Annotated in this window: 56 protein-coding genes and 1 tRNA gene (1 of these 57 running past the window's edge); 32 read left to right on the top strand and 25 right to left on the bottom strand. The window is 38.0% G+C overall.

Going from position 1 to position 57,671, the window contains the following annotated elements:
- Both AsFPU1_RS20130 and AsFPU1_RS20125 read right to left on the bottom strand, forming a co-directional pair.
- Window positions 1–40, bottom strand: partial view of a M14 family metallopeptidase gene (locus AsFPU1_RS20130; RefSeq protein WP_124973643.1) — the beginning only. Its footprint begins 1,640 nt before the window's first position; the window shows 40 of its 1,680 coding nt (coding positions 1–40); it begins with the start codon at window positions 38–40; the stop codon falls past the left edge of the window.
- A 52-nt stretch (window positions 41–92) separates the two neighbouring features.
- Complete coding sequence (locus tag AsFPU1_RS20125) at window positions 93–230, bottom strand: hypothetical protein (protein ID WP_227873461.1); 138 nt, start codon at window positions 228–230, stop codon at window positions 93–95.
- Window positions 231–1,148: 918 nt separating this feature from the next.
- On the opposite strand from AsFPU1_RS20125, the gene AsFPU1_RS20115 reads away from it, so the two are divergent.
- Both AsFPU1_RS20115 and AsFPU1_RS20110 read left to right on the top strand, forming a co-directional pair.
- Window positions 1,149–1,382 (top strand): hypothetical protein, encoded by a 234-nt coding sequence (locus AsFPU1_RS20115; protein WP_124973639.1) that lies wholly within the window; start codon window positions 1,149–1,151, stop codon window positions 1,380–1,382.
- 91 nt (window positions 1,383–1,473) lie between these two features.
- Entirely contained in the window at window positions 1,474–2,607 is a 1,134-nt protein-coding gene (locus AsFPU1_RS20110) for a helix-turn-helix domain-containing protein (RefSeq protein WP_124973637.1), read from the top strand.
- A gap of 79 nt (window positions 2,608–2,686) precedes the next feature.
- Here the strand turns inward: AsFPU1_RS20110 and AsFPU1_RS20105 are convergent, their stop codons facing one another.
- On the bottom strand, window positions 2,687–3,016 hold the full coding sequence (locus AsFPU1_RS20105) for an MgPME-cyclase complex family protein (protein WP_124973635.1): 330 nt from the start codon (window positions 3,014–3,016) through the stop codon (window positions 2,687–2,689).
- 212 nt (window positions 3,017–3,228) lie between these two features.
- On the opposite strand from AsFPU1_RS20105, the gene AsFPU1_RS20100 reads away from it, so the two are divergent.
- Together AsFPU1_RS20100 and AsFPU1_RS20095 are read left to right on the top strand one after the other, a co-directional pair.
- Window positions 3,229–3,828 carry an L-threonylcarbamoyladenylate synthase gene (locus tag AsFPU1_RS20100; RefSeq protein ID WP_124973802.1) on the top strand — a complete coding sequence of 200 codons (600 nt, stop codon included), beginning with the start codon at window positions 3,229–3,231 and terminating at the stop codon, window positions 3,826–3,828.
- Complete coding sequence (locus AsFPU1_RS20095; RefSeq protein WP_369692089.1) at window positions 3,818–4,615, top strand: sensor histidine kinase; 798 nt, start codon at window positions 3,818–3,820, stop codon at window positions 4,613–4,615. The genes AsFPU1_RS20100 and AsFPU1_RS20095 overlap by 11 nt, the downstream gene beginning before the upstream one ends.
- On the opposite strand, the gene AsFPU1_RS20090 is transcribed toward AsFPU1_RS20095, so the two are convergent.
- Window positions 4,563–5,051, bottom strand: coding sequence for a GNAT family N-acetyltransferase (locus tag AsFPU1_RS20090; RefSeq protein ID WP_124973633.1), 489 nt, complete (start codon window positions 5,049–5,051; stop codon window positions 4,563–4,565). The genes AsFPU1_RS20095 and AsFPU1_RS20090 overlap by 53 nt on opposite strands.
- 203 nt (window positions 5,052–5,254) lie before the next feature.
- Between AsFPU1_RS20090 and AsFPU1_RS20085 the strand changes: the two genes are divergently transcribed.
- A complete protein-coding gene (locus AsFPU1_RS20085; RefSeq protein ID WP_125061178.1) occupies window positions 5,255–5,956 on the top strand; it encodes a C40 family peptidase in 702 nt (233 codons plus the stop codon).
- 142 nt (window positions 5,957–6,098) lie between these two features.
- Here AsFPU1_RS20085 and AsFPU1_RS20080 read toward each other — a convergent pair whose 3' ends face one another.
- The 3 genes from AsFPU1_RS20080 to AsFPU1_RS20070 all read right to left on the bottom strand — a co-directional run bounded on the left by AsFPU1_RS20080 (window position 6,099) and on the right by AsFPU1_RS20070 (window position 8,804).
- A complete protein-coding gene (locus AsFPU1_RS20080) occupies window positions 6,099–7,454 on the bottom strand; it encodes a Fic family protein (protein ID WP_125061177.1) in 1,356 nt (451 codons plus the stop codon).
- A gap of 86 nt (window positions 7,455–7,540) precedes the next feature.
- Window positions 7,541–8,302, bottom strand: a complete 762-nt coding sequence (gene map, locus AsFPU1_RS20075; RefSeq protein ID WP_125061176.1) for a type I methionyl aminopeptidase — start codon at window positions 8,300–8,302, stop codon at window positions 7,541–7,543.
- A gap of 139 nt (window positions 8,303–8,441) precedes the next feature.
- A complete protein-coding gene (locus tag AsFPU1_RS20070; RefSeq protein ID WP_124975873.1) occupies window positions 8,442–8,804 on the bottom strand; it encodes a DUF1823 family protein in 363 nt (120 codons plus the stop codon).
- Between the two features lie 54 nt (window positions 8,805–8,858).
- Here AsFPU1_RS20070 and AsFPU1_RS20065 point away from each other — a divergent pair, with 54 nt between their 5' ends.
- Complete coding sequence (locus AsFPU1_RS20065; protein ID WP_124975800.1) at window positions 8,859–9,767, top strand: DMT family transporter; 909 nt, start codon at window positions 8,859–8,861, stop codon at window positions 9,765–9,767.
- Here AsFPU1_RS20065 and grxC read toward each other — a convergent pair.
- Both grxC and AsFPU1_RS20055 read right to left on the bottom strand, forming a co-directional pair.
- Window positions 9,752–10,066 carry a glutaredoxin 3 gene (gene grxC, locus AsFPU1_RS20060; protein WP_124975802.1) on the bottom strand — a complete coding sequence of 105 codons (315 nt, stop codon included), beginning with the start codon at window positions 10,064–10,066 and terminating at the stop codon, window positions 9,752–9,754. The genes AsFPU1_RS20065 and grxC overlap by 16 nt on opposite strands.
- 45 nt (window positions 10,067–10,111) lie before the next feature.
- Window positions 10,112–11,353: an FIST signal transduction protein gene (locus tag AsFPU1_RS20055; RefSeq protein WP_227873560.1), complete on the bottom strand. Its 1,242-nt coding sequence runs from the start codon at window positions 11,351–11,353 to the stop codon at window positions 10,112–10,114.
- Window positions 11,354–11,759: 406 nt separating this feature from the next.
- Between AsFPU1_RS20055 and AsFPU1_RS20050 the strand changes: the two genes are divergently transcribed.
- The 3 genes from AsFPU1_RS20050 to AsFPU1_RS20040 all read left to right on the top strand — a co-directional run bounded on the left by AsFPU1_RS20050 (window position 11,760) and on the right by AsFPU1_RS20040 (window position 13,232).
- Complete coding sequence (locus tag AsFPU1_RS20050) at window positions 11,760–11,984, top strand: Calvin cycle protein CP12 (protein WP_124975804.1); 225 nt, start codon at window positions 11,760–11,762, stop codon at window positions 11,982–11,984.
- Window positions 11,985–12,257: 273 nt separating this feature from the next.
- The gene (locus AsFPU1_RS20045) at window positions 12,258–12,884 is read left to right on the top strand and encodes a DUF3177 family protein (RefSeq protein WP_124975805.1); all 627 of its coding nucleotides are present in this window, start codon (window positions 12,258–12,260) and stop codon (window positions 12,882–12,884) included.
- A gap of 60 nt (window positions 12,885–12,944) precedes the next feature.
- A complete protein-coding gene (locus tag AsFPU1_RS20040; protein ID WP_124975878.1) occupies window positions 12,945–13,232 on the top strand; it encodes a DUF7734 family protein in 288 nt (95 codons plus the stop codon).
- 2 nt (window positions 13,233–13,234) lie between these two features.
- On the opposite strand, the gene ccmO is transcribed toward AsFPU1_RS20040, so the two are convergent.
- Window positions 13,235–14,047 (bottom strand): beta-carboxysome assembly protein CcmO, encoded by an 813-nt coding sequence (gene ccmO / locus AsFPU1_RS20035; RefSeq protein WP_124975807.1) that lies wholly within the window; start codon window positions 14,045–14,047, stop codon window positions 13,235–13,237.
- A gap of 149 nt (window positions 14,048–14,196) precedes the next feature.
- Between ccmO and AsFPU1_RS20030 the strand changes: the two genes are divergently transcribed.
- Window positions 14,197–15,279 (top strand): RuBisCO accumulation factor 1, encoded by a 1,083-nt coding sequence (locus AsFPU1_RS20030; RefSeq protein ID WP_124975809.1) that lies wholly within the window; start codon window positions 14,197–14,199, stop codon window positions 15,277–15,279.
- A 58-nt stretch (window positions 15,280–15,337) separates the two neighbouring features.
- Here the strand turns inward: AsFPU1_RS20030 and AsFPU1_RS20025 are convergent, their stop codons facing one another.
- The 3 genes from AsFPU1_RS20025 to AsFPU1_RS22805 all read right to left on the bottom strand — a co-directional run bounded on the left by AsFPU1_RS20025 (window position 15,338) and on the right by AsFPU1_RS22805 (window position 19,520).
- Window positions 15,338–15,694: a hypothetical protein gene (locus tag AsFPU1_RS20025; RefSeq protein ID WP_227873558.1), complete on the bottom strand. Its 357-nt coding sequence runs from the start codon at window positions 15,692–15,694 to the stop codon at window positions 15,338–15,340.
- Window positions 15,695–15,933: 239 nt separating this feature from the next.
- Window positions 15,934–18,960: an exonuclease subunit SbcC gene (gene sbcC / locus AsFPU1_RS20020; protein WP_124975813.1), complete on the bottom strand. Its 3,027-nt coding sequence runs from the start codon at window positions 18,958–18,960 to the stop codon at window positions 15,934–15,936.
- A 392-nt stretch (window positions 18,961–19,352) separates the two neighbouring features.
- On the bottom strand, window positions 19,353–19,520 hold the full coding sequence (locus AsFPU1_RS22805) for a hypothetical protein (protein WP_172957524.1): 168 nt from the start codon (window positions 19,518–19,520) through the stop codon (window positions 19,353–19,355).
- A gap of 124 nt (window positions 19,521–19,644) precedes the next feature.
- On the opposite strand from AsFPU1_RS22805, the gene AsFPU1_RS20015 reads away from it, so the two are divergent.
- Window positions 19,645–20,115 (top strand): thiol-disulfide oxidoreductase DCC family protein, encoded by a 471-nt coding sequence (locus tag AsFPU1_RS20015; protein ID WP_124975815.1) that lies wholly within the window; start codon window positions 19,645–19,647, stop codon window positions 20,113–20,115.
- A gap of 383 nt (window positions 20,116–20,498) precedes the next feature.
- Complete coding sequence (locus AsFPU1_RS20010) at window positions 20,499–22,268, top strand: iron uptake porin (RefSeq protein ID WP_124975817.1); 1,770 nt, start codon at window positions 20,499–20,501, stop codon at window positions 22,266–22,268.
- Window positions 22,269–22,463: 195 nt separating this feature from the next.
- Here the strand turns inward: AsFPU1_RS20010 and AsFPU1_RS20005 are convergent, their stop codons facing one another.
- The gene (locus tag AsFPU1_RS20005) at window positions 22,464–22,649 is read right to left on the bottom strand and encodes a PCP reductase family protein (protein ID WP_124975819.1); all 186 of its coding nucleotides are present in this window, start codon (window positions 22,647–22,649) and stop codon (window positions 22,464–22,466) included.
- Window positions 22,650–22,768: 119 nt separating this feature from the next.
- Between AsFPU1_RS20005 and AsFPU1_RS20000 the strand changes: the two genes are divergently transcribed.
- Together AsFPU1_RS20000 and AsFPU1_RS19995 are read left to right on the top strand one after the other, a co-directional pair.
- Complete coding sequence (locus AsFPU1_RS20000; RefSeq protein ID WP_172957525.1) at window positions 22,769–23,788, top strand: ABC transporter permease; 1,020 nt, start codon at window positions 22,769–22,771, stop codon at window positions 23,786–23,788.
- 298 nt (window positions 23,789–24,086) lie between these two features.
- Window positions 24,087–25,814, top strand: a complete 1,728-nt coding sequence (locus AsFPU1_RS19995) for an ABC transporter substrate-binding protein (RefSeq protein WP_124975821.1) — start codon at window positions 24,087–24,089, stop codon at window positions 25,812–25,814.
- A 179-nt stretch (window positions 25,815–25,993) separates the two neighbouring features.
- Here AsFPU1_RS19995 and AsFPU1_RS19990 read toward each other — a convergent pair whose 3' ends face one another.
- From AsFPU1_RS19990 to AsFPU1_RS19965, 6 genes are all read right to left on the bottom strand, one after another.
- Window positions 25,994–26,323, bottom strand: coding sequence for an antibiotic biosynthesis monooxygenase (locus AsFPU1_RS19990; protein WP_172957526.1), 330 nt, complete (start codon window positions 26,321–26,323; stop codon window positions 25,994–25,996).
- Between the two features lie 72 nt (window positions 26,324–26,395).
- Window positions 26,396–27,754, bottom strand: coding sequence for an aminopeptidase P family protein (locus tag AsFPU1_RS19985; RefSeq protein ID WP_172957527.1), 1,359 nt, complete (start codon window positions 27,752–27,754; stop codon window positions 26,396–26,398).
- Between the two features lie 147 nt (window positions 27,755–27,901).
- A complete protein-coding gene (locus AsFPU1_RS19980; protein WP_124975825.1) occupies window positions 27,902–28,618 on the bottom strand; it encodes a DevA family ABC transporter ATP-binding protein in 717 nt (238 codons plus the stop codon).
- Window positions 28,619–28,723: 105 nt separating this feature from the next.
- Window positions 28,724–29,875, bottom strand: a complete 1,152-nt coding sequence (gene devC, locus AsFPU1_RS19975) for an ABC transporter permease DevC (protein ID WP_124975827.1) — start codon at window positions 29,873–29,875, stop codon at window positions 28,724–28,726.
- 5 nt (window positions 29,876–29,880) lie between these two features.
- A complete protein-coding gene (locus AsFPU1_RS19970) occupies window positions 29,881–31,197 on the bottom strand; it encodes an ABC exporter membrane fusion protein (RefSeq protein ID WP_124975829.1) in 1,317 nt (438 codons plus the stop codon).
- Window positions 31,198–31,300: 103 nt separating this feature from the next.
- Window positions 31,301–32,455 carry a glycosyltransferase family 4 protein gene (locus AsFPU1_RS19965; RefSeq protein WP_124975831.1) on the bottom strand — a complete coding sequence of 385 codons (1,155 nt, stop codon included), beginning with the start codon at window positions 32,453–32,455 and terminating at the stop codon, window positions 31,301–31,303.
- A 202-nt stretch (window positions 32,456–32,657) separates the two neighbouring features.
- On the opposite strand from AsFPU1_RS19965, the gene AsFPU1_RS19960 reads away from it, so the two are divergent.
- The 6 genes from AsFPU1_RS19960 (at window position 32,658) to AsFPU1_RS19940 (ending at window position 38,617) form a co-directional block, all read left to right on the top strand.
- Window positions 32,658–32,879, top strand: coding sequence for an SAM hydroxide adenosyltransferase (locus AsFPU1_RS19960; RefSeq protein ID WP_172957528.1), 222 nt, complete (start codon window positions 32,658–32,660; stop codon window positions 32,877–32,879).
- 77 nt (window positions 32,880–32,956) lie between these two features.
- Window positions 32,957–34,795, top strand: a complete 1,839-nt coding sequence (locus AsFPU1_RS19955) for a carbamoyltransferase family protein (RefSeq protein WP_124975835.1) — start codon at window positions 32,957–32,959, stop codon at window positions 34,793–34,795.
- Between the two features lie 20 nt (window positions 34,796–34,815).
- The gene (locus AsFPU1_RS19950) at window positions 34,816–35,223 is read left to right on the top strand and encodes an SxtJ family membrane protein (protein WP_124975837.1); all 408 of its coding nucleotides are present in this window, start codon (window positions 34,816–34,818) and stop codon (window positions 35,221–35,223) included.
- Window positions 35,223–35,384 (top strand): DUF5989 family protein, encoded by a 162-nt coding sequence (locus AsFPU1_RS22800; protein WP_172957529.1) that lies wholly within the window; start codon window positions 35,223–35,225, stop codon window positions 35,382–35,384. Before AsFPU1_RS19950 ends, AsFPU1_RS22800 begins: the two co-directional genes overlap by 1 nt.
- Window positions 35,384–36,256: an Rpn family recombination-promoting nuclease/putative transposase gene (locus tag AsFPU1_RS19945; protein WP_124975839.1), complete on the top strand. Its 873-nt coding sequence runs from the start codon at window positions 35,384–35,386 to the stop codon at window positions 36,254–36,256. Before AsFPU1_RS22800 ends, AsFPU1_RS19945 begins: the two co-directional genes overlap by 1 nt.
- A gap of 114 nt (window positions 36,257–36,370) precedes the next feature.
- The gene (locus tag AsFPU1_RS19940) at window positions 36,371–38,617 is read left to right on the top strand and encodes an N-acetylneuraminate synthase family protein (protein WP_124975841.1); all 2,247 of its coding nucleotides are present in this window, start codon (window positions 36,371–36,373) and stop codon (window positions 38,615–38,617) included.
- Window positions 38,618–38,719: 102 nt separating this feature from the next.
- On the opposite strand, the gene AsFPU1_RS19935 is transcribed toward AsFPU1_RS19940, so the two are convergent.
- The gene (locus AsFPU1_RS19935) at window positions 38,720–41,035 is read right to left on the bottom strand and encodes a heavy metal translocating P-type ATPase (RefSeq protein ID WP_124975843.1); all 2,316 of its coding nucleotides are present in this window, start codon (window positions 41,033–41,035) and stop codon (window positions 38,720–38,722) included.
- A 154-nt stretch (window positions 41,036–41,189) separates the two neighbouring features.
- Here AsFPU1_RS19935 and AsFPU1_RS19930 point away from each other — a divergent pair, with 154 nt between their 5' ends.
- Window positions 41,190–41,519 carry a hypothetical protein gene (locus tag AsFPU1_RS19930; protein WP_124975845.1) on the top strand — a complete coding sequence of 110 codons (330 nt, stop codon included), beginning with the start codon at window positions 41,190–41,192 and terminating at the stop codon, window positions 41,517–41,519.
- A 30-nt stretch (window positions 41,520–41,549) separates the two neighbouring features.
- Window positions 41,550–42,731, top strand: coding sequence for a DUF4336 domain-containing protein (locus AsFPU1_RS19925; protein ID WP_124975847.1), 1,182 nt, complete (start codon window positions 41,550–41,552; stop codon window positions 42,729–42,731).
- Window positions 42,732–42,836: 105 nt separating this feature from the next.
- Here the strand turns inward: AsFPU1_RS19925 and dapB are convergent, their stop codons facing one another.
- Window positions 42,837–43,664, bottom strand: a complete 828-nt coding sequence (gene dapB, locus AsFPU1_RS19920; protein WP_124975849.1) for a 4-hydroxy-tetrahydrodipicolinate reductase — start codon at window positions 43,662–43,664, stop codon at window positions 42,837–42,839.
- A 234-nt stretch (window positions 43,665–43,898) separates the two neighbouring features.
- On the opposite strand from dapB, the gene AsFPU1_RS19915 reads away from it, so the two are divergent.
- The 9 genes from AsFPU1_RS19915 to AsFPU1_RS19875 all read left to right on the top strand — a co-directional run bounded on the left by AsFPU1_RS19915 (window position 43,899) and on the right by AsFPU1_RS19875 (window position 50,490).
- Entirely contained in the window at window positions 43,899–44,030 is a 132-nt protein-coding gene (locus AsFPU1_RS19915; protein WP_124975851.1) for a BON domain-containing protein, read from the top strand.
- Between the two features lie 163 nt (window positions 44,031–44,193).
- Window positions 44,194–44,913: a sterol desaturase family protein gene (locus tag AsFPU1_RS19910; RefSeq protein ID WP_227873559.1), complete on the top strand. Its 720-nt coding sequence runs from the start codon at window positions 44,194–44,196 to the stop codon at window positions 44,911–44,913.
- A 277-nt stretch (window positions 44,914–45,190) separates the two neighbouring features.
- Window positions 45,191–45,373 (top strand): CsbD family protein, encoded by a 183-nt coding sequence (locus AsFPU1_RS19905; protein ID WP_124975853.1) that lies wholly within the window; start codon window positions 45,191–45,193, stop codon window positions 45,371–45,373.
- 67 nt (window positions 45,374–45,440) lie between these two features.
- A complete protein-coding gene (locus AsFPU1_RS19900) occupies window positions 45,441–45,596 on the top strand; it encodes a YqaE/Pmp3 family membrane protein (RefSeq protein ID WP_124975855.1) in 156 nt (51 codons plus the stop codon).
- 272 nt (window positions 45,597–45,868) lie between these two features.
- Window positions 45,869–46,051: a CsbD family protein gene (locus AsFPU1_RS19895; protein ID WP_124975857.1), complete on the top strand. Its 183-nt coding sequence runs from the start codon at window positions 45,869–45,871 to the stop codon at window positions 46,049–46,051.
- A gap of 238 nt (window positions 46,052–46,289) precedes the next feature.
- Window positions 46,290–46,790, top strand: coding sequence for a CsbD family protein (locus AsFPU1_RS19890; protein WP_124975859.1), 501 nt, complete (start codon window positions 46,290–46,292; stop codon window positions 46,788–46,790).
- A 52-nt stretch (window positions 46,791–46,842) separates the two neighbouring features.
- Window positions 46,843–46,995, top strand: a complete 153-nt coding sequence (locus AsFPU1_RS19885) for a lmo0937 family membrane protein (RefSeq protein ID WP_124975861.1) — start codon at window positions 46,843–46,845, stop codon at window positions 46,993–46,995.
- A gap of 121 nt (window positions 46,996–47,116) precedes the next feature.
- Window positions 47,117–48,769, top strand: coding sequence for an alpha-amylase family glycosyl hydrolase (locus AsFPU1_RS19880; RefSeq protein ID WP_124975863.1), 1,653 nt, complete (start codon window positions 47,117–47,119; stop codon window positions 48,767–48,769).
- Between the two features lie 149 nt (window positions 48,770–48,918).
- A complete protein-coding gene (locus AsFPU1_RS19875; protein WP_124975865.1) occupies window positions 48,919–50,490 on the top strand; it encodes an oleate hydratase in 1,572 nt (523 codons plus the stop codon).
- Window positions 50,491–50,609: 119 nt separating this feature from the next.
- Here the strand turns inward: AsFPU1_RS19875 and AsFPU1_RS19870 are convergent, their stop codons facing one another.
- A complete protein-coding gene (locus AsFPU1_RS19870) occupies window positions 50,610–51,044 on the bottom strand; it encodes a YggT family protein (RefSeq protein WP_124975867.1) in 435 nt (144 codons plus the stop codon).
- Between the two features lie 99 nt (window positions 51,045–51,143).
- Here AsFPU1_RS19870 and nblB point away from each other — a divergent pair, with 99 nt between their 5' ends.
- Window positions 51,144–51,803 carry a phycobilisome degradation protein NblB gene (nblB, locus tag AsFPU1_RS19865; RefSeq protein WP_124975869.1) on the top strand — a complete coding sequence of 220 codons (660 nt, stop codon included), beginning with the start codon at window positions 51,144–51,146 and terminating at the stop codon, window positions 51,801–51,803.
- A gap of 189 nt (window positions 51,804–51,992) precedes the next feature.
- Here nblB and AsFPU1_RS19860 read toward each other — a convergent pair.
- Window positions 51,993–52,079, bottom strand: a tRNA-Ser gene (locus AsFPU1_RS19860).
- A 452-nt stretch (window positions 52,080–52,531) separates the two neighbouring features.
- Window positions 52,532–57,671 (bottom strand): cadherin-like domain-containing protein (locus tag AsFPU1_RS19855; protein WP_125061175.1); only part of this gene is annotated, 5,140 nt, incomplete at its 5' end.

The following is a 57,671-nucleotide window of genomic DNA, read 5'->3' as shown; positions in this document are numbered from 1 at the left end:
AGGTGTAGTAGTGGCTAAAATCAAAAGGTTTGACAGTCATTGATGGTTACTTACCGGATAAAATTATTGTCTATTTTCTATATTATATCTCATTATTCTTCACTTAAGGCAAAATCGACTCTTTGATAAATATCCACCAGTGAAATTTGTAAATCAACCGAATATAGGTTTAAACTATTATCTTGTGCTTCATAGGTTTTAAAAAGCCATTCCCCATTATTTTGTTTCAATTGTTATCCAATATGAATATTGATATTGGAAAAAAGGACAGGTATGATGTTTATCTTACTGTATTTTAATCTTCTCTTAAAATAAAATCAACTTTTTGATATAAATTATAAATTGCCATGCCCAAATTTTATTATTAACAATGGGTGAAGAGCATGGCAACATGAAATTTAAGGTTTATTCCGACAAATAATAATGCCATGCTCCTACGAAATTAAACCCTTTGACTGTAAATATTCCCGTAATTTATCAGATATACCTGTGACGGTTTCTAACCCTTTTACTCCTTCCCATTTGGTGTATTCGTCCCATTGAATATTACTGAGGTGAGTGTCTCTGAAGTCAGCGTAACTAACCCTCTTCTGTCACTCTCCGAAAATTAAAGTAAAATGAAGTACGAAGTTATGAATATTTTAAATATTTACATTTAGGGATTATCTCCCCAATTAAGAAAAAATCCTTTGATCCTGAAACGATGCCAGAGAATTCAACTTCTTTCGTCTAATATTAAATGCACCATTAACATCCGCATTTAATAGCTGATTTTCTCCCGTTTTATACAAGCCTCTAGCTACTCTTTTCCCTTTAAATAATGGTTTTTTCTCCCCCTTCGGGTTCGCCAGTTGCTCCTCGACATCTAGCAAAATATCATCATGACAAACCTTGTTCTTACTCACGCTTTTATTGTAGCATATCGAAGGATACACACCGGTTAAAACCCCGTTTCGCTCCACTGCCACGCCTTAAAAGGAGCCACTGCTCTACTTGGGGTCTCCCCAACTAGAGCAGGTGGCGTAGACGTGGCTAACTCACAGCGAGAGGCTTTTAAGGTTTAGGAGGAAGGAACAATGAGCAACCTGTAACCTATCAATGTACTATCAATCCTAGTCAAGGATTAGTGACTCAAGCTGAGTATAACTTTGATAAGGTTTCTAAATGATCAACAGACAGTTCGTTTATGTCAAGATAGCATCACAAAACAAATTTCTAGCAATCAAATTGATCTTGGTGGCATCATTGGTATTAACTTAGGGACAGGTCGCAAAATAGAATTTACTGGGGGGGCTGAAACTTTTTTTATCTCTGACAATCAACAAGGAGTAAGAGGAAACGGAGTGTTAGTTGAAGGGTCTAGACAGCGTCAAGTACTTTAGAAATGTACTGTCAATATTCGTCAAGGAACCGTGACTAACCTAAACGTTCAATAATCATCTTTATAAAATCATAATTCATAAGAACAAATCAATGAGCAAGTATAATTCTAACCAAACCGAACAAATCAAAGAAATCGGGAATTATCTACAGCAACAACGGTTAAAACATGATTTATCCCTGGAAAAAATCGCCTCTATGACCTTTGTGCGGTTGCCTATGTTAAAAGCCCTAGAAAGCGGACAAATAGACCTGTTACCGGAATTAATCTATGTACAAGGCTTTATTCGACGTTATGGGGAAGCTTTAGAACTCGATGGTCATAGTTTAGCGCAACAAATATCTAAATCTGAGTCAACCCAAATTTTAAATATTTCTCCTGAGTTTGTCAGTTGTCCCCCTATGGAACCCTCTGGAGAAGAACCACCTCCCCACGCTATTCAAACCTTAACCAAACCTTCTGTTTCTGTTGAGACAATGCCTTCTCCTTCCCCTGAAACGTCGGGAATAAGGGAAGTTTTTAGGGGAAAGGCCTTTAAAATTTACTGGTTATATTTTCTCTTATTAGGAGGCGCGATCGCTGGATTATTTTATCTGTTCTCTCGTCCCCCTGTCCAACAAAACACCGCCCTTAACCAGTCAACTCAAGTGGTTAACCCCACCAAGACGCAACCTGTTGAACCTCCAACTGTTCCTAATAATGAGGTGACGGCGGCCCCTTCTCCTACTTCAAATCAGTTGATTTCTGCGGAAAAATCTTCTTCTATTTTAGAAAAGGTTCCCGTATCACAAAGTCCGCAAACTGATGTTTCTCTTACCCCTTCTCCTGTATCACAAAGTCCGCAAACTGATGTTTCTCTTACCCCTTCTTCTGTATCACAAAGTCCTCAAACTGCACCATCTCCCTCGACAGAAAGTGCGATCGCAGCGAACCCTAATGTCTCTCCCTCTCCTAACACGAATGGGAATACTCCTGTGACGGCCTCCATCAAACTCGATGATGACTCTTGGGTTCAAGTGAAAGTAGACGGGAAAACTGAATATGAGGGTATTCTGGAAAAAGGCGCACAACAGCGTTGGCAAGCCCAAGAAACCCTGTTAATTAGGGCGGGTAATGCGGGGGCTGTTAACCTATCGGTCAATAACCAACCAGCCCAATTATTAGGCAGTCAAGGGGAAGTCAAACAGGTAACTTTAACACCTGTTTCAGAAGTTAAAAGTCAGTAGGGGCTTAATAATTCATACTATGTCCGGCAAAAGACCATTGTAGGGGTCAACGGCTGTTGACCCCATTTACGTAAAAAGTTTACGATACTGGTTCGAGAGAGGCTAACGGGTCGGGAATAGTGGGGGATGGGGCTTCAAATTCGCCTTTTGCAACGTATTCTAAGCGTAACTTGAGCCAGGTGATAAACTGAGGATTAGTAGAAATCACCGTCACGCTAGGTTGAGGGCATTCAGCCTTAATTCCTGCGAATTCTGGGGCTTCTAAAAAGGCAGGTTGTTTAATCAGCCAAAAATCAATCTCTTTGTTTTTCTCTTTATAGTCCCTTTGTCTTTCTTGAAGCACTTCTTCAAAGGGTTCTTCTTCTAAGAGAAAGCGTTGACTGGCCAAAACGTAGTAGTAAGTTGTCATCGGTTAATAATTTGTTCTCGATTACCCAATATCTATTATTCATCTTAGGGTAACTTCATAGGTCATGGTTTATTAATATTTAATCTAATTTGACATCCACATCTTTTCTAAACCAGTCTGCTGAATTGTTATTTTTTTCCAGTTTAGGTACAGTAATAAATAATCGATATGCTAATCTTAATTTACCAATAGGTAATGCAGATGGTTCAATAATGCCAAAAATTTCTCAATTTGAATTAATTGAAAGTGCAATTAAGGGAAAAGTCGTTAGTTTTCCTACAGATACTGTTCCTGCGTTAGCAGTCCTACCTGAAAATTCTTCCCTAATATTTGCCACCAAAAAACGACCTCCCGACAAACCCTTAATTCTCATGGGTTCATCTTCTCAAGAGGTATGGCAATATGTGACAGGAACTCCAGAAGAATTGAAGATTTGGCAACAGATTGCCCAAGATTATTGGCCCGGACCTTTAACCTTAGTTTTACCTGCATCTTCTTTAGTTCCAGCAGCTATGAATCCTATTGATTCTACTACTATTGGTATTCGTATTCCTAATCATAAAACCGCTTTAGCTATTTTAAGTAAAACTGGTTGTTTGGCTACCACCAGTGCTAATTTATCTGGGCAACCTCCCCTTGAAAAAATGGGACAAATTGCTAAAAATTTCCCTGATGTGTGGACATTAGAGGAAAATTCATTAAAGGACATGGAAAAATACGGTAGTGGACTGCCCTCAACTGTGGCAAAATGGAAAGATAAAGGATGGAAAATCTTACGTCAGGGAAGTGTGAGAATAGTTAATGATGAATGATGAAATTGAAGCGTTAAAACAAGAGTTAGAACAAACAAAACTAGCTTATCAAATGGCAGTTCAACTAAGTCAGTTTAAAAGTGGATTTTTAGCCAAAACTTCCCATGAATTACGTTCACCTCTCAGTACTTTAATGGGATTACATCAACTTATTTTATCTGATCTTTGTGAAAATCACGAAGAAGAACGAGAATTTATTGAGCAAGCCTATAAATCAGCACAAAAATTATTAAATACTATTGATCAAATTGTTACTATTTCTAAAATTGATTATAGTAGAATTGATTTAAAAAATCAAGTAATTTCTGTTGCTAATTTATTAGAAACTTTATATAATTTCACTCATTTACAAGCGATTAATTATAATTTACAAATTATAATTGAAACTCCTAATCCTGATTGCTATATTCACGCTGATTCTGAACGCTTATTACAAGGATTAATTATCTTAGTAGAAACAGGAATTAGTCTAATAAAAAGAGGAACTATTAAAATATTTACCTCAATTAATAAGGATAAAAATTTAGTAAAAATTACCGTTGATATTCCCTGTTCTATGGAACTTTGGCAATCAGAAATAGAACCCTTAGAAATGTCTGGATTAACCCTTAATTCTCTAAAAGAATGGAGTCAAAAACTAGACAATTCCCCAGGAATGAAATGTCTTTTATGTCAAACTTTATTGAAAAAAATGGGGGGACAATTAAATCTGATAGACTTGTCCCCCCAATGTGTTACACGCTTACAGTGTCTAATTCCTTGGTCTGAAATTCCAGAGAGTGTTTAGACACAGATAAAGCACTCATTTCATAAGTATTATGTAACACCATCGTTGTTGATTTGTTTTCCTCAAATCCGATGCGTTCGTAAAATTGTTGTTGATGGGTTGTCATCAGATAAACCCGTTCAACACGACTCATCAAAGGATGACTTAAAGCTGTTTCTACTAATTTGCGGCCTAACCCTGCCCCTTGATAATCAGGATGAATTACCACATCCCAAATTGTACCACGATAAATCCCATCAGAAGTGGCACGACAAAACCCAATCATTCGGGTTCCATCCCACACTGTTACTACAGGATTACTATTATTAATAGCTATCTCTAAATCCTCAAGGGTTCGTTCTCTAGCCCAAAATGCAGCTTCATTAAATAATGCTTGAAGTTGCCAAAGATCAACCTTAGACTTGTCCATAGAAAACTGAATATGACGACAATCCATGGCGGATAATTCCTAAATTTTTCAGCCCTTATTTAAAGATTGTAGCGAGTTCGACGAAAAAATCAATCACCCTATAAGATGATTATGATCAAATCTTAATATTTCTGGAACATCAGACCCTTACTTGACTGTCTTTATTGTCCGATGTCTAATCAAGCATTGACAATTGATAAATTATCCATTATTCATTATTTTCTGACCATATGACTTCTGTATCTACTTCCTTAGACCCCTTATTATCCTCCACTGATGATGAATATTATTGTCATTATGCCCTTGATTTATTTGATGGGTCTAGTTGTAATAATTTAGCCACTCAAGTATCTCCAGGAAGACATCTAAAAGTTTTAGACTCTCCCGTGAAAACAGAAGCTATACGAGTGCGTTTGTGCGAAGATGGATATATTGCTTGGTTATCTGCTACTAACAAAGAAGATTTATATCTCGCGTCTAAACCTTATCAACCGACTATTTTATCCCGTCGAGAAATTGAACCTTATTTGAGTCAAATTATAGATTTTACAAAAATAGCTATGACCCAACCTAATTATTATTTATGGGGGGGAACAGTGGGGCCAAATTATGATTGTTCGGGTTTGATACAAGCAGCATTTGCTAATTCTGGTATTTGGTTGCCAAGAGATTCTTATCAACAAGAAAATTTCACTAAAAGAATTACAAAAGAAGAACTCTTACCAGGGGATTTAATCTTTTTTGGTACTGAAAAAGTTGATCATGTTGCCTTATATTTAGGGGAAGGATATTATATTCATAGTTCGGGAATACAGATGGGCAGAAATGGAATTGCGATTGATAGTTTGTCGGATGAAGGAGATGAGATAAGTCAGGGATATTATGCTAAATTGTGGAGTTTTGGACGAGTGATTGAGAGTTATTGTGCGTAGAGATATTTTTTTGTTTTAATGCTATAATGACTAAGATAAATACACCATTCTTACTAGGTAAAAAGTCAAGTTAGTGGGATCACTTAATTTCTACTAATGCTGAACTCTATCGTCGTTTAGCATGATAAGTTCTAATAATAGTTTATTCAAGTTTCAATCTTGTTCTTAAGTTAGCTGGAGCAAGATAAAGAACAGTTTTGCCACTTTTAGATTGAGCAGGTATTAATAAATCTTTGTCAACTAATTTATTAAGATAACTTCTAGCAGTATTCTCAGTTACCCCGAAATCTATGGCTACTTGTTTTGACGTAAATTCCCTACCTGGGTTTCTTAACGCTTCTTTTAATATTTCTAAATGACCTGTTTTTAATTTTTTTGCCACAGGACTTTTGTCTATCCAGTCCATAAATTCATAAAAATCTTGTTGTTTTCTGTCTATATACTGATACAAAGATTTAACCGCTTTTTCTATCGTATCAACCTGATTATAGAGAAAATATGTCAGGTCAAAATCATCAGTTTCAGTATAAATGAAGGCTTTGTCATAATCTCCACGTTTTTGTTGAATAAGTTTGCTAATGGAAACATATTCAAATAACCAATAACCAGACCTGAGAATACTCCAATAAAAAATAGCCCTTGCGGTTCTACCATTGCCATCACCAAAAGGATGAATATAGGCAATCATAAAATGTAGAATAATAGCTTTTATAATAGGATGAATAAAATTAATACGGTTATTTTGACTGTGATCACTATTAGCAAAATTACACAAATTTGTCAACCTAGATTTAATCGTTGTCCAATCGGGAGGACGAAAAATATTCTCACCATATAAATCTGAAATAATAATACTATTATCTTGTCTAATTTCTCCTGGTGTAGCTTGATTTTCAATTGCTTCGTATGTAGCAATCTTATGTAACTCTAAAATAAATTCAATAGATAATTCTTCATCTTTTTTTTCAACAGCTTTTTTCATCAACAGATAATTATTCAGTATCATCTGTTGAGATTTATCTTTTGGGGTAAGATTTTTTTCTAGCATTTCCTTGGCAACTTGACGAGTCGTTGAAGCCCCTTCAAGTTGGGATGAAGTAATAGCTTCCTCTTGTATCAAACTTTTGATTAAATAACGATTTTTTTCAGAGGAAGATACAAAAGCACCATCATTTATCTCTCGACCACCCCCTGTCATTTTATCGATGATATGTAATTGTGTAAATAGTGAGTCGGGGATACAATAACTAAAACAGTGGTCATTTTCAGCTTGTAATAATGATAAGTTCTTAGCGATTGTTTTGCGGGAAATTTTAGTAGCTACCCATGCGGCTAATTCATCATCATCTGACTCAACCCTCCATTTAAAATCATTCCAATGTAAATACCTTCCTTGGGAATCTGCCGCGCCATATTTCCCCAGTAAAGGTAGGAATTTTTGGGGGTTAACATCTTCTAATAGCTGACTAAAAGGCCTAGCTACTCTAATTCTCGCCATAGGGAGATAACTCAATGCTATTTTTTTTAGTTTATATCATTTTGAGTTTCCCTAAACGTAATTTTTCTATTTTGCGTTTTATTTCACTAATCAGGTAACGTCAAAATTTCTACACCCGTTTCCGTAACTGCTAGAGTATGTTCAAATTGCGCCGAAAGCTTACCATCTTTAGTAATAGCTGTCCAACCATCCTCTAAAATAACCGCTTCCCACGTCCCCTCATTAATCATCGGTTCAATAGTAAATACCATCCCCGCACGTAACCGTTTCCCCTTCCCTTTCGTACCATAATGAGGCACTTGGGGGGGAGTATGAAAAATATTACTAATACCGTGACCCACAAAATCCCTAACTACCGAAAAACCATGAGGTTCCGCGTATTCTTGAATTGCTGCCCCAATATCTCCAATTTTTGCCCCAGGTTTAACTACGGAAATAGCCCGTTTTAAACATTCTTCCGTCACTTCTACTAACTTCTTGGCCGTGGGGGAAGGAGTTCCCACAAAAAAGGTTCTAGAAATATCCCCATGATAGCCATCCAGAATAGGAGTCACATCAATATTAACAATATCCCCATCTTGGAGAATTTGCTTAGCATGGGGGATACCGTGACAAATCACTTCATTAATACTGGTACAAATAGATTTAGGAAAGCCATGATAACCTAAAGGTGCGCTTACAGCACCGTGAGCTTGTGTCCACCGTTCAGCCTCATCATTAAGTTTTAATGTACTCACTCCTGGCTGAATCAGGGGAGTCAGATGATCTAATAAAGCAGCCGCTAAGCGTCCGGCCCGGCGCATTTTTTCGATCTCGCGTTTTGATAGTAGGGTAATAGTGTCTCCCATGGGGTTTTATACGTGAATTACTAGCTAAACTAGGATAAGTTAGGGTTGATCAGGGTTGAAGTTCAATTTTAACATCTTTACTGTCGTCAATATACGACTTACTCATCAACAGTCCATTCATTTTTAAATTATTTTTAATTTAAATTGATTCCCTATAACTTAATAACCAATTAGCCATTGTTACTCGACGGGTATCTCTTGGATTAAATTCGCCAAGTTTATAACCTTTAAATCCTAATTTTTCTTTGAGAATTTGTTTATTTTCTTGAGGAATAGAACGAGTTAATTTAACAATTGGTGGTCTATTTTCAATAAAATTAGGAGGCTCAGGATAGTCTTTTTGCCAATCTTCTGCTACTTGACTATTATCCCAAGTTTGACTCACTTTATCATAACGATACCCTAAATAATACCAGACTAACTGATTAACTGTATCATCATCAATTTCTTCATTAAGAATAGCCCAAATTGTTTCATCATTAAGGGGGGGTAAATTCATGATTATCGCCAAAATTAAGGATAATTAAGAGAGAAAATTAAGTAGGATTAAAGAGAGATGCGATCGCCTCATCCTTGGCAAGTTGGATTGATTTTAATTATAGGGGTAATTGCTGTCTCTATGGCAGCCATTTTTATTCGTCTTTCCCTAGAAGCATCGGGTCAATCAGGAATTGGATTCAGCCTATTTTTAGCGGCATCTCGCATTATTATAGCAGCCTTTTTTTTAGTTCCAACCTGGCGTAATTTTTCTCAAATAACTGTTACCCCTAAAGCTTATTATTATGGTATTAGTGCGGGATTAGCGTTAGGTTTGCATTTTGCAACTTGGATTACTTCCCTCTCCTTTACCAGTATTGTTGCTTCTACTACTCTGGTAACTACTAACCCTGTGTGGGTATCTCTGATTTCTTGGATTTGGTTCCAAGAAAAACCAAGCTTACGTACCATTTTTGGCATTATAATCGCTTTAATTGGGGGTATTTTCATTGCATTGGGAGATACTAAGGGCATCCCCACAGGAAGTAACCCACTGTTAGGTAATATTTTAGCCTTAGTGGGAGCATGGATGGGCAGTCTTTATTTAGTCTGGGGACGAGAAGCACAACGAGAAGGGTTAAGGGTAGGAAGTTATATTATTATTGCTTATACAACCGCCGCGATCGCTCTTTTTCCTTTACCATTATTGATAGGTTCGGGTTATTTTGGCTATTCTCCAAGGGTCTATGGATATGTGTTTCTGATGGCTATTTTTTCGCAATTAATTGGTCATACGAGCTTGAATTGGGCCGTTAGATGGATCTCTCCAACATTAGTCACCCTAGCTATTTTATTTGAACCTGTGGGAGCAAGTTTTTTAGGGTTTATTCTGTTTCGAGAAGTTCCCTCTCTAGTGGTGATCACGGGTGCGATCATCTTATTATTAGGAGTGATGATCGCAGCTATTGATTCTTATACAGAAGGTTGAGATAATAAAGGTTCGAGTTCTTTTGTGTCATTGAGATGATAGAGAGAATCACAACCTCCAATAGGTTTATTATTAATAAAAATTTGGGGAACAGACCGTCTTCCCTCGGATCTCTGTGCCATTTTCTCTCTAGCAGATTCATTTCCATCAATTTTATATTCAGTAAAGTGTACTCCTTTTGACCAGAGTAGAAGTTTGGCCCGAATACAAAACGGACAAGTCTGCCAAGTATAAATTTCTACATTAGCTTTAATGTTTTCAGGATGACGATTCAATAGAGAATTAAGGATTTCTAACATATAAGTAATTTAGGGATAGATCAGGTTTAAATGTCCAAGATTAACTTAATTTGGTTGACGAAAAATAGCCAAAGCGGAGGTATAACCATGTAAAAAAGTTTGTTTCCCAACAGGGCCAATTTCTCCATGACAGAAAAACCCCCCTAAAGGAATTTGAGGGAAATAATGACGAAATAATTGCGAATCAAAATTAGGCACACCGTATAACATTTCACCCCGTCCCAAACAAGAAAACATTAAAGCCCCTTTGATAGAATTTGTTGAATTATTACCCGATGAATAGGCCTGTAATAGAAGTTCCAAATCTTCCGCCGAAGTTTGAGCATCTCGCAAATGAAATTGAATGCGTTGGCCAGGCCGAACCCGATCTCCAATGGCGATCGCTCCTAGTCGGGGATCAACCCCTAAAAAATTACGAATTAAAAAATCTCCTGGTTGAAGTTCTTGTGTAAATTCGTCACGCACAACGCCGATAAACAGAGAATGTTGGGCTAATTGTCGATCATGCTCACTCAAATTTGACATTAAATCTCGAAGAAAGTGCAATGGAGGGCCATTTTCGCCAAATTGTTCCAATTTTAGAATAATATTGCGATCGCCTTGAGAAACTTGATAAGGTTGACCAATAGGACGACATCCTTGAGCAACAATAGACTCAACGACAATATTGCCACTCAAAGCAACCCCAACGGTTCCTTGATGATATAAATCGGGATCAGATTTACCCAATTGATAATAAAATAAAGCACTAGGAAGATTGATCATACTGGTACTAGCTAATCCTCCCACCTTAACGGCTTGAGGATAAGCAAAATCGAGTCCTTCGACTAGATCAGTCATTTTAGGTGCTAAAGGCTCAGACAAGAGAATAAAATGGGGATTTTCTTGAGGAGAAACCCCTACTAATTGACTCCAAGTTTGGGGAGAAGCATCTAAATCGGGTAAATTTTCAGGCATCAGATGAAACCCTTTGAGCTTAACCCCAGGTAAAACAGCTACAGTGAGACTTAGGGCCGATTTTCCTTCAACTTCGAGGATATCAGATGAGCCATTAATTCCGACAATACCTCCGCCACTACAACCAATTAGGAGAGGTAAAGGCAATTTTTCTAAAATAAGGGGAATTAATCGGCTATAATCACTCGCATAAGTAGAAGAAATAAATAGAATGCCCAAATCAGGAAGCACTGACAAGGATTTCTGAATCTTTTCTACTACCTCTGTAACAGCACCCTCTAGAGAAGGACGAGTTGAGAGAGCGTTAATCCACTGCATCTGATTGGTCATAAGCGATTGATAATATAATGCGATATAGTCAAATACTAAGACATCCCCTCTCACTTGGGCAGATTGTCTGTCAATAAAATGAGAAGATGAAAGAAAAGGGAGCATCCTTTAATACCTGATTTACGCCCTAATACGGAAAAATCTGGTATAATGCAAAGGATCAGCAAGCGGTGCTTAACAATGCCTTTGAATAGGAGTGTTTTAAACCCGAAATTCAATTAAATGGCTAGTTAACGTCCAGAACCAAGACGTGAAAAACAGGTAAGTTAACGTGCTTTCAAGTTGTTTGGAAGCTTTGAGGGATACCTCCTTTTAGGTGATTAAACCTAAACGCTATTGCTGTATAGTGCTTCTTTATGTCGCATTCTACCGCATAAATGTATCAGTTATAACATTCAGAGGAATCATGAGTAATATCGAAGAAAAAATTGAGCAGGAACTACAAAACGCTAAAGAAGTTTGTAGTACAGAAGGTGCTAGTACTGGCCAGTGTGCTGCCGCTTGGGATGCTGTAGAAGAATTACAAGCAGAAGCTTCTCATCAACGACAAAATCAACCGCCTAAGACCCCGTTTCAACAATATTGTGATGATAATCCTGACGCGGCTGAGTGTAGACTTTACGATGACTAGAATAGAGCATTATTCATCCTAACCTTGAACAAATGTCTCGCCGAGTCCCCATCTAAATCAACAATTTTAGATGGGGTTAGGGGGAACCTAAAATTTTGGGGGCTAATGTTTTAGGGACAGGACTTACGCATAAACTCTACCGATAGTGTCATGGTGGGTTACGCTATCACTAACCCACCCTACTAATAACGTATCTGCGTAAGTCTTGAGGGAGTAAGACGGTAGGCGTTTGCGGTTTCAGCCTACAGACGATGTTAAAGACAAAAAAATATTATGGAAGAACTTTGGTTTCGGCCTTTAATTTGGACAGATTATCGACTGGCTTTGTTATTTAATGTCATTATTCCCATTGTTTTAATTATTTGGGCTTTGGTTAAACAGAATGAAGCAATTAGCTGTCTAATGATGATTTACTGGCGAGTAGCAAGTTTATTAATCATTACTCTTTATTTGATGATTCCAGCTTGGGGAAATAATACTCCCTTTGAGATATTTTGTGGCAAGATTAGTTTTATAACAGCAGTTTCTGCCCAAATTCTGATTCCTATTTCTCTATGGTTTTGGCTAGATGTCAACGATGAAATTAAGGATTTACCCCCTAGTTTGCTCAAATTAACGGTGACTTCTTGGCGTTGGGCAGTAACAATTTATGGCAGTTTAGGGGCGATGATTAATGCGCCATTTCTCTCTTGTTCTTTGTCTGGGGAAGCTTTAAGTAAGCCTTTTTGTCAAGTTTGGATTGAAGCTCCGGTCGGCTATTGGTTTATTGTTCATAACGATGCTACACCAGGATTTTTAGGATTTTTAGGGTTATTAGGTTTATCAATTTATCTCCTTTATTTTGCTTATTTTCTCTTTATCAGACTAGGGAAACAAGGACGTTCAGCACTTGAACAATAAACAATAATTATTAATTATTAGTAGGGGCGAATGGCCATTCGCCCGTTTAAACGTAATATCATGAAATTTTTACGAGAAAAACGATTAGAAGCTTATACCTTAAAACGTCCCCAAGAAGTTTTACTGGTGACAGTTGAAACCGCAGGGGAACAGGATCAAATTATGATTTTTAAAGGCTTTTCAAGTTCTTTAATGCGTCCCACTAATTTTGATCCAGAAGTTCCAATTTTGACGGAAGAGGCTATTATTATACAGATTGATCGCTTGGCTAGTCCTTATCATCCTCATGAACCCAAATATTTGCAACAGGGGATGACTTGGGAGGAAATGGAAATTATGTTGGATTAACTTTATTCTAAAGGTTCATTTTGCAATATTTCTACCGGTTTTTTGAACACTAAAGGTCTTTTTTCTAACTCTGGTAAAGCAATTAATTCTCGTTGTCTTTCTCTAACCTTATTCGGCATTAACATCGGTAAAGGTTCTGCTTGTTCTCGCCAACAATTAGCTACGGGTAAAGTATGTTCAAGATCCTCTAATAATCTGGGAATAATCATCACCGCATGAAGTTCTCCAATCCTTTCTGCTGCTTGTATTCCCGCTTCAATGGCCACGGCCACATTAGCCACTGATCCTCGAATAATGGCTGTACATAAACCATCCCCAATAATCTCATAAGAAGCCAATTGTACATCGGCTGATTTTAACATGGCATCAGCAGCCCCTACCATTGCCGGAAACCCCCTGGTTTCTAAAAGTCCGATAGAACTGTTACTTAAACGACTATAACCCTGTTGTTGTTGGGCCATTTCCACTAAATAACTACCAATGGGAAAAATAGCCTCTAAATTAGGCATCGGGCGAGGAATCACTAATTTAGAAATGAGTTGGCCGAACTGTTCGGCGGTTTTTGCCCCTTCTTCGACTGCTAAGCGTACATCTGCTACTTTTCCTCGTACTATCGCTGTACAATGACCACTGCCGATTTTTTCGTATCCGACTAAGGTCACTTCAGAGGATTTAAGCATCATATCTGCCGTCCCGACAATGGCTGGAAAACTGTGGGTTGAGACGAGGCCTAAAGCACTATCACTAGGGAGGTAAGATGATTTCATTGCTTGTTGAGAGGCTTGTCGTTGGGTTGAACCGGCTAATCTAGTCATCAAATCTAAATTTATTCCCTGAACATAGTCTATAAGTCCAATAGACTATTCTGATACTTTCTAGTGTATCGCGTTAGGATTAATCATTGCTTAAGATTACTCAATACTTAGATAAGATTTGATAATATAAGTCTCGTGTTAAATATTCTATGAACGACGATAAATCACCGGAAATCTCAGCCCAACTGTCGGAAGAAGACGCTAACCAATTACTGCGATCGCTCCTTCATAAAGAGGGAAATTGGGTATATTGGGGGAAAACCTGTCACCAGCTACAAAAAGCAGGTTATAACGGACAATTTATCTTTGAACAGACTGGATTTCAAGCTGTTCAACAAAATTTAATTGTTGTGGCGGCCCAAGTTTATGAAAGTTTATTAAATGAGGATGTCTCTGAGGAAGTTTTGGCCTATTATCTTGGGCCCAAAAGTGATGTTCTCTACGAATTTCGTATCCTTAACCAAGAACAACGGGCAGTTATCGCCCAATTAGCTTATAGCAAAAATCTTGATAATCAAACTGCGAAGGAAGTTGCTAAGGCTTTTCAAGAATTTTCCCGTCTGTCTCAACTTCCGTCAGGGTTTATTGTCCATCCTGGAGATGCGATCGCTTATCAATGTTGGAAACAAGCGCGACAAAAAAGGGATCTCTCACAGAGGACTCGGTTGATTGCTAAGGGGCTTAAATTTGCCCACTCTGCCACAGCCAGAGAAGCCATTGAAAAGCTTTTGAGTGATTTTACCATTATTCCTGAGACGAGTGCGCCTTTAATTCCTCTCCATCGTCTAGAAGTACAAGAGGAGATATGTCGCATTATTCCGGTGGTGGGAACCCTCCCTTTGACGAAAAATGACTTAGAGGGGGTAAAGACTTTAAACCCGGTTTATCCTTTTCATCTTATTAATTATTCAGGAACCGGATCAGTCATTCCCCTACCAGGATGGCGCGCAGTTTTAAAAGCACAAGATCCCGTCGGTATTTTGTGTATGAGTGATCAATTACCGAAAGATTTAACAGGGAACCCGGAGGAAGTTTTAATATTAGTTGATCGACAAATAAATCAGTGGAATGCTAATAGTTATTTTCTCATTGAAGAAGAAGGACAGTTAACCTTTAAATGGTTTGAAGAAATGCCTTCAATTCCCTTATTAGGTCAAATCGTTATTGTGGTACGTCCTAAAAAGGTTTTTGATGAAAATAACATTTTAGAAGCTTGGCAAATGGATGATTAACCATAAGCCCGCGTAGGCGGGCTTTGTTTTAATAGCTTAACCCTTTAGGGTTTAATATTTAAGGAATAAAAGGACTAACATCACTAGCAGAACAACCCGCGATCGCTGCTAAATTAATATTTTTTTTCTCAACAGTTGAAGGGATAAAAGTATAAGCTAAATCAAGACCTTTACCATTAATAGAAACTTGCCAAAAATTTTCATAATCAACAGTTCCAATCGAGATAGAATTTATGGTCATGAGTTGGGGAATTGTTTCACCACAGGGTTCACATAACAGATAAATAGTTTGTTTAAGATTTAATAAAGATACGGCCCTTAATGCTTGTTCTTTTGTAATATACGCACATTGATCAGCATAAGCAGGTAAACTAATTGATAAGGTTATTATTAAGGTTAAATTGATAAGTTTCATAGGTTTCATGTTCAATAATTCATAATTCATAATTCATAATTCATAATCTATAAGCTGTTAAGCATCTAAATTGGTTTCTGGAGACAAGGGAACGCCGGAACGGGGAACAGTAACAGTAAGGGTTATCAGCTTTTTTAACTAATGAGAGAATACCCAGTTTAAATGCGTCTTAGCTTAATTCATAATTCATAATTCATAATTCATAATTCATAATTCATAATTCATATTTCATATTTTTTTTAACTAGATAAAGTTAATTGAGAACCTTGATTAGTTTTATACACTTCAATTCTATTTTGAAATGCTTCCTTAAATTGAGGCATATGGGTAACAGCTAAAATACAAGAAAAATCAGATGAAATTGCATTAATAGCCGCAATTAATCTGTCACAACCTTCAGCATCTTGTGTACCAAAACCTTCATCAATAATCAGCATTTGTAGAGAAGTTCCTGCTCTTTGTGCTAATAAATTAGCTAATGCTAACCGAATCGAAAAATTAATACGAAATGATTCACCCCCCGAATAAGTTTCATAAGCACGAGTCCCCTTAGAATCAGCAATAAAAATATCCAATGTATCTATCATTTTAGCCTGTTTTTTACGAGAATTACCACTTCTACTGGACTTTTGTGTGATGAATTGAATATATAATTGATTCCCTGTTAATCTGGATAAAATTTGATTTGTTTCTGCTTCTAATTGAGGTAAAACATTTTCAATCATTAATGCTTGTATGCCATTTTTACCAAATGCGTCTCCTAATTCTTTATAAATCAAATATTTTTTACGAACTTCTTTAAACTGTTTGTCATAGTCTTCATATTGTTGTTGAATAGTTGTTAATTGAGATAAAGATTGTTCTAATTTTCCCTGTTGACCTAAACATTCATCTAACTTATGTCTTCTCGTTTGAATTTGTTTCTCTAATATCATTAATTCTTGTTCACTATCTTTTATAGTAGCTATTTTATCTGATAAATCTTTCATTTGTTCTTCTATTTTTAAAACTTCATTTGTTTGTAAATCTAATCTAAGTTCTAAGCTTTCAAGACGTTCTTTAAGTTGAGGATATTCTTGTTTAGCTTGTTGTAATTCTTGATATTTAAGTTGCCAAGATTGAGCTTGACGCAAAGAATTTAAGATGGTTTGATGATAAGATTGCTCATATCCTAATTCTTTTAAATATTGTTCTAATTCATTAATTTTGTTTTTGATTTCCGAGTTAATATACAGGTCTTTTATTTGCTTATCTAAGTCTTGAATCTTTTGAATAAGTTCCGGTTTTTGTTGATTAATAATCCCTTGACGACGAGTTGCATCAGCAATTTTAGCTTGTTGAATTTCTGCTTTGCGCCATTTATCTACTTCTCCTCTCACTAAAGCATGAGTTTGTTCATCATAATTAAGCTCTTTTAATTTTTGTGTTAATATATTAAACTCAGATTGTAATTCTAATCCATAGGTTTCTGTTGTTAGAGATTCTTCTATTTGTTTGATTTCTTGTCTAACCTTCTTGAGTTTAATTTTAATCTCTCCTACTTCCTCTAATTTAGCATCAACTTGCATAAAATCTTGTTTTAAACTATCATAAGATTTAACCTCTCTTTCTAGCTGAATATTCTCGGAATCTAGATTTCTTAAATCTCGTTTATTGATTAAGATTTTTTCTTTAATTAACCAAATCTGCTCTTGAATTTGTTGTAGTTTAATTTGGGTTTTTTCAACTACATGATAACGATGATTATCATCTAAACCTTGTTCACATAAAGGACAAATAGCTTCAGGAATATCTAATAATTTTAATTTTTGCTCTAATTCTTCTATTTGCTCCTCATAACTGCCCTGGTTAACTGTTAACTTCTCTTTTAATAATTGTTTTTCTTGTCTTTTTTCTTGAACTCTCTTTTGATAAATTTTCTTTTTTTCAATAGCTTCTATTTTACCATCAATCTCTTGTAAAATATTTCTTCTTTGTGGTATTTTATCGAGTTCTAATAAAAATTGTTTCTCTATTTGATGTAACTGTTCGAGTTTGGCTTTTAAATTAGCTTTAACTCGTTCAATTTGTATTTTTAAACTGTTCTGTCTTTGGACTAAAGGAGTTACTTGATGTTGCAATTTATCTAATTGATGTAACCGTTGACGATGTAAACGTAATTGTTCTAACCCTGATTTTACTTCATCGGAACGCTTGAGAATTTGTTCTAATTCTTGTTCCTGTTGTTGTAAACTTTCTAATTTGGTTTGTCTTTGACTAATTTGTAATTTTAACTCATTGTATATTTTTAGTAATTTCTGTTCTAATTCTTGTTTTTGCTGTTGGGTTTCTTGATAAGCTTTAAATTGCTCTGATAATTTAGCTTGTTCTTGTTGTAATCTAATAAATTCTTGATAGTGTTGATTAATGTCTGATTCTTGATCTATAAGAGTTTTTTTCTTAGTAATATTAGGAATTAATTCAGCTTTTTCTTGAATTAATCTTTGACGATCTTGTATTATTTTTTTATATTGATTTTGTTGCCAATTTAACTGTTCAGTCCAGATTTTTCTTTGATTATTTATTTCTTGAACTTCTTGTAATCTCTTGATATCTGTATCTTGTTCCAATTGTAAGGTTTTAATATCTTGAGCTAATTTTTCTTGTTGTTGTTTAAAGTCGGTTTCTTGGGTTAATTGTTGTTTAATTGATGTTAAACTTAATTGTATTTGTTCTGCTTGTCCTTTATACTGTTTTGATAAATCTTTGGCTTGAGTTGCTAAAAATTCATACTGATCAAGTTTTAATAACTCTGCTAAAATTTTTTTTCTTTCTGGTGCTGAACGTAACATAAATTCATCTGCCCTTCCTTGACGTAAATAAGCAGAATTAACAAAGGTATCATAATCAAGTTTTAGAGTAGTAATAATTTGGTCTTGAGTTGTTTTAACTGTCTTCTCATTAATAGAGCGAAATTCTCCCCCACTTTCTATCTGAAAATATAAGGAAATATTGCCACCACGCTTACGAATACGAATAATACGATAGGTTTCTTGCTGACTAATAAATTGATAATCAACTCGTACATTATCAGCCCCTAAATAAATCAAATCTTCATCTGTAGCAGTTCTAGTTTTACCCCAAATCACCCATGTAATAGCTTCTAGTAAAGAAGATTTTCCGGCCCCATTTGCTCCACAAATACAGGCAGTATGTAGTCCTCTAAAATCTAGAGTTGCCTCTCGATAACTTAGAAAATTTTTGAGAGTCAGTTGCAAAGGAATCATGAAAATCAAGAAAATCCAAGAAAATTTTAAGCAGATCTTTTTAAACTACTATTGTTTAGTTTAGTCATCTAAACTTTAATAATTCTACTCTTTAAAGTTAAATCGTTACAATTATTTATAAATTAATACACATAGGGGCGGGTTTTCACTAAAATTTGCAAATTATCACCAAAATATGCCATAAATTCCCCCAAAACAGTCGTATGGGCGGGTTTTCACTAAAATTTCCCGATTATCACTAATATATTCCATAAACCCGCCCATCACCAACATATTCAATAACCCATAGACTCTACCGATAGTGTCACGGTGGGTTACGCTATCACTAACCCACCCTACTAATAACGTATCTGCGTAAGTCCTGTTGAATAAACCCGCCCATTGCCAATATATTAGATAAACCCCCCCAAAACCATTCGTAAGGTTATAATTCCCTCCAAAGTGGGCGCAGGAATCATTTTTCCTCTCAAGTCCAGAAGTTGAACTATAATAAGATAAGCAACTGCTAATAAGATAGAAATTGCTCCAGTAATAATAGCGACAATTTTTTCTTGATTCATTATTCCTTATCCCTTATTGATGAGCTAAAATAGAAATATTTATATCTAGGATTATAGACTATAACGGGCAAGATGCGGCGTTCCATATTTATATATAAATAAAACCACTAATTTATTGATTCTAATGTCAACAACTAAAACCGAAATTATTCACCTTATCCCAACCTGGAAAATTAAACTACTTTATGATGGAGAATGTCCTTTATGTTTAAGAGAAATACGATTTCTACAAAAACAAGATAACCAACGGGGACTGGTTTCATTAGTAGACATTGCTGAACAAAATTATCATCCCGAAGAACATGGAGGAGTTGACTACGAAACAGCAATGGGGCGTATTCATGCTATTTTGCCAGATGGTACAATAGCAAAAGATATAGAAGCCTTTCGCTTAGTTTATGAAGTATTAGGACTGGGTTGGGTTTATGCTATTACTAAATTCCCTGTTATTGAGGCTATAGCTAATTTGTTTTATCGTATTTGGGCAAAATTGCGTCTTCCTCTCACTCGACGACCTAATTTAAATATCTTAGTAGCTCAACGTCAACAAAAGCAACAAAACAGCAGATGTAAACTTAACTCTTGTCAAGATTAAAGATTTTTGGTTCCACCGGACAAGTTATGCTAAATTGTTACAAATGATAGACCTTAACTCGCTCAGAGTTAAGATATACAAACAAAGGTTGCCTAAGCAACCTATAATTGCAGTCCGCGCAGGCGGACTTAGTCTTTATAGGATCAGACTTGAGTCTGTCATTAATTATTAATTTAGCATAGTTTGTCCGATAGAACCAGATTTTTTTAAGATTTTTATCTTTTTTTAGATACAATTCTTCACTACCAATTCACCAGAAAAATTTGTATAATCTTATCTGTGAAATATTGTACATTATTAATTGGTTAAACATTCTCAAGACAGACAAATTCGTTCTGTTTAATGAGTTTAATCTTAATTACTTCGGTGTGAAGAGTGATCCCATGTCTAACTTATTGCATAATATTCTCAAAAAAACCACCTGGATTTTAGGTATTTCTGGTATAATTACCCAAGCAGCGATCGCGGCCCCAGAGCAAGAAACCACTAATTTTGAGACAATTTCTCCTACAGAAGCATTAGGAGTTATTCGCAATCGTCCTGAACTACAAACCCCTCTTAATCGTAGTCAGACTCAACAGTTTAATGACTCAGCCGCTAGTCAACCCATGTCACAAGTAACCAGCGTTTCTGAGTTAAAAGACGTATCACCCACAGATTGGGCCTATGAAGCGTTACGCAGCTTAGTAGAACGCTATGGTTGTATTGTGGGTTATCCTGATCGTACGTTCCGAGGCAACCGCGCTGCCTCACGTTGGGAATTTGCAGCCGGGTTAAACGCTTGTTTAAACACCATTGAACGACTATTACAAGAGAATGTAGCCGTTTTACGGGAAGATATCGAGAAACTCAAACGATTAGCCCAAGAATTCGAGCAAGAATTAGTCGCTTTAGGCTCAAGAGTCAGTAATATTGAATCTAGAGTCGCTTTTCTCGAAGATCATCAATTTGCCACCACTACCAAACTAAACGGAGAAGCCATTTTTACCGTCTCTGATGCTTGGGGAGAAAGGGCCTTAGATTTTCGAGAACAAGATCTTTTGAACCAAGGATTACTGGAAAGACGACGCATTGACGACAAAGGGGTTTTAGGTTATCGGGTTCGTTATAACTTCGATACCAGCTTTACAGGGGAAGATTTGCTCAAAACCCGCTTTGAATCAGGAAGTATCGTTGATTGGTCAGACCCCACCGGAACCAATATGGCCCGCTTAGGTCACGATTCTCAACTCAATGGTAACGCCATTATCGATGATATGTATTATCGCTTCCCTGTGGGTAATTTGACCGCTTGGGTGGGGGGTAACTCCCTTGATATTGATGATATCTTTGATGTGGGCAACCCTTTCTTATTCGCGGAAGAATCAGGGGCCTTGTCTCGTTTTATCCGCTATAACCCCCTAACCTTTCGTGGTTCAGAAGGTAAAGGTATTGGGTTATCTTATAAATTTAGTGACGCTTTCATCCTCAGAGGTCTATATCTGACCAATAATGGTAATAATCCCGATTTGAATAACGGTTTATTCAACGGTAATTACAGTACAGGGGCCCAATTAGGGGTCTATCCCTCAGATGCCTTGAGTTTCACCTTGACTTTCTTGCATACCTACTTCAAAAATGCCGAAAGCGATATAAGCTCTAGTACAGGAAGTTATGTTGAACCGAATAACCAAACCAGTCAAACTGGAACAGGAATAGCCAGAGATCCATTCTTAGGCGCGCCTACCATTCGGGATAGTTACGGTATTACGGGAAATTGGCGTATTAGTCCCAGTTTTAACCTGTCAGCTTGGGGCGGTTATGCTCTAGCCCGCGCCCAGGGATCTGATGCTGATGGCAACAGTCGTAAAGGCTTTGGGGCCGATATTTGGGCCTGGAGTGCAGCCCTTTCCGTCATTGATATAGGCAAAGAAGGGGCTGTGTTTAGTGTAGCCGGAGGCCAAACGAGTAATGCCAGACGTATCGATGCTTTAACCGGAGATTTAACCATTCCTGACCAAGATACTCCTTATATTGTAGAAACTCAGTACAAGTATCCCATTAGTAATAATGTTTTGATTACTCCAGGAGTTTATGTGATCATTAATCCTGATGGGAATAATCAGAACAACAGTATTTGGGTGGGAGCTATCCGAACCACATTTACCTTCTAAATTGTTTATGCAACATTAATCACACAAGAGGGGCGGGTTTATTCAACTTTTTTGTGGGCATCATAAAAGAGGGGCGGGTTTATTCAACTTTTTTGTGGGCATCATAACTCCTGTAAAAAACCCGCCCCTACAAAAACCCGCCCCTACAAAAACTCGCCCCTACAAAAACCCGCCCCTACAAAAACCCACCCCCCATTACTGTCCAAAGTCTAGCCGAGCTTGTTCTACGAGTTCGGCTGTAACTTCGTTTAAACTGGAGGCCCGGGCCAAAGCTTCAATCCGTTGACGGGCCTGAGTTCGCACAAAATAAGGAATATTCTTCAGTTTTAGTTCTGCTTCTGCTGTCCAATGCAGGGTATCACCTAAATTAAAATCACTCATGACAGTGAGATATTATGATTTGAGGGTTTAAAACACTCTATTTGAATTATAGCAGAAGTAGTTAGCTTAATTTTGTCTACTTCAAACCTACAAACCTTTATAGATAGGGGTTTTATCCCGTGAGCAAGTCTTTAAAATATTATCTGTTCGCTCGTCTATTATTAGCCCCGTTGATGATTTGGACGATTATCACTCTCGTTTTTCTCCTCTTACGGGCAACTCCTGGAGACCCTGCTGATGCTATTCTGGGTAATCGGGCTCCTGAATCAGCAAAATCCGCTCTACGGGAACAATTAGGCTTAAATCAACCGTTATGGCTACAATATCTCATTTATCTCGGTCAAGTGCTTCGTTTTGACTTAGGCAGTTCCCTCACCAGTAATGGCAAATCAGTTTGGCAAATTATTGGTGAACATTTCCCTGCTACGGCTGAGCTAGCTTTCTATAGTATGATCATCGCAGTGGTAATAGGGGTGACAATTGGCATTTTGTCCGCTTCTCGTCCTAATACTTCCGTAGATGTAGGAGGGCGATTATTTGGCATTATTACCTATTCTTTGCCGATTTTTTGGGTAGGAATGCTTTTACAATTGATTTTCTCGGTACAGTTACGTTTGTTTCCCTTGGGAACTCGTTTTCCCCTCGATCAAACCTCTCCTAATCCTATAACGGGCATTTACACCCTTGATAGCTTATTAGGGGGAAATTTAGGGCAATTTTCTCTATCTATCTACTATTTAATCTTACCTAGCTTTACGTTAGGGATTCTATTAAGTGGGATTTTTGAACGCATGGTACGGGTCAACTTAAAACAAACCTTACAAGCTGACTATGTAGAAGCCGCTAGAGCGAGAGGAATTCCCGAAAGACGTATTTTATTAGCTCATGCCCTTAAAAATGCCTTGATTCCCGTTATTACGGTGTTAGGATTGACTTTTGCCTCTTTATTAGGTGGGGCCGTCTTGACAGAAGTAACGTTTTCTTGGCCAGGATTAGGAAATCGGTTATATGAGGCGATTTCTGTGAGAGATTATCCGACAGTTCAGGGAATTATGGTATTTTTCGGAGCTATTGTCGTATTTGCTAGTATTTTAATCGATTTAGCTAATGCTTATGTTGATCCTCGCATTCGTTATTAATGTGGGAAAGACAGAAATTCCGTAGGGGCGGGTTTTTGACTAATATGGCTGATTTTCACTAAAAAATCAGATAAACCCGCCCTGACACCATTTTAGTAATAGAGGCGAGTTTATTGAATTTTTTGGTTGAGTAAGTAGTCGGACATATTTTATATAATTAGTTTTGTGTAGCTACATATCAGATCAACCCGTCCTTAAACCATTTCAGAGGTAAAAGTGGTTTATAATTGGGTTTAATAGTTACTTCATAAATTATGATTCATAATTTATAATTCATAATTCATAATTCATAATTTATATGAAACGTATTTTTGCAATTATTTTGATTATTTTATGTTTATTTCCTTTAACAGCTTGCGCCCAAAAAGCAAATGCGAATCAAGTTGTTTTAGCCGTATTAAGTGATCCTAAAACATTTAATGCTGTTTTATCTCAAGAGTCTCCTAATATCTTCGGATTGACTTATGAAGGATTAATTACAGAAAATCCCATTACAGGAATTAAAGAACCTGCTTTAGCTGAATCTTGGGACATTTCTGATGATAAATTAACTATTACTTTCACTTTAAAAGAAAGGTTAAAATGGTCAGATGGTAAACCCCTAACTGTTGATGATGTAGTATTTACTTATAATGATTTATATCTAAATCCCAAAATTCCTAATAATTATCGAGATAGTTTTAGAATAGGAAGACAAGGAACATTTCCTCAAATCAAAAAACTCGATGAACGACGCATCGAATTTAAAATAACTGAACCCTTTGCCCCATTTTTAGATAATGCGGGAGTTCCGATTTTACCTGCTCATATTTTACGAAAAAATATTGAGAAAAAAGATAAAGAAGGAAACCCTGAATTTTTAACAGTTTGGGGAACGGATACTCCTGTTGATAAAATTATTGTTAATGGCCCTTATAAATTAAAAGAATATGCCACCAGTCAACGAATTATCTTTGAAAAGAATCCCTACTATTGGAAAAAAGATGAAAAAGGAAATCAACTGCCAAATATTGAACAAGTAATTTGGACAATTGTAGAATCACCTGATACCTCTTTATTACAATTTCGGTCTGGGAGTTTAGATTCTATTAGCATAACACCAGATTATTTTTCTTTATTAAAACGGGAAGAAGAACGAGGAAATTTTACTGTTTATAATGGGGGTGCAGCCTTTGGAACTAACTTTATGGCTTTTAATCTTAATCAAGGAAAACGGGATGGTAAACCCTTAGTTGACCCCATAAAATCAGCTTGGTTTAATAACCTTAACTTTAGAAAAGCGATAGCTTATGGTATGGATAGAGAACGGATGGTTAATAATATTTATCGCGGTTTAGGGCAACCTCAAAATACCCAGATTTCGGTACAATCGCCTTTTTATAACAAAAAAATCGAAGGGTATCATTATAACCCAGAAAAAGCCAAAGAATTACTTTTAAAAGAAGGATTTAAGTATAATAAAGCAGGGGAATTATTAGACGCAAAAGGCAACAAAATTAGATTTTCCTTAATTACCAATGCCGGAAATAAAATTAGAGAAGCTATGGGGGCGCAAATTAAAGAAGATTTAAGAAAGTTAGGAATACAAATTGATTTTAGTCCTTTAGCCTTTAATGTATTAGTAGATAAATTAAGTGATTCTTTAGATTGGGAGGCTCATATTCTGGGATTTACTGGAGGAAATGAACCCCACGCCCCTAATATTTGGTATATAGACGGTAATTTACATATGTTTAACCAAAAACCTCAACCTGGGGCTAAACCCTTGACAGGGCAAGTTTTTGCAGATTGGGAAAAACAAATTGAGGATTTATCTGTGAAAGGTTCTCAAGAATTAGAACTAAAAAAACGTAAAGAAATTTATGATCAAACCCAAACTTTAGTGTCAGAATATTTACCTTTTATTTATTTAGTGAATGGTTATTCTTTAGCGGCAGTCAGAAATCGTTTTAACGGTATTCAACATTCAGCATTAGGTGGCACATTTTGGAATATTGATGAAATTTATGTTAAAGATAATGAGTAAAAATTGCACTTGCGTTTTAGCGGTTCTACTGAACTTGCAATGTAAAATTCATAAATTAATAAAGGCTAAAGCCTTATTCTATAAGAACAAAGGCTGTCTACACAGCCTAATTCTAAACTTGGGTCGCCAGGTTTCGCTCTTATAGCTTAATTTTACTTGTCTATTAATTAATCCAAAAACTATTCCTCTGAAAATCCATCAATTTCATTACAAACCTCATAAAAATCTGTTTTAGGTGGGTTCACAAATAATGGCCCCATTTCCTCTAAAACTTTTTGATAAATTTCATTCTTATTAGCTTCCATATCCTCAATTTTTTCCCACATAATGATAGCAATCCCTTCATCTGTTCCAGGTTTTTGTAACAGAAATGCTCCTTGAAACCCTTGCTTATAACTAGATACTGCTTTTTCGTAAAGTCGTTGCGCTTCAGCAAACCGCCCCGGTTTGAATTCACCAATGGCAACATAGGCGTATTTATGCTTAAGAAAATCGAGAAATTCTGACATGATAGAACTGTTAAAGACTACTTTACTTGATAGCTTAATTTTCCTCAGCTTTAGCCTTTATTTAAGCGTTTCTTAACACAATCTTTCAATTTCTGTGGCTTGAGTGGGTAAATCAATAGTCAATACCTCTGTTCCGGTTTCTGTCACTAAAACATCATCCTCAATGCGAATTCCCCGTACATCAGCAAATTGGGCTAATTTTTCCCAATTAACATCATTTTGATACTTTTCGCGCCTTTGGGAATCGTTTAAAATGGCTGGAACTTGATAAAACCCTGGTTCTATGGTAACTACCATCCCAGAGGCCAAAGGTCGATCTAAACGTAAATATTCTAAACCAAAGCGATCGCTACGGTGTCTTCGGGTCTCATAACCTGCTAAGTCCCCCAAGTCTTCCATGTCATGTACGTCTAACCCTAATAAATGCCCGATACCATGGGGAAAAAATAAGGCGTGAGCATCTTTTTCTACTAAATTATCAGGATTTCCCCGCAAAATACCCAGATTAACTAATCCTTCTGCGATTATTCTCGCCCCTAATAGATGTATCTCCCGATATTCTACCCCTGGCTTCATGGCTTCAATACAATTATCATGAGCGGCTAGTACAATGTCATAAATGTCCCGTTGTGTTGCCGAAAATTTGCCCCCTACTGGCCAAGTTCGGGTAATATCTGAAGCCCATCCTAACTGGGTTTCAGCCCCCACGTCAGCTAATAGCAAGTCCCCTTGTTGTAGGGGATGGTGATATTCTTCATTGTGTAATACTTCTCCATGTACGGTGACGATACTACCGTAAGCACAACTCATATTATGAGCCATGATCACCCCCTCCATTGTACCCCTGACTTGAGCTTCTGTGGTGGCGAGTGCAGTGCTTTTCATGCCTATTTTATGAGCTTCTATAGAAACCTTGACAGATTTTCTAATTTGTGCTATTGCTTCTTGATCGTGAGTTAATCGTAAGGTAACTATAGCTTGGGCGAGGGTTAAATCTATCTCTTTTGGGGCGTTAGAGGGGAAAATAGGGCGATTTAAGATGTTTTGTTGCTGTTGATAGGTAGCTAGGTCTTGTACCCCTATGGTAGCAGCATGGGCGGTTTTGGGGAGTAACTCCTCTAAAGGATAAGCCCGATCTGCTCCTATTATAGCCGCGATCGCGTCTCTGGTGGGGGTTTCTCCATGCCATAGGGTACTCTCAGGGGCAGGATCATCTATAAATAGCTCTAATTGACCATTTTCTAGACGAATAACGGCATTTTCTAGGGAAATTCCGGCAAAATAGAGGAAATGACTACTAGCACGAAAGGGGTAACGGTTGGCGCGAAAATTGCGTGATGGGGCTTTTCCCGACCATAATATGACAGGAATATCGATTAACTGGGCTAACTTTTGTCTACGTTGTTTTAGGGTAGTTATAAATAGACTCACTATACAAACGAACCTTGCCTATTATTAGGCTGTGTAGACAGCCTTTGTTCTTATAGTATCAGGCTTTAGCCTGTAATAGTTAATAAAACGATTAAAAATCATATTATTAGGCTGTGTAGACAGCCTTCGTTCTTATAGTATCAGGCTTTAGCCTGTAATAGTTAATGCCTTTTTATTTTTTCCTCCTTCAAATAAATGTCCGTCTTCTAATTCAATAATCCGATCTGCCATATCTAGAATACGATTATCATGGGTAACAATTAAAATTGTACACCCTTGTTTTCTAGCTAATTCCTGCATTAATTCTACAACATCATGGCCTGATTTACTATCAAGAGAAGCAGTAGGTTCATCAGCTAAAATCATCTTCGGATGACTGACTAAAGCACGAGCGATCGCTACTCTTTGTTTTTGTCCACCGGATAGATTTTTGGGATAATAATTAACCCGATCGCCTAATCCTACAGATTCTAACATAGCAATAGATTTTTGTTTAGCTTCATCCTTATATTTTAACTCATGTAATTCAACGGACATTTGTACATTTTGTCTAGCAGTTAAACAGTCTAATAAATTATGAGCTTGAAAAATGTAACCTATATAACGACGAATTTTAACTAACTGATCTTTTTTGGCTTTTACTAATTCTTGTCCCAACACTTTTAGACTTCCTGTTTGAGCAGATCTTAACCCTCCCATTAAGGTTAATAATGTAGTTTTTCCCGAACCTGATGGCCCTTTAAGAATAACAACTTCTCCTGATTTTAACTCTAAATTAATATCAAAGAGAATTTGTTTTTTGAGACTACCTTCTCCAAAATAATGATCTAAATTTTTAATAGTAACAACTGGTTTTTGAGTCATAATTTAATCATGCCTTTATTTGTTAGGATTAAATATAATATAGGGGCGGGTTTATTTAATCTATTTGTTAGAATCATAAATTGTTGTGAAAACCCGCCCCTACGGTTAAAAAATATCTGCTGGATCAGCCGCTCTTAATTTACCAACGGCAACCCCTCCCGAAAGACAACACATAATCACTGTTAATATTAACACAGTCATAGCTCTTGCTAAAGTCATCATAATGGGTAATCCCGTTGCTTTAGCAGCATTAATATACATAAACATGGCAAATCCAAACCCTGGTAGAAAACCAATAATGCCTAAGATTATGGCCTCTTGGAACACCAATGTTAATAAATAAAAATCGGTGTATCCCATTGCTTTTAGGGTAGCATATTCAGGCAAGTGATCGGCCACATCTGTATACAAAATTTGATAAACAATTACCGTACCTACCACAAAGCCCATGATAGTCCCTAAAGTAAAAATAAACCCAATAGAAGTTCTATTTTGCCAAAAACTTTTTTCATGAGCAATTAATTCCTCTTTAGAAAAAAATTGAATGTCATCATGAGAAAAATTATCTCTTAAAAATTTTAAAGTTGCTTCTACATTAGTATTCGGTTTTAATTGAATCACCCCAAGATCAATTAACCCCTGTTGACGAGCAGAAAAAAGCCGCAAAAAATTCACATCACTGGTTATAATAGTTCCATCGGCCCCAAAAGATGTTCCTAAAGAAAATAAACCGCCGACTTTTATCTGTCTATTTCCTATTTCTGTTGTAACGGTTTTTCCTTGATCAAAAAATTCAGCAATGGGGCCAAATTCTTTGCGAGAACTACGATCAAATAAAACTGTATCTTGTTGTTTTATAACTGATATATTTTCAGCAATTCCTGGTAAATTTATGGTATTTATACTAGGATTTAATCCAATGACAAATACACTACGAGTTTGGCGTTCAACCGGATTTTTCCAGTTCGATAATCCTACATACATAGGAATAACAGATTCAACATTATTAACCCCTAAAATATCATAGAGTCTTCTTTGAGAAAAACTTCTTAAAGCTGTGAAGCTATCTGATTTAGAATTAAGGACAAAAACATCTCCTTCTAAACTCTTATGTAGTCTAACTGCGCTATCAAATAAAGCATCTCTAAAACCTAACTGCATAAACATTAATACATCGGCAAATGTAATGCCAGCAAGAGCAATAATTAGTCGTATCTTTTCATGGGTTAATTGTAAAAAAGCGAGAGGAATTTTCATGATATTTATAATAATATTTTAGCCGTTACTTTGGCATAGGTTAAGTCCCTGACTTTTTGACTAGAAGCAGGATCAAGTAATATTTTAACCTCCACTACTCTGACATCAACATCAGCCGCCGGATCAGTATTTAATACATCTTTTTTGCCAATTTTTAAACCAATTTGATGTATGGTTCCTTTTAAGTTTCCAGCAAAGGTATTGTTTTCACTTTTAATAAGAGCTTTTTGTCCGATTTTAACTTGATTAATATCACTTTCATAAACTTCAGCAATGACCATCATTTGTTGGGTTTTACCAATTTCCACAATACCATTAGTATCATCAGCTTTTTCTCCTGGATAAGTATTAATTTTAATAACTTGTCCCTCCATAGGAGAGCGAACATAAACTAAGTCTAAATCCTGTTGCGCTTCTGTTAGTTTAGCTAAGGATTGGTCAACTTCAGCTTGTGCTTTTTGTACATCCACAGGACGAATTTCTGCAATACGATTTAAAGTGGATTTTGCCACTTGAATTTGTTGGGTTAAACTCTGAATTTCTTTATTAGATTGAGCTTTTTCTGCTGCAATTTGTTCCGTTAATGTATTAACAGTTTTTTTGAGTCTTTGTTGCGCTTCTATTACACTTTCTTTGGCTTTATCTAAGGCTAATTGACGCTTTTCTAAATCTGAGTCAGAAATGACCCCATCTTGTGCTAGAATTTGATAGCGTTTGTATTCTCTTTGAGCATCTTTTAACTCCGCTTCTAAGCGTGCAATAGTAGCCTTTTGTTCTTGTTTTTCCCCTTCTAATTCCATCTCTAACTGAGAAATTGTCGCTCGATTTGTGGCAGTTTGTCCAGTTAATTCTGCCGATAATTGCTCAATAGTAGCTTGTTGAGCTTGAATTTCTCCAGTTTTCGCCCCTGCTTGTACAATATCTAAGTTAGCCTTAGCAACATTAACCGCTTGTTGAGCAACGGTGACAGCCGCCTTTTTTTTGTCAAAATTGTCTAATATAGCTATATTTTGACCCTTTTGTACCTTATCCCCCTCCTTGACGAGCATTTGACTAATTTTTGCTCCTCCTTGAGTGGGAGGAGGGGCGACATGAATCACTTCTCCTTGGGGTTCGAGCCTTCCCAGGGCGGAAATGGCTTGTACCTTGGGGGGAGTCACAATAGGCTCGACAGAAGCCTCTGAGGACTGTCTAGGGCTAAATCTAAGGATATAAATAGCGGTGCTTCCTAGCAATAATAATCCTAAAACGGAAACCGCGATCGCCCATTTTTTGCCTCCTTTGGGGACTAGCAAAGGTTTTGACTGTGTTACTGGACTCATAGGGGTTGATCGGCAAGTGTAATCATACTAGACTGTACAGTTTGATTATAGCGAAAAAAACCAGAGTCAAGCATAAATAATATTTAAATTAGAACCGCAAATCTTAAGATAATTGACCAAGCAAGGGAAAACGAGAGGGTTTTCGCAAAACTTGGGCGTAGAGGGTTTCTAGACGGCTAATATTCTTGCTGAGGGTATATCGTTCCAAGACTCGCTGTCTGGCTTTTTGTCCTAGAAGTTGAGTAATTTCAGGATGATCTCGAAACAGAGGTAAGAGAGTATTTAATTGAGTCGTCACTCCTTGGGTATTGAGTACCACTCCGGCCCCATCTTCTAAGACTTCCCCATCGGCCCCCGCATCAGTGGCCACACAAGCGACTCCGCAGGCCATGGCCTCTAAAAGAGACAGAGATAACCCTTCCACCAAAGAAGGTAGAATAAACACCTCTGCTGCGCGTAAAATATCAATACGTTGTTGTTCATCGGCCACAAATCCTAACCAATGGATACCGAATTCTGGGCCATAAAAAGGTTCTAAAGAAGATTTCAGGGGGCCATCTCCGACAATAAGCAATTTAACCCCTTCTCCCATCTCCGTCTGTTTCCAAGCTTTAAGTAAGGCCTCAATATTCTTTTCCGTAGCGATACGTCCTAAATAGACAAATAAACGCTTAGCTTTAAATTGAGATTTAACATAGGATACTCCAGGAGAGTATTTTTGTGGATCAACCCCATTAGGAATAATAGCAATTCTGTCTTGAGGAACCCCTAATTTCATGAGTAAATCTTGCTGTAGACGAGAAAAGACAATTACCTTATCATAATTAGCTAAAAACGGTGCATATAGCTGATAAGTGAGGAACTGGGTACTAGATTTAAAATTTCTTAGTTTGCTATCAAAAGGGGGGTGAAACGTGGCAATTAGGGGTAAATTGAGGGCCTCACAAATTTCCGGAAGACGAAAATCTAAGGGAGATAGGGTCAAAGAAGCGTGAACCACATCAGGTTTAAGCTTTCCCAGAGATTTCATCAGAATTTTACTCGATTTCGGGGTAGGAATAGTGTAAATCTGAGATTTATAGAAAAAAGGAAGAACAACTTCAGGACAATCAGGCCAAGTAGTTTTTTTAGACTCTTCTTGAGAAAAATGGAGAAAACTCACCTGATATCTTCGGTCTAGGAGAGCATTGGTAATTTCCCGACCATAAGTGACATTTCCACAGAAAGGGGACTTTTTCCCTAGCCAAGCGATGTGCATTCAGATTAAAGAGACGAATGAATATAGAAGGACTGATAAAGATGAATTTAATTATTATCTGGATGATGCGGTAAATTACGCTATTTGTCAATTTAACTGATGACGTTCTTCTTGTTTTATATGATAAACCCCAAGGGGTTATTCTTGAGGTCTAATTTTCAGTATATACGTTTTACTTGAAGTTTTCCCTATCTTCTGCGGTTTGAACAATTTCTCTGGGTCAATTTCTTCTCCTGTTTATGTTACCAGTAGTAACGTAAATAGTATACTAATCATTCAATTAAGTTATGATGATGTTGAACAGGGGGAACTGGTTACTTTAATTGGCAGTCATAATGGGATAGAAATTGCTGTTAATGGAGCCAACACCCAGCAACAATTAGGGATAAATTGGGGAGATCATCTAACTATTAGTTTAAGTTAATTTCTCGAAGTTGTGCTATCCTTTAGGTTATTTCTAGCGATTCAGTAGTTTTGTGGGAGAGAATGGGGTAAAGGACCATGAATATTTTGGGAATTTCAGCTTATTATCATGATAGTGCTGCCGCTTTAGTACAAGATGGAAAAATTTTAGCAGCAGCACAAGAAGAAAGATTTACCCGCAAAAAACACGATGCTAGATTTCCGAAAAATGCCATTCTTTATACTTTTACAGAAGGGAAAATTCCCCTACAAAAAATAGATTATATTGTTTTTTATGAAAAACCTCTTGTCACCTTTGAAAGACTATTAGAAACCTATCTAGCTTATGCTCCTCAAGGGTTTCATTCTTTTCTGACAGCCATGACAGCTTGGTTACAAGAAAAACTTTATCTTAAAACTGTTTTAAAGAAAGAGTTAGCTAAATTGGCTAATTGTAAAACCTCTCAACTTCCTCCTTTATTATTTACTGAACATCATCAATCTCATGCTGCTTCTGCTTTCTTTCCTAGTCCCTTTGAAAACGCTGCTATTTTGTGTTTAGATGCGGTGGGAGAATGGGCAACTACTTCTTTATGGTTAGGGGAAGGAAATCAAATGATTCCTCAATGGGAAATAGATTTTCCTCACTCTTTAGGGTTGTTATATTCTGCCTTTACTTATTATACCGGATTTAAAGTTAATTCGGGAGAATATAAATTAATGGGGTTAGCTCCTTATGGAGAACCTAAATATGTTGATCTCATCTTTGAAAATTTAATTGATCTCAAAGATGATGGCACATTTCGTCTTAATATGAAATATTTTAATTATGCGACTGGGTTAACTATGACTAACCAAAATTTTGATAATCTGTTTGGTAGTCCTCCCCGTAAACCCGAAAGCAAGCTAACTCAAAGAGAGATGAATATTGCGGCTTCTATTCAAAAAGTAACCGAAGAAATTGTTTTAAAATTAGCTAATACTGCCCATCGAGAATTAGGATTAGAGAATCTTTGTTTAGCCGGAGGAGTAGCCTTAAATTGTGTCTCTAATGGACGACTTTTAAGAGAAGGAAAATTTAAAAATATTTGGATTCAACCCGCCGCAGGAGACTCTGGAGGAGCCATTGGAGCAGCTTTATCTGTTTGGTATCAATACTTAGAAAAGCCTCGTAAAGGTTCATCATCTGATCATATGCAAGGAAGTTATTTAGGCCCAAAATTTGAGTCAGAAGAGATAGAACAATATTTAAAAGATGTCAAAGCAAATTATACTTATTTAGAAGAAGTACAATTATTACAAGAAGTTGCTCAAATTTTAGGCCAAGGTAATGTAGTTGGATGGTTTCAAGGTCGTATGGAATTTGGCCCCCGTGCATTAGGAAATCGCTCAATTATTGGTGATCCTCGTAATGAGAAAATGCAGTCAGTCATGAACTTAAAAATTAAGTATCGAGAGTCATTTCGCCCCTTTGCACCTTCGGTTTTATTGGAGCGAGTTTCTGATTATTTTGACTTAGAGACATCGAGTCCTTATATGTTATTAGTCGCTGAGGTTAAAGAAGATTTACATCTGCCTATGAATGAGGAACAAAAACAATTATTTGGTATCGAAAAACTAAAGCTTCCGCGCTCAAAAATTCCCGCTATTACTCATGTTGACTATTCAGCAAGAGTGCAAACTGTTCATCCTGAAACTAACCCTCGTTACTATAAATTAATTAAGGAATTTGAAGCCTTGACAGGTTGTGGTGTTTTGGTTAATACTTCCTTTAATGTTAGAGGAGAACCAATTGTTTGTACCCCAGAAGATGCTCATCGGTGTTTTATGCGGACAGAGATGGATTATTTAGTTTTAGGTAATTATTTATTAGCTAAATCTGAGCAAACTCAATGGCAAAAAGATGAGTCTTGGAAAAATGAATTTGAACTTGATTAAAACAAGGAAATTTAAGGAATATGTTTGAGGAAATTTCTAAATTAGACAAAAAAGGTTTACGGGAGTTTGGCTTAGTAACTGGAGGGATAATTGCAGTATTATTTGGGTTAGTATTGCCATTAGTGTGGGGTCATCATTTACCCTTAATTCCCTGGATAATAGGTGGAGTTTTATGTAGTTTAGCCATTTTTATTCCCCAATCTCTTGATCCGATTCATTATAATTGGATGAGGGTAGGACAGGTGCTAGGTTGGGTTAATAATCAGATTATTTTAGGTATAATTTTCTTTATTGTTGTAACGCCGATGGGCTTAATCATGAGATTATTAAATCGAGATCCCATGACAAGTAAATTTGAGTTTAATCTAGAGACTTATAGAGTTTCTAGTAAAATTAAAAGTAAAGTTAGCATGGAGAAACCCTATTAATGGAAGGATTTATTGATTTATTAAAAGATCTTTGGGGCTTTTTAAACGAGCGTAAAAAGTATTGGTTAGCTCCTTTAATTATTACTTTAGTATTATTAGGAGCCTTAATTGTCTTTACACAAGGATCAGCGATCGCGCCCTTTATTTACACTCTATTCTAGTGAAAACCGACACTATTTTTTATCGTCTCTTTCAATCTTTTCCTAGTTTTTTCTTTGAACTAATTAATCATACTCCAGAAGAAGCAAAATTCTATGAGTTTTCTTCTGTCGAAGTCAAACAATTAGCATTTCGTATTGATGGGGTGTTTTTGCCAAAAATAACAACTCAACCCATCTACTTTCTGGAAGTTCAATTTCAAAATGATAATAATTTTTATGGGCGTTTCTTTAGTGAAATTTTTCTTTATTTAAGTAAAACCCCTTTAACTGCTGACTGGAAAGGAGTAATTATTTATCCCAGTCGTCAAGTCGAATCATATAATAGCCAACGTTATCAAGAATTGCTCAATTCTCAGAGAGTTGAACGTATTTATCTCAATGAATTAGAAAATCGTCCCCAAACTTCCGTAGGACTTGCTATAATTGAATTGATTGTAAGTGAAGAAAATCAAGCCATTGACATTGCTACTCCTCTCATTGAACAAGTACGTCAAGAAATTACAGATGAACAACAACAAAAAGAACTTTTAGAATTATTAGAGACAGTTCTTATTTATAAATTACCTCGTATTAATCGTCAGGAAATAGAAGCTATGTTTAGTTTAAGTGATTTGAAACAAACAAAAATATATCAAGAAGCGTTGGAAGAAGGTAGACACGAAGGCAGACAAGAAGGTAGACAGGAAGGTAGACACGAAGGTAGACAGGAAGGTAGACAAGAAGGTAGACACGAAGGTAGACAGGAAGGAGAACTATTGAGTAAATTAGCATCGATTCCCCGAATGTTAAAATTAGGACTGACCTTAGAAGTTATTGCAGAGTCATTAGATTTACCATTAGAAAGAGTGCGAGAAGAAATCAATAAAAACTAAGATCTGTTACCTTTCTAGATGAGATAAAATATAGAAAAAATCTAACAAATAGTGACCAAATAATGGTATATTATTAAATAGATTAAAGCGAAATCGTGGCTAGAGTTTAACCCCATGCTGATTGATAGAAATCTCTCTAAGTACATCATCTTTGCTGAAGACAGCATCCTTAATGCCCTCCAAAAAATTAGTGATAATAAAAGCCGTATTATTTTTTCGGTAACTGAATCAGGAGTATTAGAAGGAATTCTCACGGATGGAGATTTTCGACGGTGGTTAATTGGACAAAATACTATCGATTTGAATCAGTCAGTTGCGACTATTTCTAATAAACAATATAAATACGCTGCTTTTGACGAAGATCCCGAAAAAATTCGCACTTATTTTTCTGAACAAATTGAATATATTCCCCTACTTGATCATAATGATAGATTAGTAGCGATCGCTCGTAAACGCCCTAATGAAATTCAAATTGGGTCATTTATTATTAATAAAGATGCTCCTACTTTCATTATCGCTGAAATTGGTAATAATCATAATGGTAGTTTAGAATTAGCCAAAAAATTAATTGATGAAGCGGTCAAAGCTGGAGCCAATTGTGCTAAATTTCAACTAAGAAGTTTAAAAGCACTTTATCATAATGCAGGGGATGCGAATGATGCTAGTGAAGATTTAGGATCTCAGTATACTCTAGACTTACTTTCTCGTTTTCAACTATCTCCCCAAGAGATGTTAGAAGCTTTTGATTATTGTCAAGAGCAAGGAATTTTACCTCTATGTACTCCTTGGGATTTAGAGAGTTTAAATATTCTAGAAAATTACGGTATGAAAGCTTATAAAGTAGCTTCTGCTGATTTAACAAATCACGAATTACTTAAAGCATTAGTTAAGACCGGAAAACCCCTAATTTGCTCCACGGGAATGTCAACAGAAACAGAAATTATTGAATCCGTGCAACTGTTACAAAGATTGGGAGCTATGTATATTTTACTCCATTGTAACTCTACTTATCCTGCCCCTTTTAAAGATGTTAATCTTAACTATTTAACCAGATTAAAAGAACTAGGAGATTGTCCAATTGGTTATTCTGGTCATGAAAGAGGAATTAATGTAGCGATCGCGGCGGTAGCTAAAGGTGCTAAAGTCATAGAAAAACATTTTACCCTAGATAAATCAATGGAAGGTAACGATCATAAAGTAAGCTTGTTACCCGAAGAATTTAAAGCTATGATTGAGGGTATTCGTCAAGTTGAAGAAGCGTTAGGAACCCAAGGGGAAAGAAGATTAAGTCAGGGAGAATTAATGAATCGAGAAACCCTGGCCAAAAGTTTAATTATTAACTGTAATTTAAAACAGGGACAAATGATTACACAAGAAATGATTGAGATCAAAAGTCCAGGAAAAGGATTACAACCCAACCGCAAACAAGAATTAATTGGAAAACGAGCTAAAAGAGCTTTTAAAACGGGTGATTTTTTCTTTTTAAGTGACTTAGAAGAAACTCAAGTTAAACCCCGTAATTATACGTTTAAACGTCCTTGGGGCTTACCAGTACGCTACCATGATTTTAAAGTACTTTTGCCCAAATCTAACCCTGATTTATTAGAATTTCATCTGAGTTATAAGGACTTAGAACAAAATATTAATGAATACTTTGATCAGCCTTATGATCTAGATTTTGTGGTTCATAGTCCTGAATTATTTGCGGGAGATCATGTTCTTGATTTATGTTCTTTTGATGCTGAATACCGTCAACATTCTATTGAAGAATTACAACGAGTTATTAATATTACCCAAAGCTTAATCTCCTTCTTTAAAAAAGCTTCTCGGCCTTTAATTGTAACTAATATTGGGGGATTTACTAATGATGCACCTTTAGCTGTTATAAAGCGTCAAAAACTTTATGATTTACTCCTTGACAGTTTAGCTAAACTAGATGCCGATGGAGTCGAAATTATCCCCCAAACTATGCCGCCCTTTCCTTGGCATTTTGGTGGACAACGCTATCATAATTTATTTGTTGATCCTGATGATATCACTAAATTTTGTTCAGAAAATAGCTATCGAGTTTGTTTAGATATATCGCACTCTAAATTAGCTTGTAATCATCATAATTTATCCTTTAAGGAGTTTATTGAACGAGTAGGCCCTTATACATCCCATCTTCATATTGCGGATGCACAAGGGTTAGATGGAGAAGGATTACAAATTGGAGAAGGAGAGCTTGATTTTCCTGCTTTAGCGGAATATTTAGCTAAAACATCCCCTAATGCTTCTTTTATTCCTGAAATTTGGCAAGGACATAAAAATGAAGGAGAAGGTTTTTGGATAGCATTAGAACGGTTAGAGACAATTTTGTAATATTTAGAAGCTTAATTAATCAAAATGTTTGAAAATTTTAACTTTCCCGAAAAAGGATCAGCTTTCTTCATTTTGATTGTCTTAATTTTCAACTACACTGGACTAGAATACATTATTTTTGTTCATGGGTTTAAACTGACGTAAGCGTAACGCATTGGATAGGACAGAAACCGAACTAAAGGCCATTGCTGCTCCGGCTATCATAGGATTAAGTAAAATTCCCAATACAGGATATAAAATACCGGCCGCAATGGGAATGCCTAAGATATTATAAACGAAAGCAAAGAATAAATTTTGCTTAATATTATTCATGGTAGCCCGACTTAATTGAATCGCGGTGACAATGCCTTGTAAATCTCCTGAAATTAAGGTAATATCACTAGCAGATATGGCGACATCAGTACCTGTTCCAATAGCAATTCCTACATCAGCTTGGGCTAAAGCAGGAGCATCATTAATTCCGTCTCCTACCATAGCTACAATTTTAGATTGTTGTTGAATTTGTTTGACAATTTCTGCTTTTTGATCGGGACGAACTTCTGCAAATACTTGATTTATTCCTACTTGATCGGCGATTACCTCCGCAGTTTTTTGATTATCTCCGGTTAACATTATAACTTCTAAGCCAAGTTTTTTTAAGGCTTTAATTGCTTCTTTTGAGGAAGGTTTAAGAGCATCTGTGATCGCAAATAATCCCTCAATTTGACCATCAACTGCCATCCAAGCAGTGGTTTTAGCCTGACTTTCCCATTCTTGTCCTTGAGACTGTAAAGGTTGAGTGTCAATATTTAAACTTTCTAGCCAACGTTTAGTACCAATTTGTATTAATTTATTCTCAACTTTTCCTTGCACTCCTCTACCTTCTAATGCGGCAAATTCCTGTATAGTTTTGACTGTATTTAATATGCCTTGAGATTGAGCATAAGTGACAATAGCTTCTGCTAAAGGATGTTCAGAATTTTCTTCAACTGCGGCGGCTAATTTTAAGAGATTTAATTCATTATGATTCCTTATAGCTTGACGGGTAACATAGTTAGTAACAGTGGGTTTTCCTTGAGTAAGGGTTCCAGTTTTATCTAGAATAACGGCTCGAATTTTATGAGCTAATTCTAAACTATCGGCCCCTTTAATTAGTATACCATTTTCGGCACCTTTTCCTGTACCGACCATAATAGAAGTTGGGGTAGCTAAACCCAAGGCGCAGGGACAAGCAATAATTAAAACACTTACAGTTGTGATCATTGCCAGGGTTATATTACTGGTTAAAGTAAACCAAATAATAAAGGTAATAATAGCAATAATTAGCACCACTGGAACGAACCAACTTATCGCCTTATCTGCTAATTTTTGAATAGGGGCTTTACTATTTTGGGCTTCTTCAACTAATTTAATAATTTGAGCTAAAACAGTTTGTTTGCCTACCCGTTTGGCTTGAAATTGAAAGCTACCTGTTTTATTAATTGTTCCTCCAATTACTTCGTCTCCTAGTTGTTTTTTTACCGGAATGGATTCTCCTGTTATCATCGATTCATCAATAGTAGATGACCCCTGAATTATTTCTCCATCGACGGGAATTTTCTCACCTGGACGCACTAAAATAATGTCATTGATTTGCACTGTTTCAATGGGAATATCGATGGGTTCTCCTTTTTTGATAATTCGGGCGGTTTTTGCTTTTAATCCCATTAAATTACGGATTGATTCTGAAGTTTTGCCTTTGGCTCTGTTTTCTAATAATCTTCCTAATAAAATTAGGGTAATAATAACAACAGCCGCCTCATAATAAACATCAGGATTTAATCCTTGAGAAGTAAAAAAATTAGGAAATAAAGTTGCAAAAATAGAATATAAAAAGGCTGCACCAGTACCCAATGCAACTAGAGTATTCATATCAGAAGTGCGACGTTTTAAAGCTTTTATCCCACCTGTATAAAAAGATTGTCCACACCAAATAATTACAGGTAAACTCAGTATTAATTGTATCCAAGAATTATGTAACCAGTGAGGAACAAAAGCAATAGACAATCCGGTCATCATTGATAGAGAACCGCTTACCAAAATTAAACTAATAACAGTGCCTAAAATAACTTTGTGAGTTAGTTCCTTTTGTTTAGCTTCTCTAGTTTTTTTCTCCGTATCTAGGTTATTGTTATCTTCAATATCTTCTAAAAGATAAGCTTGATAACCTGCCTTGATGACAGCTTCTTGAATTGTTTCTAAAATAGTAGTATTGGGATAGTACTTTACTGTTGCTCTTTCTAAGGCAAAATTAACCTGACAGTCTGTGACTCCCGATACTTTTTTAATCGCTGTTTCAATACTTGTTGCACAAGCAGCACATCCCATTCCTTCCAAGCGGAGGGTTTGTTGTAAATCTTGTTCTACTTTGGGGTATTTTGTAACAATATGAGTCTTCATCTCTTGATTTTGAGGTCATTATATTTTATTATAACCCCAATACTTAAGTATTGGGTCATCCTCAAGATGGCTTAAATCTAAAGCATTCATAAAGAATCAGGGCTTCCCCTGAACCCTTACATACAATTCGGCTTAAAGACAGTTTTAACCTCAAATGAACTTAACACATAATTTAGCTAATCTAACCCTAGCAACGACTCTTTTTTTTACCGTAGGGAGTCAGTTAGTTTTCGGTTCAAATCTTCCTTTAAAAAATCACCAAGTATCGGACAATACTTCAGATACAGTCTCATCTGAGTCAATAGACAAAAACTATTTAGTCTCAATCAATCCCACAGCAGTTAATGTCAGCTATTCTCAAGAATTTACAGCTATACCTCAACCCTTAACTATCTTTTTTGTTTTGGGGATGGCCGGATTAAGTGGAGTCTTAAAATTAAAAATAGCACAGGCAAAGTCTAATCAACAATTGGAAGATATTTAGAAATTAAACAGAGATTATCTAGAGACGAGAATGGGGAATAACACACAAGAACAACACCATCATTCGAGAGATTTATCTTGGCCTTTTTGGCCCGTTGTTCCCCTCTATCCCTATGGTCAACGACGTACCCTCCGTCAAGAGATCATCGAAGATAGTATCTGGACGTTTGAACAAATACAAGGCATTCTCTATGTAGTGGTTCCCATTCGCATGACAGTGATTAAGCTAGAGTCAGGGGGACTGCTAGTTTATGCACCTGTTGCACCTACTCCCGAATGTGTCCGTCTGATGAATGAGTTAATAGCTCAACATGGGGACGTTAAATATATTATTTTACCTACGGTTTCAGGGATAGAACACAAAGTTTTTGTCGGCCCTTTTGCGCGGTGTTTCCCCCAAGCACAAGTATTTGTGGCCCCTCATCAGTGGAGTTTCCCTCTTAATCTTCCTTTAAGTTGGTTGGGGTTTCCTTTCGGTCGTACTCGGAATTTACCCTTAAATAGTCATCTGGCCCCTTTTGCGGATGAATTTGATTACGAAATCTTAGGGCCGATTAATTTAGGACTTGGCCCTTTTGAAGAAGTGGCCTTGTTTCACAAGCGATCGCGGACTTTATTAGTCACTGACTCTATTATTAAAGTATCCGAAACTCCTCCTAATAGTGTTCAAATAGACCCCTATCCCTTACTTTTTCATGCTAGAGATCATGCTTTAGAGGTGATGGAAGATACCCCGGCAAATCGTCGTAAGGGATGGCAAAGAATCGTCTTATTTGCCCTTTATTTTCGTCCTGGAGCCTTAGAAGTGCCTCAATGGGATACTGTCTTACAAGAGGCGAAAAAAGCTCCTGACCGTTCCCAAAAAGCTTATTTTGGGCTGTATCCTTTCCAATGGAAGGAACAATGGACTAATTCGTTTAATCGACTAGGACAAAATAACGGTTTATTGGTTGCTCCTATTTTACAAGGGGTAATTTTTAATCGCGGGCCTCTACAAGTGTTAACTTGGGCTGATAAAGTGGCTAAATGGGGGTTTAAACGGATTATTCCTTGTCATTTTGAGGCCCCTATAAACGCTGAGGCTGATCAATTTCGACAGGGGTTTGATTTCCTCCGAGGGGATAATTCTCAACTCAATACAGCCGATTTTCAACTAATTCGAGAATTAGGGGAAAAATTGACTAAAACGGGTATTACTCCCCCCGCAAAGTGAGGGCGGTGTAATGTAAGATGAAAATAGGCTCAAACCCTAAAGGGTTGAGCTATACAAACAAAACCTGCCTACGCAGGTTTTTATTAGGCTATTTGGAGTGTTTAATTAGAGAATTTTTTCTAATCCATACACTAAAGATTGTAATTGAGTTACTTTGCGAATACACAAAAGCACACCCGCCATATAACAAGAGCGATCGCTGGTATCATGACGAAGGGTATAAATTTCCCCTTGGGCCCCAAAAATAACCTCTTGATGGGCAATTAATCCGGGTAAACGTACACTATGAATACGAATATTATCCCCAACTAAACCCCCTTTTGCCCCTGGAATAGTTTCTTTTTCCACCACAGAAGCAGGATTATAAGTTTTGCCTAACCCTGATAACATTTGCGCTGTTTTAATGGCTGTTCCGCTCGGAGCATCTGCTTTTTGGTTATGATGAAGTTCAATGATTTCTACATGATCAAAATATTGAGACGCTTGTACGGCAGCTTGTTGTAATAACACCATACCAATAGAAAAATTAGGAATGACTAAACATCCTGTACTAGCTTTTTCCGCAAATTCGGCTAAATCTTGTAGTTTTTCGGTGGTTAACCCGGTTGTCCCGACGACTGGACGTACTCCATAGGCGATCGCACTTCGCACATTTTCATAAACCCCGTCAGGATGGGTAAAGTCTACCATTACCCCTTGTACCTTTTCTTGGGTAGCTAATACTAAAATACTTTGGAGATCATCGACAATGGGGATTTCTAAGGGGCCACATCCGGCAACTTCTCCTACATCCTGGCCCCGATATTGAGGGTTACGATCAACGGCCCCCACTAACATCATATCAGACAACCCAGAGACGGCTTTAATGACTTCCCGTCCCATTTTACCAGCCGCACCATTGACTACTACAGGAATTGGAGATTCAGTGGTCATATTGTTAATTTCTCCTTAGAATACGCTCTGAGCAATTATACATCGAGGAAATAAATTAAGGGCGTTGCTGATTCACCAAACGCTATATTAAGCTTTGTATTAATTTTAAACACTGGTAGAAAAAAATGCTATACTTATAGGCATTAAGTGAAGGAAAATACAAAATTTGACAACTTGCCTTGATTAGGACATTCGTTGATTTTGAATGTTTAATTTATTTACTTTAAGGAAATCTTGACGAAGTTTAACAATAACCTATTCAACTATCAATTGATAGTTGAGGTAAAAAATGGTGAAGTGACTATATCGGGTACTGCTGCCACACCAGAGGAACTGCAACAGATTCAACTTGCTAAAGTAACTTAATAATTAATAAACAATAAGAAATAAGGATAAGAATTGACGAAAAATTTATGATGATTAATTATATTTTTGACTTTCGCAAGAGGTCTTTTGATTCAGCAACGCCGGAATTGGAAGATTGGAAATGGGAGATAATGTGATAGATCACTCATTTTTGTTTTACGGTATGGCGTTTTTTGGGATTATTCTGGTAAGGTATTTTCTGGTAGCGGGGGGGACTTATTGGTTCTTCTATTGGCCATTAGGTCAATCTTTTGCTAAGCACAATTTACGAATTCATTCTCCTTCTTGGCTATCAATTCAACGGGATATTAAACTCTCTATTCTTTCTGCGGGGGTGTTTGCGCTGGTGGCAGCCTTCATGTTGTCAGTGTACGGTTGGGGTATTACACGCTTATACAGCTATCCTGAAGAGTATGGGCTGTGGTATTTAGGGGTAAGTTATGGGGCAGTTTTAGTTCTTCAGGATACCTATTTCTATTTTACCCATCGCTTATTTCATCATCCGTCACTATTTCCCTGGTTACATCAGGGACATCACCTCTCACGTTGCCCTACTCCGTGGACTTCTTTTGCTTTTGACCCACCAGAAGCGATCGTTCAGTCGCTTTTTCTGGTCGGTATCGTCTTTGTCGTCCCACTTCATTTTATTACGTTAATTGCGGTACTTACTACCATGACGATTTGGGCCGTGTTAAATCATCTTGGGATTGATCGGTTGCCCCTATCATTTCCTCACCATTGGCTGGGTAAGTGGTTTATTGGGCCGGCCCATCATTCCATTCATCATCTCAAGTACACCCTACATTACGGTCTATATTTCACCTTCTGGGACAAACTACTCGGCACTCAAGATCCCGATTATGAGAAGAAACTTGGTATTTAGTATCTTACAGGCAAGATGCGGCCTGCCACAAAATTTAACTAAAAAAGCCAGAAAAATTGCCAAAGATTAACTTAATATTAAGCTTTTATTAAACATAATATTAATATATTCTCTTTTTCAAAAATTTATTGCTTATTGTAAATTATTTGGTAAAATCAGTAATTTATGTGTTATAATAAAAACATGAAAAAAGTTGTTAAGAGGACTTATGTAAATAGTCCTTAAATTCAATAAATTCAATAAACAATTCAATAAACAATTCAATAAGGAACACATCATGAGTTTAAAAGATAGAGCCAAAGCAACTGCCAAAAATATTGAAGGCAAAGTTCAAGAAGCAGCAGGCAATCTAACAGGCGATCCCAAAGCTCAGTCAGAAGGCAAGGAAAAACAGGCAGAGGCAAGGGTTCGTCACACTGTAGAAGATGTCAAAGATGATGTCAAAAAGATTATTGACTAGCAGGTCATTTGTCACGGCGAGGGCCAAGACGGCTTTGCCACTGCCGTGACACAGAGGATTTAAAACGATGAAATTACTGCATATAGCCCTTGGCATTCTGATTCCGCCTGTCGGTGTTTTCCTGGCCTTTGGGGTTGGTTCAACATTGTTTATCAATATTGCGCTGACCTTACTCGGTTGGATTCCAGGCAGCATCCATGCAGTTTGGGCGATCGTTAAATGAGATCAAGCTCTCAACAAACCCGTTTATAAATAAAACTCGCTTGTCTCAATCAAAACTCATTTATTTCAAGTCATTCTTCCTCTGTAACTAGCAATAGCTGAAATCTTCAATGATATAAGCTTAGACGCATTTAACCTGCATTTTTCCACATCACAAACCCTTGCTGTGGCTAACCCAATGAGACAAACTAAATGCGTCTAAGCTTAGCACCGCAGGAACGGTTAGGACATTCCTAAAACCTCAAATTCAATTAATTCAATCAGGAGTAAATCATGAGTCTAAAAGATAGAGTTAAGGCAACCGCCAAAAATATTGAAGGCAAACTTCAAGAAGCAGCAGGGGATCTCACTGGCGATCCCAAAACTCAGTCAGAGGGTAAGCAAAAACAGGTAGAGGCAAGGGTTCGTCACACTATCGAAGATGTAAAAGATGAAGCAAAAAAAATAGTTGATTAGTCAATTATTTCTTACACTTCTGTCAAAAAATACTTCGCATACACCATTGCTGAGCAATAATTAGACCTTTGTAATTTAATTAGATACAAAGCCAAGGGGAAGGGGTAAAAGATGAATAATAATGCTTTTTTCTTTTACCTTTTCTTCCTTCAATAATCTTGATAATTTAGACTGTTCAAAATATGATTCTTTGTAAATTATCATTGATATATCAAATTCTTTTTTGGAGCTTAAACAAATGATTTCTTTTACACAGATCCGTCTATTTTTTGTCACCATAATTTTAACTATAATGTTGGCAATTACTATAGCTTTTGATTTTGGAACTACGAATAGTTGGGCAGGAACTTCTTCCATCTCATCTATCAGTCCATCTGATACTCAACTAATAGCTATATGGGGATTCGGAAAAGCAAAAGCAACAGCCAAAAATATTGAAGGTAAAACTCAAGAAGCAGTAGGCAATATCACTGGTGATCCCAAAAATCAGATGATGGGAAAAGCCAAACAAATTGAAAGTCAGGCTCGTAATACAGCAGAAGATGTGAAAGACAAAATGCAGTTACAAGGGAGAGCAAAAGCTGTTACCAAAAACATTGAAGGCAAAGTTCAAGAAACGAAAGGTAATATTACAGGGAATCGTGCAGATCAATTTGCTGGAAAAGCTAAACAAACCGAAAGTCAAGTTCGTAATGCAGTAGAAGATGTGAAAGAGGGTGTTCAAGGCATCTTTAATTAAAGCTCGATTAAATAACATCTAAATCACTTTTATCTGAACAGAAAAGTAAATTATGTTTGATCTCGTTTGGACTGCAGTTGTTATACTTTTCGTCTTCTGGTTATTAGGATTCTCCATTCACATTGGTGGTAGTTTAATCCACATTCTTTTGGTTTTGGTGCTGATTGGTATTGTCTATAACCTACTTCTCAAACGACGCATTTAATAAGCATTTTGGCTTATTTGCAAGCTAAAAATTGCCTTGTAAATAAGCTAATTAGTCGGACAAGGTAGATTTACTAGTTAACAAATATTTGGAGAACGTCTTCTTTTGAAGAATGAAAAATATGATAAACCCAATTGAATTTGAATTGTTTGCTCCCTATAATAAGGCAGTCTCATTGATTGGTTCATTTTCTAACTGGGAAGAAATCCCCATGGAAAAAGATGATCAAGGCAACTTCAAAACTAAAGTTGAACTAACAGACGGTATTTATCAATATAAATTTCGAGTTCAGTCAAAAAGCTGGTTTTTGGAACCCGATCAATGGGTAGATATTGTTGATCCTTATGCCACTGATGTTGATCGTTCAACTCAAAATGGTGTTCTGCGGATTAAAAATGGCCAACCCATTGTTGATACTTACGTTTGGCAACACGATGACAAACCCTTGCCTCCGGATCATGCTTTAGTGATTTATGAGATGCACATTGCCGACTTTTCGGGGGGTGAACCCGATCAGAATCGGCGAGGAAAATTTAAACACGCTCTCGAAAAACTCGATTATCTCTGTGATTTGGGAATTAATGCCATCGAACTCATGCCTTTACAAGAGTTTCCTGGTGAGTATAGTTGGGGTTACAATCCTTGCCATTTCTTTGCCGCAGAAACCAGTTATGGTTCCACCGCAGATCTTAAACACCTGATTGATGAATGTCATGCTAGAGGGATTCGCGTGTTAATCGACAGCATTTATAATCACTCAGAATCTGCTAGTCCCCTGACTCAGATTGATCACGATTACTGGTATTGTCATCAGCCTAAAGATCCCGAATATAGTTGGGGACCAGAATTCAATTACGAACATTACGACGAAAAATTAGGTACTTATCCGGCTCGTAAATTTATCGGTGATAATGTGCGTTTTTGGATTGAGGAGTATCACACTGACGGTATTCGTTACGATGCTGCTCGACAAATTGGTAATTATGATTTCATGCACTGGATTGTTGAAGAAACAAAACTTGTGGCCGGTTCTAAGCCATTCTACAATATTGCCGAATATGTTCCTGAAGATAGCAGCATTACTGGTTTTGATGGTCCTATGGATGGTTGCTGGCATGAAAGTTTTTATCATTGCATTGTCGCCCATTTGTGTGGCGATCGCTTTGACATTGAGGAACTTAAAAATGTACTAGACTGCAAACGTCAGGGGTTTATGGGTGTTACCAATGTAGTCAACTATCTGACGAATCATGACCATAATCATTTAATGACGGAATTTGCCAATCGAGGGATATTTGATGATTCGGCTTTTAAACGAGCTAAACTCGGAGCCGCACTCATGATGACGGCTATTGGTGTACCCATGATCTGGATGGGTGAAGAATTTGGGGAATATAAGTCTAAAACCATTGAACAAGCTAAAATTGACTGGAGTTTATTAGATAATGATTCCAATCACAGCCTGTTTGAATACTATAAGGGTTTGGTTGATTTACGGAAGAATAATCATGCCTTTTACCATGAAAACATCGACTTTTTTCACGAAGATCCAGAGACGCAAGTGCTGGCCTATTGCCGTTGGAATGAAGAAGGTTCGCGCATAGTGGTTATTGCCAATTTCTCAGATAATTTCTTGGCCGGTTATCGAGTGACGAATTTTCCTGCTAATGGTACTTGGCATGAATGGACACATAATTATGAGGTGGAGACTGATGATAACAATATCATGACTGATTTGTCAGAATATGAGGCCAAGGTTTTCCTCTGGCAGTAATGTGATCATGCAGTCTAAATTTTTATCACAATTGAGACAATTCTAACAATATTTAAACCCTTGAATATTCTTGATTTCAAACACTAACAGACCATATCGTAAGACAAGTAAAACATTATTAAACCAAACTCATTGGAGAATTAATTGACATGAATCAGAAATCTAATGCCTATTTGTTGGGTGGTGGTATCGGCTCTTTAGCCGCCGCAGCCTTCATGATTCGAGACGGTGGCCTCAGGGGCGAAAATATTTTTGTCCTAGAAGCAAAGCCTATACTGGGGGGAAGTTTAGACGGAATAGGAAACCCTGTAGACGGTTATTCCATGCGGGGGGGACGGATGTTGACGACCGACAATTACGAATGTACTTGGGAGCTTTTCAAGTCCATCCCCTCTCTAAATTCACCGGGTAAAACGGTATTTGACGAAACAATGGATTTTAATGAGCAGCACCAGTCAAATTGTCTGGCGCGTCTGGTTGATAGTCGCAGGGCAAAAGTAGCTGTGAGTTCAATGGGCTTTTCTCGGCAAAATCGTCTAGAATTGCTCAAACTAAGCCTTGCTAATGAGGATGAATTGGGGGCTAGTTGTATCACAGATTGGCTTTCCCCTGAATTTTTCGAGACAGAATTCTGGTATATGTGGTCTACTACCTTTGCTTTCCAGCCCTGGCATAGTGCCGTTGAATTCAAGCGTTATTTGCATCGTTTTATGCTCGAATTCTCTCGCATTGAAACCCTCGCGGGAGTTAAGCGAACCATCTATAATCAGTATGATTCTTTAGTTCTACCGCTCCAGAGTTGGCTGGCAGCCCAAGATGTCCATTTTATCCTAGATTGTCAGGTGACGGATCTTGATCACAACAAGGAAAAAGGTAAGTTAGTTGTGACAGGTATTCAATATCAGCAGAATGGTCAAAGTAAAACCCTCTCGGTTAAAGATGGGGATTTTGTTTTTTTGCAAAACGGTTCTATGACCGATGCTTCAAGTTTGGGGTCAATGACGAATGCACCCAAAAAGCTGACCAAACAGCATTGCAAAAGTTGGAGTTTGTGGGAAAAACTGGCAGCCGAAAACCCAGATTTCGGGAATCCTTCGGCGTTTAACAGCAGTATTGCTGAGTCTTGCTGGGAATCTTTCACTGTCACCCTTAAAACCCCCTCATTCTTCGACAAAATCATCAAATTTAGTGGCAATCAACCCGGAACTGGCGGACTCGTCACCTTTAAAGACTCAAATTGGCTAATGTCCATCGTGTTAGCACATCAACCACATTTTATCAATCAGCCGGCCGATATTCAGGTCTTTTGGGGATATGCCCTTTTTCCCGATAAAGTGGGTAATTTTGTCGCTAAACCGATGAGCGACTGCAACGGTGAAGAAATTCTTCGAGAACTCTGTGGTCATTTGCGATTTGATTTTGATGTGGTGGAATCGGCTAATTGTATTCCTTGCAGAATGCCCTACATTACCAGTATGTTTATGCCTCGTTTACCAATGGATCGACCCTTGCCGATTCCTCATAGCTCGAAAAACCTCGCTTTTATCAGCCAGTTTGTCGAAATTCCTGATGATGTCGTCTTTACGGTCGAGTATTCGGTGCGGGCTGCTCAGATAGCAGTCTATCAATTTTTAAGTATAGATTACCAGATTCCGCCCATCTCGGCTCATGACAAATCACTGCGAGTGGAGTTTGAGGCTTTGATCAAAGCGTTTAAATAAGTTTCGTCTCAATAGAAATGGATCGTTAAGTGAGTTTTTTCGAGTCACAATTAATGATGCAATCTATCGTTGATGTTCTCCTCGTGTTGTTTGATTTGTGATTATCCCAGTTGAGTCTATTATTTATCTCGCCAAATTTCAATAATTCGTCCCCCTAATACACCTAATAGTCCATAAATAATCATAGCAGCAATGGTATTCGTTTCGATGACATGATCATTCATAGAAGGTTCCCCAAAAAGATTAATAAAAGGCCCAATAAATACGTTTGACCAACTGTAAATTATTTGAGACAATAAATTATCAGGATTCGCTGCTGCTAATCGTAAGAGAAAGCGTAGTAATAAGAGAATTTCTAAGGCGGAAACTAAAAAATATATCCCCCCTAAAAGACGGCTAACGATCATATTCCGTCTAGCTTTTTCGAGTCGCTGTTCTTCTTGTCTGAGTCTGAGTTCTTCTTGTTGTAATTGTAAATCTTGCTGACGTTGGATCTCATTGTAGACCTCACTTTTTTCTGAAGAGTTTGGGTGATTTTGAGGATTTTCATTCATTATTATCGCCTAGTTACTTTTGTCTCAATCTTAACTTTAATTTTACTAAGAGACCAACCAAGATATAATAAGCAATCGTACCTTTAAAGATACTTAAGCATGACTATTACCTCCGAATCATTACAACCCCTGCTTAATTCTAGTGATTTTGGCGATCGCCTCCAAGGGGTCAATTTATTGCGTCGCATTGATCCACAAGTGGCATTTACCCTGATTCAACCCTTAGTCAACGATACTAATGAACGAGTACGCTATGCGGCCGTCAGTCAGTTAGATCCCTTGGGAAAACAAGATTTAGTCATCGCTTTAAAGTTATTACGCGATCGCTTACTAAATGATCCCGACAATGATGTCAAAGGGGCGGCCGCAGATGCTATTGGTGGTTTAAAATTAACTCAAGCTTATGACGATTTGCGAGAAATTTATTATCAAACATCTAATTGGTTATTACAATTAAGTATCATTGCTACCTTAGGAGAATTAGGAGAACCCAGAGGGATTGAATTACTCCAAGAAGCGTTACAATCTGATAATGATTTAGTAAGAATTGCTGCGGTTAGTGCTTTAGGTGAATTAGGCGATGCTCAATGTCTTCCCATACTCGTTAAATTGGTCAATGATGAAGACTGGCAAATTCGTTATCGACTGGTTCAAGCATTAGGAAGATTAGGGGGAGAAGAAGCACAAAAAACTCTCAAAGAATTAACAAAAGATCCTATTGAACAAGTAGCCAAAGAAGCTCAAGAAAATCTTAATTAATTGATTATCATTACAATTATATTAAACTTGTAGAGAAGAATCACTTACGTTAGCTAATATATATTAACCATATTTATATTGCCATGTATTTGATTATTATAGGGTTTACCTTTCAACCAATCTGTAGACCGATCTTCAAAAGCCATTATGAATTCATAATGGCTCAAAGGCTTGTATAATCTAGTTTAACGGAGAGGGAGGGATTCGAACCCTCGTTAAAGTTACCCCTAAACAGCATTTCCAGTGCTGCGCCTTCAACCGCTCGGCCACCTCTCCAAATGGGGTCACAATCATCAATTGTACAATAAAAGTCCTTATTCTGGCAAGTTTTTTTAGGAAATTGTCTGAAACCCTTTACTATTAAGGCATTTAGACATTCTAAACCCTGAGAGTTAAGCAGTTAAAGCAAATTAATTTAACAGGGGAGGGTGGGTTTATCAAACATTTTTGTTAGAATTTGTTAATGCTATGCCCCTACAGGGTTAAATCGGGTTTTTGATAAGCTAAGACGCATTTAAACAGGGTATTTAGTTGTTTAGTACAAAAGCTTAAACTCCTTCTCCGGTGCTCCCTTTGCTCCGGCGCTTCCCTGCAATCTCAACTAGCAATTTATATGCTTAACAGCTTATCAGGTGCAAGATTTGAGTAGGACACATCACGGGTACAGAAATACGGCTCAGGGTGAGGCAAAATCTATGCCCCACCAAGAACCAGAACAGCCTGTAATCCTAGATGTTGACGAAATCGGCCGCAGTTAGGGTCGTGGTATTAATACCAGTCAGGGTTGCCAAAATTTCATTAGTGGAAGCCACCCGAATAGTGTTTCCTGAGAAATTCAGTTGCCCGAAGCTCAAACCGTTATACAGTCCGATTTTATCTTGACCCTTAACGAAGTCAGTAATGGTATCAGAACCATCCCCACCAGTATAGGCAAATACATCTTGAGCGTTGCCACCGGTGAGGGTATCACTGCCAAGACCACCATAAAGGGTATCTTTGCCATTATCGCCGTTGAGGACATCGTTGCCAATACCGCCATTTAAGAAGCCATCCCCATACAACAGGTCGTCACCATTACCGCCTAAGAGGGTATCGTTGCCGCTACCACCATAGAGGGTATCGTTGCTATTACCGCCGTCGAGGATATCGTTACCATTACCACCGTAGATGGTATCGTTACCATTGCCACCGTTGAGGATATCGTTACCATTGCCACCAACCAGGTTATCTGATTGGTTAGTACCTGTAATGCTGCTACCGACAGCCACCGTAACGGCAGCAGTACCAGTCAAACTACCATCACTGAGGGTGTAGTTAAAGCTGGCATTACCACTGAATCCAGTAGTTGGGGTAAAGACAATATAATCATCTGCGGTGTTGCTGACAGTGCCATTATTGTTAAGTACCGCAGTGCCGTTAGTGACACCACTGACACCAGTGATACTCAAGACGCTGTTATCAACATCGGTATCATTAGCCAGTAGGGTACTAGCTTGGATAGTGACGGCAGTATTGAAGGCAGTGGTAGCAGTGTCGTTAACACCAACAGGAGCATCATTAACGGGTGTTACAGAGAAGGTTTGGCTTTGACCAGCTAAAGTTGCCGTACCATCAGTTACACCGTAGGTTAGATTAACTGCACCATTAAAGTTAGCAGTTGGGGTGAAAGTATAAGTCCCATTACCGTTGTTGACTAATGCACCGTTATTGGCAGTTAAGTTAACAACTGAGATGGTATTACCATCTACATCGCTAAACCCTGCTAATAAGTTAGCTGCTGTAATCGTGATAGGTGTATCTTCAGCCGTATTGCTTAAAGTAGCAGTTGGTGAACCTACAGGAGCATCATTAACGGGCGTTACAGAGAAGGTTTGACTTTGACCGGCTAAGGTTGCCGTACCATCACTCACACCGTAGGTTAGATTAACTGCACCATTAAAGTTAGCAGTTGGGGTGAAAGTATAAGTCCCATTACCGTTGTTGACTAATGCACCGTTATTGGCAGTTAAGTTAACAACTGAGATGGTATTACCATCTACATCGCTAAACCCTGCTAATAAGTTAGCTGCTGTAATCGTGATAGGTGTATCTTCAGCCGTATTGCTTAAAGTAGCAGTTGGTGAACCAACAGGAGCATCATTAACGGGCGTTACAGAGAAGGTTTGGCTTTGACCGGCTAAGGTTGCCGTACCATCACTCACACCGTAGGTAAGGGTGACAGTACCATTAAAGTTAACAGTTGGGGTGAAAGTATAAGTCCCATTACCGTTGTTGACTAATGCACCGTTATTGGAAGTTAAACCGACTACGGATAAGGTATCACTATCTACATCGCTAAACCCTGCTAATAAGTTAGCTGCTGTAATCGTGATAGGTGTATCTTCAGCCGTATTGCTTAAAGTAGCAGTTGGTGAACCAACAGGAGCATCATTAACGGGCGTTACAGAGAAGGTTTGGCTTTGACCGGCTAAGGTTGCCGTACCATCACTCACACCGTAGGTAAGGGTGACAGTACCATTAAAGTTAGCAGTTGGGGTGAAAGTATAAGTCCCATTACCGTTATCAACTAAAGTGCCGTTATTGGAAGTTAAACCGACTACGGATAAGGTATCACCATCTAAATCGCTAAACCCTGCTAATAAGTCAGCCGCATAAATGATAATGGCTGTATCTTCAGCAGTATCGCTTAAAGTAGCTTTAACACCCGATATATTCTCGAAGAACAGGGTATTGCCGAACGTTTCACCCACAAAAGCATCCAAGTCCCCATCCCCATCGATATCGGCAAAGGTGGGTGTAGCCACATACCCCACATCCGTCAGTCCGAAGGGGTTGGTGGCCTCAAGGGTGAAGTTGGGAGCAGACCCCGTTCCCGTGTTGCGGTAGAATATAGTATTGCCGAACAATTCACCCACAAAAGCATCCAAATCCCCATCCCCATCGATATCCGCAAAGGTGGGTTTAGCCAAAATCCCCACATCCGTCAGTCCGAAGGGGTTGGTGGCCTCAAGAGTGAAGTTGGGAGCAGACCCCGTTCCCGTGTTGCGGTAGAATATAGTATTGCCGTATGAGTTCCCCACAAAAGCATCGAAGTCCCCATCCCCATCGATATCCGCAAAGGTGGGTGCAGAATTATTCCCCACATCCGTCAGTCCGAAGGGGTTGGTGGCCTCAAGGGTGAAGCTGGGAGCAGACCCCGTTCCCGTGTTGCGGTAGAACCGGGTATTGCCGAACAATTCACCCACAAAAGCATCCAAGTCCCCATCCCCATCGATATCGGCAAAGGTGGGTGCAGAATTATTCCCCACATCCGTCAGTCCGAAGGGGTTGGTGGCCTCAAGGGTGAAGCTGGGAGCAGACCCCGTTCCCGTGTTGCGGTAGAACACGGTATTGCCGTATCTTTCCCCCACAAAAGCATCCAAGTCCCCATCCCCATCGATATCGGCAAAGGTGGGTGCAGAATTATACCCCACATCCGTCAGTCCGAAGGGGTTGGTTTGGGGAGAATTGAATATGGGATCACCTGTTGGTGCATCATTAACCGCAGTCACAGAGAAGGTTTGGGTTTGACCGGCTAAGGTTGCCGTACCATCAGTTACACCGTAGGTAAGGGTGACAGTACCATTAAAGTTAGCAGTTGGGGTGAAGGTATAAGTCCCATCAAAGTTGTCTACCAATGCACCGTTATCAGCAGTTAAGTTAACAACTGAGATGGTATCACCCTCTACATCGCTAAACCCTGCTAATAAGTTAGCTGCTGTAATCGTGATAGCTGTATCTTCAGCCGTATTGCTTAAAGTGGCAGTTGGTGAACCAACAGGAGCATCATTAACGGGGGTTACAGAGAAGGTTTGGCTTTGACCGGCTAAGGTTACTGTACCATCAGTTACACCGTAGGTAAGGGTGACAGTACCATTAAAGTTAGCAGTTGGGGTGAAGGTATAAGTCCCATTACCGTTATCAACTAAAGTGCCGTTATTGGAAGTTAAACCGACTACGGATAAGGTATCACCATCTACATCGCTAAACCCGGCTAATAAGTCAGCCGCATAAATGATAATGGCTGTATCTTCAGCAGTATCGCTTAAAGTAGCTTTAACACCCGATATATTCTCGAAGAACAGGGTATTGCCGAAACGCTCACCCACAAAAGCATCCAAGTCCCCATCCCCATCGATATCGGCAAAGGTGGGTGTAGCCACATACCCCACATCCGTCAGTCCGAAGGGGTTGGTGGCCTCAAGGGTGAAGCTGGGAGCAGACCCCGTTCCCGTGTTGCGGTAGAATGTCGTATTGCCGAAACGCTCACCCACAAAAGCATCCAAGTCCCCATCCCCATCGATATCAGCAAAGGTGGGTGTAGCCACATACCCCACATCCGTCAGTCCGAAGGGGTTGGTGGCCTCAAGGGTGAAGCTGGGAGCAGACCCCGTTCCCGTGTTGCGGTAGAACACGGTATTGCCTAACAATTCACCCACAAAAGCATCCAAGTCCCCATCCCCATCGATATCAGCAAAGGTGGGGGTAGAATAACCCACTACATCCGTCAGTCCGAAGGGGTTGGTGGCCTCAAGGGTGAAGCTGGGAGCAGACCCCGTTCCCGTGTTGCGGTAGAACACGGTATTGCCGAAACGCTCACCCACAAAAGCATCCAAGTCCCCATCCCCATCGATATCGGCAAAGGTGGGTGTAGCCAAATACCCCACATCCGTCAGTCCGAAGGGGTTGGTGGCCTCAAGGGTGAAGCTGGGAGCAGACCCCGTTCCCGTGTTGCGGTAGAATATGGTATTGCCTAACAATTCACCCACAAAAGCATCCAAGTCCCCATCCCCATCGATATCGGCAAAGGTGGGGGCAGCACGAAACCCCACATTTGTCAGTCCCAAGGGGTTGGTTTGAGAAGACTTGAATATGGTATCACCTGTTGGTGCATCATTAACCGCAGTCACGGAGAAGGTTTGGCTTTGACCGGCTAAGGTTACTGTACCATCAGTTACACCGTAGGTAAGGGTGACAGTACCATTAAAGTTAGCAGTTGGGGTGAAGGTATAAGTCCCATCAAAGTTGTCTACCAATGCACCGTTATCAGCAGTTAAGTTAACAAATGAGAGGTTATCACCATCTACATCGCTAAAACCGGCTAATAAGTCAGCCGTATTGATGATAATGGCTGTATCTTCAGCCGTGTTGCTTAAAGTAGCAGTTGGTGAACCAACAGGAGCATCATTAACGGGCGTTACAGAGAAGGTTTGACTTTGACCGGCTAAGGTTGCCGTACCATCACTCACACCGTAGGTTAGATTAACTGCACCATTAAAGTTAGCAGTTGGGGTGAAAGTATAAGTCCCATTACCGTTATCAACTAAAGTGCCGTTATTGGAAGTTAAACCGACTACGGATAAGGTATCACCAGCATCTACATCGCTAAACCCGGCTAATAAGTCAGCTGCTGTAATCGTGATAGGTGTATCTTCATTCGTGTTGCTTAAAGTGGCAGTGGGTGAACCTGTGGGGGCATTATTAACTGGGGTAGTAGGGGCAATATTCTCGAAGAACAGGGTATTGCCTTCAACAGTACCCACAAAAGCATCCAAGTCCCCATCCCCATCGATATCGGCAAAGGTGGGTGTAGCCAAATACCCCACATCCGTCAGTCCGAAGGGGTTGGTGGCCTCAAGGGTGAAGCTGGGAGCAGACCCCGTTCCCGTGTTGCGGTAGAATATGGTATTGCCGAACAATTCACCCACAAAAGCATCCAAGTCCCCATCCCCATCGATATCAGCAAAGGTGGGGGTAGCATAATCCGCTACATCCGTCAGTCCGAAGGGGTTGGTGGCCTCAAGGGTCAAGCTAGGAGCAGACCCCGTT

The sequence above is a fragment of the Aphanothece sacrum FPU1 genome (assembly GCF_003864295.1).
Classification (GTDB): domain Bacteria; phylum Cyanobacteriota; class Cyanobacteriia; order Cyanobacteriales; family Microcystaceae; genus Aphanothece_B; species Aphanothece_B sacrum.
Note: the sequence above shows the minus strand (reverse complement) of the source record. Positions and strands in the feature narration are given on the sequence as shown.

Bases quoted from the DNA above. Each gene is read 5' to 3' on its own strand.
- nblB (WP_124975869.1), top strand. From the start codon at position 51,144: ATGACTATTACCTCCGAATCATTACAACCCCTGCTTAATTCTAGTGAT.
- AsFPU1_RS19900 (WP_124975855.1), top strand. From the start codon at position 45,441: ATGAAATTACTGCATATAGCCCTTGGCATTCTGATTCCGCCTGTCGGT.
- AsFPU1_RS20100 (WP_124973802.1), top strand. From the start codon at position 3,229: ATGCCAAAAATTTCTCAATTTGAATTAATTGAAAGTGCAATTAAGGGA.
- AsFPU1_RS19910 (WP_227873559.1), top strand. From the start codon at position 44,194: ATGGCGTTTTTTGGGATTATTCTGGTAAGGTATTTTCTGGTAGCGGGG.
- dapB (WP_124975849.1), bottom strand. From the start codon at position 43,664: ATGACCACTGAATCTCCAATTCCTGTAGTAGTCAATGGTGCGGCTGGT.
- AsFPU1_RS19870 (WP_124975867.1), bottom strand. From the start codon at position 51,044: ATGAATGAAAATCCTCAAAATCACCCAAACTCTTCAGAAAAAAGTGAG.
- AsFPU1_RS20050 (WP_124975804.1), top strand. From the start codon at position 11,760: ATGAGTAATATCGAAGAAAAAATTGAGCAGGAACTACAAAACGCTAAA.
- AsFPU1_RS22800 (WP_172957529.1), top strand. From the start codon at position 35,223: ATGGAAGGATTTATTGATTTATTAAAAGATCTTTGGGGCTTTTTAAAC.
- AsFPU1_RS20065 (WP_124975800.1), top strand. From the start codon at position 8,859: ATGCGATCGCCTCATCCTTGGCAAGTTGGATTGATTTTAATTATAGGG.
- devC (WP_124975827.1), bottom strand. From the start codon at position 29,875: ATGAAAATTCCTCTCGCTTTTTTACAATTAACCCATGAAAAGATACGA.
- AsFPU1_RS19905 (WP_124975853.1), top strand. From the start codon at position 45,191: ATGAGTTTAAAAGATAGAGCCAAAGCAACTGCCAAAAATATTGAAGGC.
- AsFPU1_RS19885 (WP_124975861.1), top strand. From the start codon at position 46,843: ATGTTTGATCTCGTTTGGACTGCAGTTGTTATACTTTTCGTCTTCTGG.
- grxC (WP_124975802.1), bottom strand. From the start codon at position 10,066: ATGTTAGAAATCCTTAATTCTCTATTGAATCGTCATCCTGAAAACATT.
- ccmO (WP_124975807.1), bottom strand. From the start codon at position 14,047: ATGACTAGATTAGCCGGTTCAACCCAACGACAAGCCTCTCAACAAGCA.
- AsFPU1_RS19880 (WP_124975863.1), top strand. From the start codon at position 47,117: ATGATAAACCCAATTGAATTTGAATTGTTTGCTCCCTATAATAAGGCA.
- AsFPU1_RS20045 (WP_124975805.1), top strand. From the start codon at position 12,258: ATGGAAGAACTTTGGTTTCGGCCTTTAATTTGGACAGATTATCGACTG.
- AsFPU1_RS20025 (WP_227873558.1), bottom strand. From the start codon at position 15,694: ATGAAACTTATCAATTTAACCTTAATAATAACCTTATCAATTAGTTTA.
- AsFPU1_RS19970 (WP_124975829.1), bottom strand. From the start codon at position 31,197: ATGAGTCCAGTAACACAGTCAAAACCTTTGCTAGTCCCCAAAGGAGGC.
- AsFPU1_RS19925 (WP_124975847.1), top strand. From the start codon at position 41,550: ATGGGGAATAACACACAAGAACAACACCATCATTCGAGAGATTTATCT.
- AsFPU1_RS20095 (WP_369692089.1), top strand. From the start codon at position 3,818: ATGATGAATGATGAAATTGAAGCGTTAAAACAAGAGTTAGAACAAACA.
- AsFPU1_RS20055 (WP_227873560.1), bottom strand. From the start codon at position 11,353: ATGACCAATCAGATGCAGTGGATTAACGCTCTCTCAACTCGTCCTTCT.
- map (WP_125061176.1), bottom strand. From the start codon at position 8,302: ATGGGAGACACTATTACCCTACTATCAAAACGCGAGATCGAAAAAATG.
- AsFPU1_RS19980 (WP_124975825.1), bottom strand. From the start codon at position 28,618: ATGACTCAAAAACCAGTTGTTACTATTAAAAATTTAGATCATTATTTT.
- sbcC (WP_124975813.1), bottom strand. From the start codon at position 18,960: ATGATTCCTTTGCAACTGACTCTCAAAAATTTTCTAAGTTATCGAGAG.
- AsFPU1_RS20080 (WP_125061177.1), bottom strand. From the start codon at position 7,454: ATGGCGAGAATTAGAGTAGCTAGGCCTTTTAGTCAGCTATTAGAAGAT.
- AsFPU1_RS20090 (WP_124973633.1), bottom strand. From the start codon at position 5,051: ATGGATTGTCGTCATATTCAGTTTTCTATGGACAAGTCTAAGGTTGAT.
- AsFPU1_RS20030 (WP_124975809.1), top strand. From the start codon at position 14,197: ATGAACGACGATAAATCACCGGAAATCTCAGCCCAACTGTCGGAAGAA.
- AsFPU1_RS20085 (WP_125061178.1), top strand. From the start codon at position 5,255: ATGACTTCTGTATCTACTTCCTTAGACCCCTTATTATCCTCCACTGAT.
- AsFPU1_RS19995 (WP_124975821.1), top strand. From the start codon at position 24,087: ATGAAACGTATTTTTGCAATTATTTTGATTATTTTATGTTTATTTCCT.
- AsFPU1_RS19965 (WP_124975831.1), bottom strand. From the start codon at position 32,455: ATGCACATCGCTTGGCTAGGGAAAAAGTCCCCTTTCTGTGGAAATGTC.
- AsFPU1_RS19955 (WP_124975835.1), top strand. From the start codon at position 32,957: ATGAATATTTTGGGAATTTCAGCTTATTATCATGATAGTGCTGCCGCT.
- AsFPU1_RS19935 (WP_124975843.1), bottom strand. From the start codon at position 41,035: ATGAAGACTCATATTGTTACAAAATACCCCAAAGTAGAACAAGATTTA.
- AsFPU1_RS19930 (WP_124975845.1), top strand. From the start codon at position 41,190: ATGAACTTAACACATAATTTAGCTAATCTAACCCTAGCAACGACTCTT.
- AsFPU1_RS19950 (WP_124975837.1), top strand. From the start codon at position 34,816: ATGTTTGAGGAAATTTCTAAATTAGACAAAAAAGGTTTACGGGAGTTT.
- AsFPU1_RS20040 (WP_124975878.1), top strand. From the start codon at position 12,945: ATGAAATTTTTACGAGAAAAACGATTAGAAGCTTATACCTTAAAACGT.
- AsFPU1_RS20105 (WP_124973635.1), bottom strand. From the start codon at position 3,016: ATGACAACTTACTACTACGTTTTGGCCAGTCAACGCTTTCTCTTAGAA.
- AsFPU1_RS19990 (WP_172957526.1), bottom strand. From the start codon at position 26,323: ATGTCAGAATTTCTCGATTTTCTTAAGCATAAATACGCCTATGTTGCC.
- AsFPU1_RS20110 (WP_124973637.1), top strand. From the start codon at position 1,474: ATGAGCAAGTATAATTCTAACCAAACCGAACAAATCAAAGAAATCGGG.
- AsFPU1_RS19890 (WP_124975859.1), top strand. From the start codon at position 46,290: ATGATTTCTTTTACACAGATCCGTCTATTTTTTGTCACCATAATTTTA.
- AsFPU1_RS20010 (WP_124975817.1), top strand. From the start codon at position 20,499: ATGTCTAACTTATTGCATAATATTCTCAAAAAAACCACCTGGATTTTA.
- AsFPU1_RS20015 (WP_124975815.1), top strand. From the start codon at position 19,645: ATGTCAACAACTAAAACCGAAATTATTCACCTTATCCCAACCTGGAAA.
- AsFPU1_RS19875 (WP_124975865.1), top strand. From the start codon at position 48,919: ATGAATCAGAAATCTAATGCCTATTTGTTGGGTGGTGGTATCGGCTCT.
- AsFPU1_RS20005 (WP_124975819.1), bottom strand. From the start codon at position 22,649: ATGAGTGATTTTAATTTAGGTGATACCCTGCATTGGACAGCAGAAGCA.
- AsFPU1_RS19940 (WP_124975841.1), top strand. From the start codon at position 36,371: ATGCTGATTGATAGAAATCTCTCTAAGTACATCATCTTTGCTGAAGAC.
- AsFPU1_RS19895 (WP_124975857.1), top strand. From the start codon at position 45,869: ATGAGTCTAAAAGATAGAGTTAAGGCAACCGCCAAAAATATTGAAGGC.
- AsFPU1_RS22805 (WP_172957524.1), bottom strand. From the start codon at position 19,520: ATGAATCAAGAAAAAATTGTCGCTATTATTACTGGAGCAATTTCTATC.